61 protein-coding genes are annotated in these 57671 nt (G+C 42.5%); 21 read left to right on the top strand and 40 right to left on the bottom strand.

Features of this window, described 5'->3' with window-relative positions; all coding sequences use genetic code 11:
- Positions 1–170: 170 nt before the first annotated feature.
- Entirely contained in the window at positions 171–1478 is a 1308-nt protein-coding gene (gene tolC / locus BCU94_RS06160; protein ID WP_102439952.1) for an outer membrane channel protein TolC, read from the top strand.
- Positions 1479–1580: 102 nt separating this feature from the next.
- Here tolC and BCU94_RS06155 read toward each other — a convergent pair whose 3' ends face one another.
- The 3 genes from BCU94_RS06155 to BCU94_RS06145 are packed head-to-tail and all read right to left on the bottom strand — an operon-like array spanning position 1581 to position 3805.
- Entirely contained in the window at positions 1581–2333 is a 753-nt protein-coding gene (locus tag BCU94_RS06155) for a TIGR04219 family outer membrane beta-barrel protein (RefSeq protein ID WP_102475900.1), read from the bottom strand.
- A 2-nt stretch (positions 2334–2335) separates the two neighbouring features.
- Positions 2336–3307 (bottom strand): DUF2333 family protein, encoded by a 972-nt coding sequence (locus tag BCU94_RS06150; protein WP_102439954.1) that lies wholly within the window; start codon positions 3305–3307, stop codon positions 2336–2338.
- Between the two features lie 12 nt (positions 3308–3319).
- Positions 3320–3805, bottom strand: coding sequence for a copper chaperone PCu(A)C (locus BCU94_RS06145; protein ID WP_102439955.1), 486 nt, complete (start codon positions 3803–3805; stop codon positions 3320–3322).
- Positions 3806–3840: 35 nt separating this feature from the next.
- Between BCU94_RS06145 and BCU94_RS06140 the strand changes: the two genes are divergently transcribed.
- Complete coding sequence (locus BCU94_RS06140; protein WP_102439956.1) at positions 3841–4578, top strand: enoyl-CoA hydratase; 738 nt, start codon at positions 3841–3843, stop codon at positions 4576–4578.
- Positions 4579–4700: 122 nt separating this feature from the next.
- Here BCU94_RS06140 and BCU94_RS06135 read toward each other — a convergent pair whose 3' ends face one another.
- The 6 genes from BCU94_RS06135 to dnaB all read right to left on the bottom strand — a co-directional run bounded on the left by BCU94_RS06135 (position 4701) and on the right by dnaB (position 10917).
- Complete coding sequence (locus BCU94_RS06135) at positions 4701–4907, bottom strand: PspC domain-containing protein (protein WP_102439957.1); 207 nt, start codon at positions 4905–4907, stop codon at positions 4701–4703.
- Positions 4908–5086: 179 nt separating this feature from the next.
- The gene (locus BCU94_RS06125) at positions 5087–5422 is read right to left on the bottom strand and encodes a hypothetical protein (protein WP_133149386.1); all 336 of its coding nucleotides are present in this window, start codon (positions 5420–5422) and stop codon (positions 5087–5089) included.
- Between the two features lie 259 nt (positions 5423–5681).
- Positions 5682–6707 carry a tRNA dihydrouridine(20/20a) synthase DusA gene (dusA, locus tag BCU94_RS06115; RefSeq protein WP_102475899.1) on the bottom strand — a complete coding sequence of 342 codons (1026 nt, stop codon included), beginning with the start codon at positions 6705–6707 and terminating at the stop codon, positions 5682–5684.
- Positions 6708–6834: 127 nt separating this feature from the next.
- Entirely contained in the window at positions 6835–8220 is a 1386-nt protein-coding gene (locus tag BCU94_RS06110; protein ID WP_102475898.1) for a hypothetical protein, read from the bottom strand.
- A gap of 69 nt (positions 8221–8289) precedes the next feature.
- Positions 8290–9381 (bottom strand): alanine racemase, encoded by a 1092-nt coding sequence (gene alr / locus BCU94_RS06105; protein WP_102440117.1) that lies wholly within the window; start codon positions 9379–9381, stop codon positions 8290–8292.
- 126 nt (positions 9382–9507) lie between these two features.
- Positions 9508–10917, bottom strand: coding sequence for a replicative DNA helicase (dnaB, locus tag BCU94_RS06100; protein WP_076539121.1), 1410 nt, complete (start codon positions 10915–10917; stop codon positions 9508–9510).
- A gap of 153 nt (positions 10918–11070) precedes the next feature.
- Here dnaB and BCU94_RS06095 point away from each other — a divergent pair, with 153 nt between their 5' ends.
- Positions 11071–13269, top strand: a complete 2199-nt coding sequence (locus tag BCU94_RS06095) for a S46 family peptidase (RefSeq protein ID WP_102475897.1) — start codon at positions 11071–11073, stop codon at positions 13267–13269.
- 145 nt (positions 13270–13414) lie between these two features.
- Here BCU94_RS06095 and rplI read toward each other — a convergent pair whose 3' ends face one another.
- From rplI to rpsF, 4 genes are read right to left on the bottom strand one after another with little or no spacing between them, the layout of a single operon-like run.
- Positions 13415–13867 carry a 50S ribosomal protein L9 gene (gene rplI, locus BCU94_RS06090; RefSeq protein ID WP_076539126.1) on the bottom strand — a complete coding sequence of 151 codons (453 nt, stop codon included), beginning with the start codon at positions 13865–13867 and terminating at the stop codon, positions 13415–13417.
- 30 nt (positions 13868–13897) lie between these two features.
- The gene (gene rpsR / locus BCU94_RS06085; protein ID WP_055023454.1) at positions 13898–14125 is read right to left on the bottom strand and encodes a 30S ribosomal protein S18; all 228 of its coding nucleotides are present in this window, start codon (positions 14123–14125) and stop codon (positions 13898–13900) included.
- 12 nt (positions 14126–14137) lie between these two features.
- Positions 14138–14440: a primosomal replication protein N gene (priB, locus tag BCU94_RS06080; protein ID WP_076539129.1), complete on the bottom strand. Its 303-nt coding sequence runs from the start codon at positions 14438–14440 to the stop codon at positions 14138–14140.
- Between the two features lie 7 nt (positions 14441–14447).
- A complete protein-coding gene (gene rpsF / locus BCU94_RS06075) occupies positions 14448–14852 on the bottom strand; it encodes a 30S ribosomal protein S6 (protein ID WP_076539132.1) in 405 nt (134 codons plus the stop codon).
- 365 nt (positions 14853–15217) lie between these two features.
- On the opposite strand from rpsF, the gene BCU94_RS06070 reads away from it, so the two are divergent.
- Positions 15218–15961 carry a DUF481 domain-containing protein gene (locus tag BCU94_RS06070; protein WP_198590856.1) on the top strand — a complete coding sequence of 248 codons (744 nt, stop codon included), beginning with the start codon at positions 15218–15220 and terminating at the stop codon, positions 15959–15961.
- Between the two features lie 104 nt (positions 15962–16065).
- Here the strand turns inward: BCU94_RS06070 and rlmB are convergent, their stop codons facing one another.
- The 8 genes from rlmB to zapE form a co-directional block, all read right to left on the bottom strand.
- Positions 16066–16809 (bottom strand): 23S rRNA (guanosine(2251)-2'-O)-methyltransferase RlmB, encoded by a 744-nt coding sequence (gene rlmB / locus BCU94_RS06065; RefSeq protein ID WP_102440114.1) that lies wholly within the window; start codon positions 16807–16809, stop codon positions 16066–16068.
- A 4-nt stretch (positions 16810–16813) separates the two neighbouring features.
- Entirely contained in the window at positions 16814–19288 is a 2475-nt protein-coding gene (rnr, locus tag BCU94_RS06060; RefSeq protein WP_102475896.1) for a ribonuclease R, read from the bottom strand.
- Positions 19289–19323: 35 nt separating this feature from the next.
- Positions 19324–19977, bottom strand: coding sequence for an SEL1-like repeat protein (locus tag BCU94_RS06055; RefSeq protein WP_102440124.1), 654 nt, complete (start codon positions 19975–19977; stop codon positions 19324–19326).
- A gap of 194 nt (positions 19978–20171) precedes the next feature.
- The gene (locus BCU94_RS06050) at positions 20172–21467 is read right to left on the bottom strand and encodes an adenylosuccinate synthase (protein WP_076539144.1); all 1296 of its coding nucleotides are present in this window, start codon (positions 21465–21467) and stop codon (positions 20172–20174) included.
- A 67-nt stretch (positions 21468–21534) separates the two neighbouring features.
- A complete protein-coding gene (locus BCU94_RS06045) occupies positions 21535–21723 on the bottom strand; it encodes a DUF2065 family protein (RefSeq protein WP_102440112.1) in 189 nt (62 codons plus the stop codon).
- Positions 21724–21890: 167 nt separating this feature from the next.
- Positions 21891–22283: a 30S ribosomal protein S9 gene (gene rpsI, locus BCU94_RS06040; RefSeq protein ID WP_076539149.1), complete on the bottom strand. Its 393-nt coding sequence runs from the start codon at positions 22281–22283 to the stop codon at positions 21891–21893.
- Between the two features lie 15 nt (positions 22284–22298).
- Complete coding sequence (gene rplM, locus BCU94_RS06035; protein WP_076539151.1) at positions 22299–22730, bottom strand: 50S ribosomal protein L13; 432 nt, start codon at positions 22728–22730, stop codon at positions 22299–22301.
- A 242-nt stretch (positions 22731–22972) separates the two neighbouring features.
- The gene (zapE, locus tag BCU94_RS06030; protein ID WP_102440111.1) at positions 22973–24085 is read right to left on the bottom strand and encodes a cell division protein ZapE; all 1113 of its coding nucleotides are present in this window, start codon (positions 24083–24085) and stop codon (positions 22973–22975) included.
- A gap of 233 nt (positions 24086–24318) precedes the next feature.
- Here zapE and BCU94_RS06025 point away from each other — a divergent pair, with 233 nt between their 5' ends.
- Positions 24319–25671: a DegQ family serine endoprotease gene (locus tag BCU94_RS06025; protein WP_102440110.1), complete on the top strand. Its 1353-nt coding sequence runs from the start codon at positions 24319–24321 to the stop codon at positions 25669–25671.
- A 116-nt stretch (positions 25672–25787) separates the two neighbouring features.
- Entirely contained in the window at positions 25788–26861 is a 1074-nt protein-coding gene (gene degS, locus BCU94_RS06020) for an outer membrane-stress sensor serine endopeptidase DegS (protein ID WP_102440109.1), read from the top strand.
- Positions 26862–26971: 110 nt separating this feature from the next.
- Here the strand turns inward: degS and murA are convergent, their stop codons facing one another.
- The 7 genes from murA to BCU94_RS05985 all read right to left on the bottom strand — a co-directional run bounded on the left by murA (position 26972) and on the right by BCU94_RS05985 (position 31650).
- Entirely contained in the window at positions 26972–28231 is a 1260-nt protein-coding gene (gene murA, locus BCU94_RS06015; protein ID WP_102440108.1) for a UDP-N-acetylglucosamine 1-carboxyvinyltransferase, read from the bottom strand.
- Between the two features lie 27 nt (positions 28232–28258).
- The gene (locus BCU94_RS06010; protein ID WP_076539160.1) at positions 28259–28510 is read right to left on the bottom strand and encodes a BolA family protein; all 252 of its coding nucleotides are present in this window, start codon (positions 28508–28510) and stop codon (positions 28259–28261) included.
- A 25-nt stretch (positions 28511–28535) separates the two neighbouring features.
- Positions 28536–28832 carry an STAS domain-containing protein gene (locus BCU94_RS06005; protein ID WP_076539162.1) on the bottom strand — a complete coding sequence of 99 codons (297 nt, stop codon included), beginning with the start codon at positions 28830–28832 and terminating at the stop codon, positions 28536–28538.
- Positions 28829–29473, bottom strand: coding sequence for an ABC transporter substrate-binding protein (locus BCU94_RS06000; RefSeq protein WP_241904965.1), 645 nt, complete (start codon positions 29471–29473; stop codon positions 28829–28831). Before BCU94_RS06000 ends, BCU94_RS06005 begins: the two co-directional genes overlap by 4 nt.
- Before the next feature lie 30 nt (positions 29474–29503).
- A complete protein-coding gene (mlaD, locus tag BCU94_RS05995) occupies positions 29504–29977 on the bottom strand; it encodes an outer membrane lipid asymmetry maintenance protein MlaD (RefSeq protein ID WP_102440106.1) in 474 nt (157 codons plus the stop codon).
- A 73-nt stretch (positions 29978–30050) separates the two neighbouring features.
- Complete coding sequence (mlaE, locus tag BCU94_RS05990; RefSeq protein WP_102440105.1) at positions 30051–30836, bottom strand: lipid asymmetry maintenance ABC transporter permease subunit MlaE; 786 nt, start codon at positions 30834–30836, stop codon at positions 30051–30053.
- Entirely contained in the window at positions 30823–31650 is an 828-nt protein-coding gene (locus tag BCU94_RS05985; RefSeq protein WP_102440104.1) for an ATP-binding cassette domain-containing protein, read from the bottom strand. The genes mlaE and BCU94_RS05985 overlap by 14 nt, the downstream gene beginning before the upstream one ends.
- Before the next feature lie 183 nt (positions 31651–31833).
- Here BCU94_RS05985 and BCU94_RS05980 point away from each other — a divergent pair, with 183 nt between their 5' ends.
- The 13 genes from BCU94_RS05980 to BCU94_RS05920 all read left to right on the top strand — a co-directional run bounded on the left by BCU94_RS05980 (position 31834) and on the right by BCU94_RS05920 (position 42251).
- The gene (locus tag BCU94_RS05980) at positions 31834–32796 is read left to right on the top strand and encodes a calcium/sodium antiporter (RefSeq protein WP_102440103.1); all 963 of its coding nucleotides are present in this window, start codon (positions 31834–31836) and stop codon (positions 32794–32796) included.
- A gap of 68 nt (positions 32797–32864) precedes the next feature.
- On the top strand, positions 32865–33842 hold the full coding sequence (locus BCU94_RS05975) for a KpsF/GutQ family sugar-phosphate isomerase (RefSeq protein ID WP_076539174.1): 978 nt from the start codon (positions 32865–32867) through the stop codon (positions 33840–33842).
- 1 nt (position 33843) lies between these two features.
- Positions 33844–34410 carry a 3-deoxy-manno-octulosonate-8-phosphatase KdsC gene (gene kdsC, locus BCU94_RS05970; protein ID WP_076539176.1) on the top strand — a complete coding sequence of 189 codons (567 nt, stop codon included), beginning with the start codon at positions 33844–33846 and terminating at the stop codon, positions 34408–34410.
- A complete protein-coding gene (gene lptC, locus BCU94_RS05965; RefSeq protein ID WP_102475894.1) occupies positions 34407–34967 on the top strand; it encodes an LPS export ABC transporter periplasmic protein LptC in 561 nt (186 codons plus the stop codon). The genes kdsC and lptC overlap by 4 nt, the downstream gene beginning before the upstream one ends.
- On the top strand, positions 34954–35664 hold the full coding sequence (gene lptA / locus BCU94_RS05960) for a lipopolysaccharide transport periplasmic protein LptA (protein WP_102440100.1): 711 nt from the start codon (positions 34954–34956) through the stop codon (positions 35662–35664). Before lptC ends, lptA begins: the two co-directional genes overlap by 14 nt.
- Entirely contained in the window at positions 35664–36395 is a 732-nt protein-coding gene (lptB, locus tag BCU94_RS05955; protein WP_076539182.1) for an LPS export ABC transporter ATP-binding protein, read from the top strand. Before lptA ends, lptB begins: the two co-directional genes overlap by 1 nt.
- A 134-nt stretch (positions 36396–36529) precedes the next feature.
- Positions 36530–38014, top strand: a complete 1485-nt coding sequence (locus BCU94_RS05950; RefSeq protein ID WP_102440099.1) for an RNA polymerase factor sigma-54 — start codon at positions 36530–36532, stop codon at positions 38012–38014.
- A gap of 24 nt (positions 38015–38038) precedes the next feature.
- Complete coding sequence (gene hpf / locus BCU94_RS05945) at positions 38039–38326, top strand: ribosome hibernation promoting factor (RefSeq protein WP_076539186.1); 288 nt, start codon at positions 38039–38041, stop codon at positions 38324–38326.
- 2 nt (positions 38327–38328) lie between these two features.
- Complete coding sequence (gene ptsN, locus BCU94_RS05940) at positions 38329–38772, top strand: PTS IIA-like nitrogen regulatory protein PtsN (RefSeq protein ID WP_102440098.1); 444 nt, start codon at positions 38329–38331, stop codon at positions 38770–38772.
- Entirely contained in the window at positions 38769–39617 is an 849-nt protein-coding gene (gene rapZ / locus BCU94_RS05935; protein WP_102475893.1) for an RNase adapter RapZ, read from the top strand. Before ptsN ends, rapZ begins: the two co-directional genes overlap by 4 nt.
- A gap of 25 nt (positions 39618–39642) precedes the next feature.
- The gene (locus BCU94_RS05930) at positions 39643–39915 is read left to right on the top strand and encodes an HPr family phosphocarrier protein (RefSeq protein ID WP_102440123.1); all 273 of its coding nucleotides are present in this window, start codon (positions 39643–39645) and stop codon (positions 39913–39915) included.
- 198 nt (positions 39916–40113) lie between these two features.
- A complete protein-coding gene (gene mgtE, locus BCU94_RS05925; protein ID WP_102440096.1) occupies positions 40114–41475 on the top strand; it encodes a magnesium transporter in 1362 nt (453 codons plus the stop codon).
- A 476-nt stretch (positions 41476–41951) separates the two neighbouring features.
- Positions 41952–42251 (top strand): transposase, encoded by a 300-nt coding sequence (locus tag BCU94_RS05920; protein WP_102475892.1) that lies wholly within the window; start codon positions 41952–41954, stop codon positions 42249–42251.
- 1158 nt (positions 42252–43409) lie between these two features.
- Here BCU94_RS05920 and BCU94_RS05915 read toward each other — a convergent pair.
- Positions 43410–44060: a hypothetical protein gene (locus tag BCU94_RS05915; RefSeq protein WP_102475891.1), complete on the bottom strand. Its 651-nt coding sequence runs from the start codon at positions 44058–44060 to the stop codon at positions 43410–43412.
- Between the two features lie 528 nt (positions 44061–44588).
- Between BCU94_RS05915 and ubiD the strand changes: the two genes are divergently transcribed.
- Both ubiD and fre read left to right on the top strand, forming a co-directional pair.
- Entirely contained in the window at positions 44589–46070 is a 1482-nt protein-coding gene (ubiD, locus tag BCU94_RS05910) for a 4-hydroxy-3-polyprenylbenzoate decarboxylase (protein WP_102475890.1), read from the top strand.
- Positions 46071–46150: 80 nt separating this feature from the next.
- A complete protein-coding gene (gene fre, locus BCU94_RS05905; RefSeq protein ID WP_102475889.1) occupies positions 46151–46849 on the top strand; it encodes an NAD(P)H-flavin reductase in 699 nt (232 codons plus the stop codon).
- Between the two features lie 108 nt (positions 46850–46957).
- Here fre and BCU94_RS05900 read toward each other — a convergent pair whose 3' ends face one another.
- From BCU94_RS05900 to BCU94_RS05850, 11 genes are all read right to left on the bottom strand, one after another.
- The gene (locus BCU94_RS05900; RefSeq protein WP_102475888.1) at positions 46958–48235 is read right to left on the bottom strand and encodes a winged helix-turn-helix domain-containing protein; all 1278 of its coding nucleotides are present in this window, start codon (positions 48233–48235) and stop codon (positions 46958–46960) included.
- Positions 48236–48455: 220 nt separating this feature from the next.
- On the bottom strand, positions 48456–49277 hold the full coding sequence (locus BCU94_RS05895; RefSeq protein WP_102528039.1) for an ABC transporter permease subunit: 822 nt from the start codon (positions 49275–49277) through the stop codon (positions 48456–48458).
- A gap of 9 nt (positions 49278–49286) precedes the next feature.
- Positions 49287–50189 carry an ABC transporter ATP-binding protein gene (locus BCU94_RS05890; protein ID WP_102440249.1) on the bottom strand — a complete coding sequence of 301 codons (903 nt, stop codon included), beginning with the start codon at positions 50187–50189 and terminating at the stop codon, positions 49287–49289.
- Between the two features lie 6 nt (positions 50190–50195).
- The gene (nosD, locus tag BCU94_RS05885) at positions 50196–51578 is read right to left on the bottom strand and encodes a nitrous oxide reductase family maturation protein NosD (protein ID WP_102440248.1); all 1383 of its coding nucleotides are present in this window, start codon (positions 51576–51578) and stop codon (positions 50196–50198) included.
- Positions 51579–51688: 110 nt separating this feature from the next.
- Positions 51689–52189 carry a nitrous oxide reductase accessory protein NosL gene (locus tag BCU94_RS05880; RefSeq protein ID WP_102440251.1) on the bottom strand — a complete coding sequence of 167 codons (501 nt, stop codon included), beginning with the start codon at positions 52187–52189 and terminating at the stop codon, positions 51689–51691.
- Between the two features lie 105 nt (positions 52190–52294).
- Positions 52295–53242, bottom strand: coding sequence for an NrfD/PsrC family molybdoenzyme membrane anchor subunit (gene nrfD, locus BCU94_RS05875; protein WP_102475887.1), 948 nt, complete (start codon positions 53240–53242; stop codon positions 52295–52297).
- Position 53243: 1 nt separating this feature from the next.
- A complete protein-coding gene (locus tag BCU94_RS05870) occupies positions 53244–53951 on the bottom strand; it encodes a 4Fe-4S dicluster domain-containing protein (protein WP_102475886.1) in 708 nt (235 codons plus the stop codon).
- Positions 53952–54018: 67 nt separating this feature from the next.
- A complete protein-coding gene (locus BCU94_RS05865) occupies positions 54019–54759 on the bottom strand; it encodes a nitrite reductase (protein ID WP_133149782.1) in 741 nt (246 codons plus the stop codon).
- Between the two features lie 76 nt (positions 54760–54835).
- Entirely contained in the window at positions 54836–55609 is a 774-nt protein-coding gene (locus tag BCU94_RS05860) for an FKBP-type peptidyl-prolyl cis-trans isomerase (protein WP_102475885.1), read from the bottom strand.
- 74 nt (positions 55610–55683) lie between these two features.
- The gene (locus BCU94_RS05855; protein WP_102440243.1) at positions 55684–56115 is read right to left on the bottom strand and encodes a rhodanese-like domain-containing protein; all 432 of its coding nucleotides are present in this window, start codon (positions 56113–56115) and stop codon (positions 55684–55686) included.
- 85 nt (positions 56116–56200) lie between these two features.
- Positions 56201–57671: cytochrome C (locus BCU94_RS05850; protein WP_102475884.1), on the bottom strand; the 1471-nt coding region annotated here is incomplete at its 5' end.

Below are 57671 nucleotides of genomic sequence, written 5' to 3'. Positions count from 1 at the left end.
ACACTGTAAAATTTAAGCTAGAAAGATGAACAGATCCTCGCTGCATAGCGACAACTCAGGATTTTAAGCAAGTGCGATAGTACTAAATGATGCTTACTTAATAATGAGTACCGTAAACACCAAAATTATTTTTCCTCCATTGATGGAGATATTGTCTAAAAGGGCAGCAAATGAAATTTAAAATTAGTTCAATATACGCAGCGCTAACATTAGCAGTTGCTGCACCTGCGGCAAATGCTGACGATTTACTGCAAATTTATCAACAAGCACTTACCAGTGACACCGTAGTACTGCAAGCACAAGCTCAGCGCGATGCATTATACGAAAGCATTGAAGAAAACCGTGCGCCTTTACTGCCGACTATTAGTGCCAACGTGGGTTACTCAAAGGCATGGAATAAAGAAGATGGTCAGGACACCAACAAGCCAGATGGCTTTACTGGTGGTATCAGCTTAAACCAAGTTATTTATGATCACAGCGCTTGGGTCGGTTTAGATTTAGCTGAAATGGCAGCATCACAAGCTGACTCAGCTTATGCATCAACGTTACAATCATTAATTATCCGTGTAACTGATGCATACTTTGCTGTATTAACCGCAAAAGATAACTTTGAGTTCCAAGGTGCTGAAAAACGTGCGATTGAGCGTCAATTGGAGCAAACTAAGCAACGTTTTGCAGTAGGTCTTACCGCGATTACCGACGTTCATGAAGCTCAAGCGCAATATGATTTAGCCTCAGCCACTGAGATTTTGGCCGAAAATACCTTAGCAAACAGTTACGAAGCATTACGTGAAATCACAGGTATAGATCACAAGTCAATTAACATTCTAGATACGACCCGCTTTTCTGCTGGCGCAACCTCGCCAACAACCTCAGCTGAATGGTTAAAAATTGCAGAAACCAACAGTATTGATTTAATGACCCAACGTATTGGCCGTGATATTGCCAGTGAAACCATTAGCCTTTTTAAAGCTGGCCATATGCCATCATTAAACTTGGGCGCTGGTTACACTAAAGGCTTTGATCAAAACCCAGGTCTTGATTACGACAATGCCAACATTGGCATTACCTTAAGCGTACCGATTTTTGAAGGCTTTAAAGTTTCGTCACAAGTAAAGCAAGCTCAATATCAATATGTTGAAGCCAGTGAACTGCTTGAGCAAACTCACCGTAGTGTGGTTAAAAATGTACGCAATAACTTTAACAATGTCGGCGCGTCAATCAGCTCTATCCGCGCTTACGAGCAATCTGTTATATCTTCTGAAAGTGCTTTAAAAGCCACTCAAGCAGGTTTTGAAGTGGGCACGCGTACCATTGTTGATGTATTAAACCGTACTCGTGATTTATACGATTCAAAGCGTCAACTGTCTGATGCTCGTTACGGCTATATCACTTCGATCCTTGCTCTTAAACAAGCAGCCGGTACTTTAAACGAAGACGATATCATCTCAATTAACAATGGCCTTATTTCAGAATAACCTTTGTTACTGAGTAAGCCCTATTGCTGATGCCTTATTCAGGCAACAAAAAACCGCCAAATGGCGGTTTTTTATTGGGCATTTATAACGCTTATTCAGTCTTTAGAATGTCAGTTCAACACCGGCAAAGGCACCTTTAAACGACATATTCTGAGTTGTGCGAGAAAAATCATCAACATCAAATTTGAACTCGCGGTAACCCACTCGGATTGCCGTGTCTAAAGCAACACCATCAAATTTCCAACCTAAACCAGCGTTGTAGTCATAAACATTTGACTCATCAATGCCTAGCATGACATCAGCAAATGCATATAAACCCAGCCCTGGCACGCCCACTTCAGCACTACCGTAAAGCATAACAATACCGCTATCCACATCGACTTCTGAAGAAATTGCAGAACCAGCATCGGTAGTGCCATTAATTCTTATTGAACCATGCATTTGCTTGTAGGCAGCACCTAAATCTAAAGCTACTAAATCATTGTCTAGAATTTCGTAATAAAGTACGAAATCCGTATTACTTAGATCATTATAAGCAGTAGAAGCGCCATCGATAGAAATATCGTTAAAGAAAAAGTTTGAATCAGTTTGCTTGCCTTTACCTTCTAAACGGTTTTCACGAATTTTAACGTTAGGCACTAACGGAATTGGGTGCTCAAAAGCAATCCATACACTGCCCTGTGCATCAGAGTCATAGTTATAAGTTTGCCCTACACCATCGTCACTATTGAATGAGCCGCTGGTGTCAGCTTGCCAATAATCACCACCGACTTTAAAACCAAGCACAGTTGCAGCTTGCGCTGAAGAGATGCTTAATAAACCCAATAAACTGGTGGCAAGAAGTGTCTTTTTCATCATTATCCCTGAGAGAGTAAGTTAGTTAAATCGATTACCGCAGCATTCGCGCGGGAAATATAGTTAGCCATGACTAATGAATGGTTGGCGACTAAACCAAAACCATCTCCGTTCAGCACCATTGGGCTCCAAACAGTTTGCTGAGTGGCTTCAAGTTCACGAATAATTTGTCGTAAACTCACCTCAGCATTTTTCTTTTCCAGTACATCTGCAAAATCAACTTCAATTGCCTTCATGAAATTAAGCAAAGCCCAAGCACTGCCTCGGCTTTCATAAAGCACATCATCAATTTTCCACCAGCTGGTTTTAATTTCTGAACTGGCGAGCGATGGCGTTGATTGCCTTGCAGTAGAATCACCGGCTAAATCAGTATTTAAACGCTCTTGACCAACACTGGCAGACAGCCGTTGTGAGATACTGCCTAAACGTTTTTGCACTTCTTTAAGCCATTCATTGAGGTTATCTGCGCGAGCGTAAAACTGGGCATTACTGTTTTCGGTATCACTGATTTTAGCGCGGTAAAGTTTCAGTAATTTTATCGCTTCACGGTACTCGCCTTCAGCGCTAGGCACCAACCAACTGGTATGCTCAATATTAAGTTTTGAATGCGCAGCCAGTAAATCGCTATCTGCTGTCGATTGAGATTGTGAGCGACTAAACTCTTTACGCATAATCAGCGCTAAATCGCGAGACTGCTCTAATGCACCAAACTCAAATGCTGGCATATTATCCATCATCACTGATGGCGGCATAATATCGTTGGAAAGCCAGCCACCTGGTTTGTCCAATAAGCTTTCGAGAGTGTCTATCAGTGAAGAAGTTGTCGCGTAGCCAATAACGTGCTCGCCACGTTCATTTTGTAGCGTTTCGGGCTCTAGGATGTCTGGCTCAATGCTCCACCAAACCGCAATGACATAGCCGATTAATAGAATAATCCCTATGACACTAAAAATTTTTTTCCTTGTGATTTGCATCAATACAACTCCTTAATGATGATGGTGATGATGGCTTTCTTGCTGATCAGTACTCGCCTTTTTATCAACCATTAATTCAATATTTAACTGCTGACCATCAGCAAAAGTTAATGTTAATGGTACTTTATCACCGACGGTTAACGGCTTAACCAGTGACAACAGCATGATGTGATCACCCGATGGTTGCAATGTTAAGCTGCCATGTGATTCTATATCAAACCCTTCAACTTGGCGCATTTTCACAATGCCATTTTCTTCAATTAGGGTATGTAATTGGGCTTCTTTTGCCACTGGTGTAGTCACAGAGACTAATGTAGCAGTGTTATCTGAATGGTTCATTAAAGTAAGATAAGCTGCGGTGTTGGGCACACTGGCAGGCATGGCTCTAACATGGCCTTCTGAAAGCATAATGCCCGCAGTGGCCGAAATAGAAAATGTGGTTAAAACTAAAAAACTAAACAGCTGTTTGAATATCGCTTTCAATGTCTTAAACTCCATGTACACCCTAGTCGCTTCCCGAAGGAAAACAGCCTATGAGTCAGATTCAGATAAAGGATGATCAAGGCGTACGTATTATCAGTTTCAATCGTCCTGAAAAACGAAATGCCTTTAATCTTAAAATGTACCAACAGCTTACAGAATACCTGATCCAAGGTGAGCACGACAATGCAATTCGCGCCTTTATGTTACGAGGCGAAGGCAATTGTTTCACATCGGGTAATGATATTAGCGATTTCCTCAACAGCGGCGAGTTAAATGAAACCCATCCCACAGTGCAATTTTTGCATTGTATCCTTGAGATAAAAAAGCCATTGATAGCCGCAGTATCTGGCGCAGCTGTGGGCATTGGTACCACTTTATTACTGCATTGCGATTTGGTTTATGCCGATAACAGCGCTACATTTCAGCTACCTTTTGTCAATCTCGCCTTGGTACCAGAAGCAGCATCAAGCTTGTTACTTCCGCTCATTGTCGGGCAGCAAAAAGCGGCTGAACTTATCTTATTAGGTGAAAGCTTTACTGCCAGCACCGCAAAAGAATTAAATATTATCAACCAAGTGGTTGAGCAATCACAATTAGATGATTTTGTATTATCACAAGCAAAGAAATTAGCAGCTCAGCCACCGTTGGCGCTGCAGGCATCTAAACAGTTATTAAGGCATAACCAAGCTGAAGTGAAACAACAAATGCTTAAAGAGTTAGTGTTGTTTAGTGAAAGACTAAAAAGTGATGAGGCCAAAGCTCGGTTCCAAGCTTTTTTAACGAAGTAGTCTCTGGTTTAAGCATTGATATCATTTACGCTGGGATAAACCAGTAAAATAGTCATTTAACACTGAAGTATGAATGATAATGCTGAACTAATCTTGAACGACAGCAGCGTTCATACTTCAGTTTAATATCTGGATTTTTTCTGGGTCATGATAATGGCAGTCACAAAGTAACCAATGAGTCCGATGCTAGGGCTCATTAAAATTGCCACTAGGGTTAACACTCGGGTCCACAATACTGACCAGCCAAATTGTTTTGCTAATCCGTGTGATGCGCCACATATCAAACTGTCATCGGTTGTTAACCATTTTTCTAAGTCTGTTAAGTTCATTTTTGTTCTCCTGCGATCTCCATTGAAGCCAGTTCAGCAGACATTGCCTTGACGCTATTAAATTGGTACCACTGCAACCCACATATCATTATCGAGCATGCGATAAAGCTAAAAACAGGAAGCAGTAGTAAAGAAGTTAATGGATCAGCTAAATGAAATATCATCATTAAATCCATAAATCAGTCCTCATTGCTTGCTAAAGCAGTGTCTGATTGTGTTGCTATTACATCGTCAGTCATTTCAAGCGAGCTGTTTAACTCAAAAACTTGTTCAGCAATTTGGCTATGTAAGCTCAAGCTAATTTCTTGTCTCGCAGTTTGTAGCATTTCAGTGGTTGCATCAGTCAAACGAGCTTCTAATACCTCTACCATCTCAGCACTATTAAGTTCATTTGCTTGAGCACCAATACTTGCGGTGGCGATAACAGCAATTAATGCCAGTTTCTTAAACATGCGATTGCTTGTTGTAGATGATGAACTAACCACTGAATTTTCATTTGATATTGAGTTAAACATGATGTTTTCCTTTCCTAATGTTGGGTACACCATGGTTATTACAAGCTACGTGCCAAGTTTTAAAAAACAATATAAACGACTGATTAATAGTAGTTATATTAACTTTAAACAAAAACAGGCTCACAACAGCCACTGAACAATAATCAAACAATTAGTCATTTTCACCATCCTGATAGTGAATTTAGCTAATACTTAATTAGCTAAGCTACAGGCATAAAAAAAGCGCCTCAATGAGACGCTATTTTTAACGAATAAAGACTTAATCATTACTAATATTATTAGGGTAGAAAGTCACATCAGCAGGCGGCCTACTTTGATGCATTTTCTCAACCGCATCCCAAATAACCTCAACACCCGCACCCGGCTTATGAGCGTTTTCACTAAGATATCTACGCCAGCCCCTTGAGCCAGGTAGGCCTTGAAATAAGCCAATCATGTGACGAGTGATGTGGTTTAAACGCCCGCCTGACTGTATATGCTGCTCAATGTAGGGCACCATTTGTTCAATCACTTGCTCATGAGTTAACACAGCTTTGTCGTCACCGTAAATACGTTGATCCACTTCAGCTAATATATAAGGGTTTTGGTACGCTTCACGGCCGATCATCACCCCATCTAATTGCTGTAAATGCACCAATGAATCTTCAATGGTTTTAACGCCGCCATTAATACTGATATTTAAATCAGCATAATCCCGCTTTAATTGATACACCCGCTCATAGTTAAGCTCTGGAATTTCACGATTTTCTTTTGGGCTTAACCCTTGTAACCACGCTTTTCTGGCATGGACAATAAAAGTATCGCAACCAATAGCTTTAACCGTATCAACAAATTCGGTGAGAAATTCATAACTGTCTTGCTCATCGATACCAATACGGGTTTTAACCGTCACAGGGATATCAGCAACTTGCTTCATGGCATCAACACATTCTGCAACTAACTTAGGCTCAGCCATCAAACAAGCGCCAAACCGTCCGCTTTGGACTCTATCTGATGGACAACCCACATTTAAATTGATTTCATCATAACCGCGCTCAAAAGCCAGTTTGGCACAGGTGGCTAAATCTTTAGGGTTAGACCCACCAAGCTGCAAAGCAAGCGGATGCTCTTCTTGGTTATAAGCTAAGTAATCAGCCTGACCATGAATGATCGCCCCTGTCGTCACCATTTCGGTATAAAGCACAGTATGTGCAGACATCAGGCGCGCAAAGTAACGGTAATGCCTATCGGTCCAATCGAGCATGGGAGCGATAGAAAGCGAGCGGTTGAGTGTTGTTAGAGCCAAAATGGTACCTTATCGAAGAAAATCAACGATTAATAAAATATGATGCTTACTAAAAAACGAACTAGTGATTATATCATTAACAAACGGCTAATTAATATCAGCAGCCACTAATTTCATCACCAAGAAACTAAAATGCTTGATTAACCATAACCCAAAACTGACTTTCATCACCGCCAGTAACAAAGTCGGTTCTTATCACTATACCTTCAACTTCAAAACGTATGCCTGCGCCGTAGTTAGTTTTCATATCATCATGCAGTTCAGTTAAAGTAAATTCATCAGCCACATTGCCAGCTTCGGCAAATAATACCCACTGCCACCAAGGAATGTTATATAGATTAAACACCGGCAGTGATTGTAGTGGCTGCCATTGAGGTGTGACTCGATACTCTAGGGCATAATTGACTGCGCTGCGGCCAGTAAACTGCTTTGAAGAGTAACCGCGCAAACGATCAAAGCCACCTAATGACACCCCAGCAAAACTAGGAGGCTGCTGAAATTGCTGTTGTTTATAATCTTGCTCCCAACTTGGGGTATCCGCTAAGTAGAAATTAATCCCGAGCACTTGTTGCTCAAACCAACTGTTACTCCCAAAAGACATAAATGCGCTTTGTTCAAATTCCCACATCAACCAGCTTGGATCATCATCGACACTAAAGCCTTTGGTGATGGTTAGATTTGTTTGACCACCCTCGGTGCTATTTAGTTTGGCATCGCGGTTATCCCAATTAAAAGCAAGCTCAACACCACGGGCTTCGTCGGCTAAATAGGCTAATGCTTCAAGCTCTCGATACTTGCTAAACGGGGTTAAGCTGATAGAGCTAACACCTGACTCTAATGGGTTCCAGCTAATTGGTGTGGTGTTTTTCCCAAGCGCGTTTGCAGCGCCATGCTTACCTCTGGCGATGGGTAATACATATTCCATGGTCAGTTTGTTAAAGCCTTCATCCCCGACACTAATGACTCGACTGATGTCATTGGCTTTTGGCTCGTATAGGTCACTATTGGGCAAGTAATATATCCCTTGCTCGTAATGACCACGAAACAATTCGGCACTAAATAACCATTGATCAAGCTCTGGCAATTGATAATGATAAAAACCTGCATAACTTAGCCAACTGTCATTGGCAGAGTATAAGCCAATGCCTAATGCTACGGCTTGCGGTTGACCGGCATGCTTTAGGACACCTGCTGCGCCGAATGTGGTGCTCAAGGTCTCAGTTGAAAAGACAATTGGCACAGCGACAAATTCTGGAGACAGTGCTTTTTCAGAGGGCGTTACCGCAGACGGCTTTTCAGCAGTATTTTGTTGCTGTGACTGTGGGTTTATCTCAGAAATAAGCTCAGTCTCTACAACCACTTCTGTATCAGGGCGATGACTCGTTGTGGTTTTACTGGCAGTCACATACTCTGGATCATTTGAAATTACGGAGTGAATAGCTTCAGACTGGGCGACACTGTCGATACTAAAAAACACGCAATAAATCATAACGACTGATTTATACAACTGCACTTAACACTTCCTATCTATGACTAATTTAAGATTCAAGCTCTAGGCTATAAACCATTAATTAAATTGAGATTAATCTTGTAAATCAACCACGACTCTTGGGGTGAGTTTAGTTACTAACTCATAAGCAATGGTGCCAATGTGCTCTGCCACTTCTTCTACAGCGAGCCCTTTACCCCACAGCTGCACTGAATCCCCGACCTTATCAGTTGCATCAAGCCCCAAATCAACGGTCAGCATGTCCATAGAGACTCGACCAACAATGGGCACTCTGCGGCCATTAAGCAACACGGGGGTACCTTCAGGGGCATTGCGCGGATAACCATCGCCATAACCTATGGCAACCACGCCTAGACGAGTATCTTGTTTTGCAGTCCAATAAGCGCCATAGCCAACACTTTGTCCGGCTTTATGCTCACGTACCGCAATAAGGTTTGACACTAACTCCATTGCGGGAACTAGCCCATGATGAACACCTTTATCACCCAGTACAGGCGATACCCCATAGAGTGCGATACCTGGTCTTATCCAGTCACACTGGCTTTGAGGCCAAAATAACGTAGCGGCAGAATTAGCTAACGTTCGATCGCCAGGTAAATCGTTAATCAACTGCTGAAAAGCATCAATTTGCACTTGGGTTAAGGGATTGTCAGGCTCATCGGCACAAGCAAAATGGGTCATTAAATGAATAGGTTTGGCAACTTGTGGGCAAGCCATTAAGCGTTGATAAACAGCCTTGAATTGTTCAATACCAAAGCCTAAACGATGCATGCCTGTATCAATTTTAAGCCAGACGGTAATGGGCGCAGTAAGTGTCGATTGCTCTAACATCACCAATTGCGACTCATGATGCACCACGGTATCAATTTTATGCTCAACTAATGTGGGTAAGTCAGATTGACGAAAACAACCTTCAAGCAACAGTAGCTTAGCGTTAACACCGCCTTGGCGTAATTCAAGCGCTTCTTCAAGTCGCGCCAGTCCAAATCCATCGGCGCAGTCAATACAGTCAGCGACAGACTCGGCCACGTTGAGCAAGCCATGCCCATAACCATTGGCTTTAACCACAGCCATGACTTTACTGTTGGGCGCAATTTCACGCAGCCTTGCAAGGTTAGCCTGCAAAGCTTTACGACTAATTTCAGCACGGGGAAATGGTTTCAAATAACTAACCTTACTGATTGCTTCATTCAAATAATTGGGCAACACAAGACTAAAAAATGAGCCTCTGCGTTAAAACAGAGGCTTTCGGTACGACTAACGCAAAGACTAAATACCTATCTGATGAGATTAATCTTCATCAAAGACTTGTGCGCCAGAATAATTATCAAAACGCGAGAACTGGCCTTGGAACGCCAGCGGCACGCGGCCAATCGGGCCGTTACGTTGTTTACCAATAATGATTTCAGCGACACCTTTTTGTTCTGAATCATCGTTATACACTTCATCACGATAAATAAACATGATCAAATCCGCATCTTGCTCAATTGAACCTGATTCACGTAAGTCAGAGTTAACTGGGCGCTTATCAGCACGTTGCTCCAACGAGCGGTTAAGCTGTGATAACGCAATGACCGGGATCTCTAGTTCTTTGGCTAAGGATTTAAGTGAGCGCGAGATTTCTGCAATTTCTAAGGTACGGTTATCTTTTAATGAAGGCACCTGCATTAACTGCAAGTAATCAATCATGATCATTGATAAACCGCCATACTCACGCGCAATACGACGGGCACGACTTCGCACTTCTGTCGGCGTTAAGCCTGAACCGTCATCAATATACATTTTGCCTTGCTCAAGCATAATCCCCATGGTTGAAGAAACACGCGCCCAATCTTCATCATCTAACTGACCGGTACGAATTTTAGTTTGATCAACCCGGCCAAGTGATGCCAGCATACGCATCATAATTTGTTCTGATGGCATCTCTAAACTGAAAATAAGCACAGGTTTATCTTCATTCATGGCTGCTTGTTCACACAAGTTCATCGCAAAGGTGGTTTTACCCATTGAAGGACGTGCCGCCACAATAACAAGGTCACCCGATTGGAAGCCGGCGGTCATTTTATCAAGATCGGTAAAACCACTTGATACACCGGTCACACCGTTATGGGGGTTATTGTATAACTGCTCAATTTTGTCGACGGTTTTTTCAAGGATCGATTTAATCCCTTCAGGGCCTTCGTTGGCATTAGCACGCGACTCAGCAATTTTAAAAACTTTAGTTTCCGCTAAATCCAGTAAATCACTGGAGTTACGACCCTCAGGGTTATAGCCTGCATCAGCAATTTCATGGGCAACACCAATCATGTCACGTACAACAGCTCGTTCACGTACAATATCGGCATAAGATAAAATATTACCCGCACTCGGGGTGTTTTTGGCAATTTCACCTAAGTAAGCAAAGCCGCCAGCGTCTTCAAGTTGATCTTCAACTTCCAGGCGCTCTGATACGGTGATCAAATCAATCGGGTGACTGCTTTCAACCAAACGGCTCATCGCAGCGTAAATCATCCGATGGGAGCGAGAATAAAAATCTTCGGGCACAAGCGCTTCAGCCACTCTATCCCAGGCCTCAGCATCAAGCATCAACCCACCAAGAACCGATTGCTCAGCTTCAATTGAATGCGGCGGTAATTTCAGCGCATCAACTTGAGCATCTTTGAACCTTTCTCTGGCTTTAAAAGGACCTTTCTGTGACATTAAAACTCCCAATTCCCAACCTGTTTGTAAATATGGTATAACACCGAGGTCATGCAAACATGTAGTACAATGATATCGCGTAACATTTATCCCAACACGGATAAACAATCAGAATAAATAACAACAATAAATAATAAAAAATAAGGAAAGAACATGCGTTATGCACTCGTTGCAGCCCTTGTGCTGTCTTCTGGATTTGCCTATGCCGATGAAGGTCAGTGGCAACCCTATCAAATGCCTTCTATTGCAGATAAATTAGCACAACGCGGCATCGATATTCCTGCTAAACAGCTTGCAGATTTAACCCAGTATCCAATGAATGCGGTTGTGGGTCTGGGCTATTGTACCGCCAGTTTTGTCTCTCCCCAAGGCTTAGTTGTGACCAATCACCATTGTGCCTATCGAGCCATCCAATATAACAGCAAAACTGAACATAATTACTTAGCAGACGGCTTTCTAGCTAATACTAAAAAAGAGGAGCCATCAGCAGGCCCTAATGAGCGATTATACATCACTGAGAAGGTAACGGATGTCACTTCTCAAGTGAATGCGAATTTAAGTCGCGATCCTCTTAGCCGTTATGAAGATATCCAATCAAACCGTAAAGCATTAATCAAAGACTGCGAAACCGACGAAAACTACCGTTGTTCAGTCAGCAGCTTTCATAATGGACTTGAGTATTACTTAATTAAACAACTCATTATTCGTGATGTCAGACTAGTATACGCACCACCTGAAAGCGTAGGGGCTTTTGGCGGCGATATTGATAACTATGAATACCCACGTCACTCGGGCGATTTTACCTTCTTACGTGCCTATGTGGGCAAAGACGGTCAGCCGGCAAGTTATGCCGAAGACAATGTGCCTTATCAGCCAAAAAGTTATCTTAAAATAAATGCTGATGGCGTTAAAGCCGGAGATGGCGTGTTTGCCGCAGGCTATCCGGGAGCGACCAGTCGTTACCGCCTAACCAGCGAGTTAGAGTTTGCCAGTGATTGGATCTATCCAACCTACGCTAAGCGCTATCAACTGCAAATCGACACCATTAATCAAATGGCTGCCGACAATAACGCCATTGCGATTAAATACGCCGGTAACCTTGCCTCCATGGCAAACAGAATGAAAAAACTGAACGGGTTACTCGATGGTTTTAAAGCCACAGATATTGTCGGTATCAAACAATCACGTGAAGATAACTTCTTAGCTTGGCTTAAAAAAGACGCCAATGCTAACCATCAATTGATTGGTGAATTAGAAGCATTACTGGCTGAGCAAAATAACCTCATTCAAACTGACTATTATTTTAATAATGCCCAATCAAGTGCAATACTTGCCGCAGCTAAAAAGCTCTATCGTTTAGCCAAAGAAAAACAACTGCCCGATGCAGAGCGTGAGCAAGGGTTTCAGCAGCGTGATATGAAAATGTTTGCCGCTAACTTAAAACGCCTTGATAGAAGTTTTGATGCCAGTGTCGATAAAACCTTGTGGCTACAAGACTTGAACGCTTACATGGGGCAAAATCAGCGCGTTGAAATTCTTGATAACGCACTGAATAAGATCTCTGATGCTGAGGCATTATCAGCAAAATTAGATGCCTATTACGCCTTAACCACTTTAATGGATAAAGAGCAGCGTTTAGCTTGGATGGACAAAGACGCCCAAGCCTTTGAAACCAGCTCAGATCCGTTTATTCGCTTAGCGGTAGCGCTGCACGACACCAACATGGCACAGGAAAAAGCCGAAAACACTTTAAAAGGTAAGTTATCAACCGCTCGCCCTGAATACATGAAAGCCATCATCAGCTATTACAAAGCCAATGACTGGCCTGTGTATCCAGATGCCAATCGCACCTTACGGATCACCTACGGCATGGTCGATGGTTATCAGTCTGCAGATGCACTCTATAAGCAGCCTTTTACCCGTCTCGAAGGCATAGTGGCTAAACATACTGGCGAAGATCCATATAACGCGCCACAAAAGCTATTAACGGCAATTAAAGCCAATGATAACGGTGAGCACTCTGTCGCATCGGTTTATCAAGATCCACGCTCATGGATTTGTCGTTTATTCTCTTGTTTAGATACGCCAGAAGAATTTAACTCAGTGCCGGTTAACTTCTTATCCAGTGTTGACACTACAGGTGGTAACTCAGGTTCACCGGTATTTAACGGTAAAGGTGAGTTAGTAGGTTTGAACTTTGATTCAACTTACGAGGCGATTACTAAAGATTGGTTCTTTAACCCAACGATAACCCGTGCAGTACACGTAGACTTTCGTTACATCCTATGGATGATGGATAAAGTTGATCACGCCCAAAACTTGATTGATGAGTTAGAGCTAGTAAGAAATTAGAGTAACACGCCCCAACTTGTGCAAACGAGCTTGGGGTGACCCTGACCACTCTCATTACAGGTAAAGCTGAAGCCTTAAAAGCCTAAAATTAAGACATAAAAAAACACCGCCAATTGGCGGTGTTTTTATTTAAATCAATGAGCTATTAATCTTCTGCAACAACAGAGATTTTAACTACTGATTTAACTTCAGTGTGAAGTTGAACTTCAACTTCAAAGTCACCTAGGTTGCGTAAAGCACCTAAAGGTAGACGTACTTCAGCTTTAGCTAGCTCAACGCCTGCTGCAGTAACTGCATCAGCGATGTCGCGGTTGCCCACTGAACCGAATAATTTACCTTCGTCACCAGCTTTAGAAGCGATAACAACTGACTCTAATGCAGCAAGCTTTTCAGCGCGAGCAGTACAAACACTTAATTCAGCAGCTAATTTAGCTTCTAATTCAGCGCGACGTGCTTCGAAAACTTTAACGTTTTCGTCATTAGCGATAACAGCTTTGCCTTGTGGCAAAAGGAAGTTACGAGCATAACCAGCTTTAACAGCAACTTGGTCACCTAAGTTGCCTAGGTTAGCGATTTTATCAAGCAGAATAACGTTCATTATCTAATTCCTCTGATTTAAATACTGCGATTACTGATGTAAATCAGTGTAAGGCAGTAGAGAAAGATAACGAGCACGCTTAATCGCGCGAGCTAGTTGGCGTTGATATTTAGCACTAGTACCAGTAATACGGCTAGGAACAATCTTACCGCTTTCAGTTACGTAGTTTTTTAAAGTAACGATATCTTTGTAATCAATTTCTGCAACACCTTCAGAGGTGAAACGACAGAACTTGCGACGACGGAAATAACGTGCCATGTTGACAGTCTCCTAAGTTTTCAATTCGACATTTTCGGCATGCAAAACCAATTTATTTTGGCCATTTCGCCCTTGTTGTAAAGAGATAAACCCTTCAACTTGGACCTGCACACCTGCTTTTAATTCTTCTGTTACGCTGTTAAAGCGCTTACCACTTAATATGACTTGGATCAGACAATAAACATTTCTCAACATTTGATCGTCATACCGCTGTGTTTTGTGTTCTAGCGTAATCACCTTATGGGGAATGCCGCTGGGACTATCAAAACGCTTTGAACGAGTTATCGTTCCGGTCAACACTAAGTGATTAATCACAGACTAATTATTCAGCAGTTTCTTCAGCGCTTGCTTCAACTTCTTTTTCAGCAGCTGGTGCAGCAGTAGGAGCACGACGTGAATCACGCTCATCTTTTGCTTTAGCCATTGGAGAAGCTTCAGTAACAGCAGTTTTAGTGCGCATTACCATGTTACGCAGAACAGCGTCATTGAAACGGAAAGCTGTTTCTAACTCTTCGATAGACTCTGCAGTTGCTTCTACGTTCATAAGAACATAGTGAGCTTTATGTAGGTCTTGAATTGGGTAAGCCAATTGACGACGACCCCAATCTTCTAAACGGCTGATAGTACCGTTAGCATCAGTGATTACACTGCTGTAACGCTCGATCATACCTGGGACTTGTTCACTTTGATCTGGGTGAACCATAAATACGATTTCATAATGACGCATTTATTGCTCCTTACGGTTAATTAGCCTCACGTGTGGCTCAGTCAGACCAAGTTGGAGGCAAGGAACGGAATTAAATGACTGATTTAAGCGCGGGATGATACATAAAGCCCGCACAAAACTCAAGCAATACTTGTGTGGTGCATGCTTTATTACCTTTAACTGATTAACTCACTCAAGCAGGCGTTGACAGCAATGACGGTAAATAATGAAAATACCCAGCAAAAAACAATAACCAGCGTGAAATTTAATTTGATATTGAATACACAGATGAAGCCATTGAGCGCTTTGCAGCCACTGCGAATACAGGTATTATGGCGCTTCATCCGTATTTCAGGCGTTCCTAATAACTATATAGAAACAACGTAATGAAAAAAGTCTGTATCTTTATGTCTTCTCTTCTCACAACGTCTTCAGCGTGGGCACTTGTTCCCCCAGACTATAAAGAGCCTCCCAGTGACTTTAAGGCTGAAATTGAAGCCGGTATGCAACTCAATACTGGTAATAACCAATCGCAAAACTTCAACGGCCGCACCTACTTAAATTACGATACTGAAAAAGCCCGTCAGGAATTTACCTTTAAGGTGTATTACGCCGCAGATAAAGACTCTACCACGGCTGAAAAGTATGATGTATTTGCCCAGTCGAGTTATAAGCTAGAAAGCGGCTATATTTTTGGCCGCGGTGAATTTACCTGGGATGATTTTGGTAGTTATACCAAACTGTCGACGGTTTCTACCGGTTATGGTTTTGATTTACTCTCAAACTATACCCAGAGCCTGAGCATAGAAGTCGGCCCCGGTTACCGTTATGACTTACCCAAAGCAACAGATACAGACTTAAACCCTGCAGCCAACCAAGACATCATTTTGCGTACCGCCGCCAAGTACAATGTGAAACTGCAAGAATATACCAGCCTCAATGCCGATTTGACCTCTGAAGTGGGTGAAGATAACAATACCTTGACCTTAGACGTCAGTTACAGAAATACCTTTTTACAGGACTGGGCCTTTAAACTCGGGGTGAACGTGAGATACACAGCGGTAGTTCCTGAAGACAGTGTAAAAACCGATACCATCACCACATTTAACTTGCTATATACTTTCCAATAAATTGCAACGCCGTTACAGCGGCCTGTAATGAGCCTTTTCAACATTCCAGATACAAAAAACGGGCCTTAAGGCCCGTTCCACTATCTGCTGATCAGCTCAGTAAATTACTTCACTAAACGTTGACGCACAGCTTCAAACAAACAAATACCGGTTGCCACTGATACATTCAAGCTTGAGACACTTCCCGCCATCGGGATTGACACTATTGAATCACAGCTTTCACGGGTTAAACGGCGTAAACCTTTATCTTCTGCGCCCATCGCAATGGCTAAAGGCCCTTTTAAGTCTGCTTGGTATAACTCACAATCCGCTTCACCGGCGGCACCAATAATCCACACCCCTTTTTGCTGAATATGACGCATAGTACGGGCAAGGTTGGTAACTTGGAATAATGGAATCGTTTCAGCCGCGCCGCAAGCAACCTTGCTCACGATTGACGTCAGTCCCACCGAGTTATCTTTTGGTACGATAATCCCTTGTACACCGGCAGCATCGGCATTACGTAAACAAGCACCTAGATTATGTGGGTCAGTGACACCATCAAGAATTAACAAAAATGGTAGGTCTGTCTTTTCTAATAAAGCATCTAAGTCCGCTTCAGCCAAGATTTTAGCAGCTTTAACTCGTGCAACAATACCCTGATGCTGAGTGCTCGATGCTTTGTCATCTAGTACTTTACGACCTGAACTTTGTACAGACACACCAAACTCTGTCGCTTTTTTGATTAATGGTAATAAACGCTCGTCATCACGACCTTGTAATACCCAAACTTCAATGACGCGTTCAGGTGAGTTGCTTAGCAAAGCTTCTACTGCGTGAATGCCAAAAATGATATCTTGTTTTTTCATTTACTTATTTTCTCTTGCGCTTTGCTTTAGTCGATGGTTTTTTAGCAGCCGGTGATGTTACACCAGCCGCTGAACTATTTGCAGCTTTAGCTGCAGGCTTGCGCTTTTTTCCGCCTTTAGTGGCAGATTTTTTCGCTTTGCCCGCTGTGCTTTTACCCGCTTTGCCAGAACGCCCCTTTGCTGGCGACTCTGCAGCTGGCTCACCTTTTGCTGATGCGCCCATTTTAGCGCCTTCAAGATTGGCTCTTTCTCTGGCTGTTAATGGCTTCTTATTGGCTTTCTTACGGCTCTTACCGTGATCACCAATCATGATCAGATCGATTTGACGATCATCTAAGTTAACCGCGGCAACTTTGACATTGACCTCGTCACCCACTTGATAAACCTTGCGGGTGTTTTCGCCAATCAAACGCTGACGCATTGGGTCAAACTGATAATAATCGCTGACTAAGCTTGAGATATGCACTAAGCCATCGATATACAAATCCTTTAAACGTACAAACAAACCAAAATTGGTCACTGAAGCAATGACAGCTTCAAATTCATCACCAACATGATCTTGCATGTATTCACATTTGAGCCAGTCGCTGACATCACGTGTGGCTTCATCTGCACGGCGCTCAGTAGTTGAACACTCTTCGCCCAGTTTATCTAGCTCTTCAAGTAGATAATGGTAGCCACCTTCTGGGGTCCACTTCTGCTTCATCTCACCTTGCTCTGCCGCTAACAAATAACGGATAACGCGATGTAAGACTAAGTCAGGGTAACGACGAATAGGCGAGGTAAAGTGTGAATACTCTTCTAATGCCAAGCCAAAGTGACCGTCATTATCAGGGGTGTATATCGCTTGTCTCATTGAGCGCAGTAACATTACCTGGATCAATTCAGCATCCGGTCTATCTGCAATTTTCAGCATTAAGTCCTGATAATCTGACGGCGTAGGTTCAGTGCCGCCATTCATTGATAAACCGCGTTCTGCCAGAAACTCTTTGAAGTTTGCCAACTTGGTTTCTGAAGGTGACTCATGCACACGGTATAACACTTCACCTTTATGCTTTTTGACGAACTTAGCTGAAGCGACGTTGGCTAAAATCATACATTCTTCAATGATTTTATGTGCCTGATTACGGCTACGGGGCACAATTGCTTCAATTTTACGTTGCTCGTTAAACACAAACTGGGTTTCAACGGTTTCAAACGCAATCGCCCCACGTTCTGCGCGGCGCTCATTTAAGGTTAAATATAACGACTGTAAACACTGAAGATGCGGGAACAAAGCTTCATGCTCAGGGGCAATCTTGCCACCTTCTAGCATGGCTGCCACTTGCGTGTAAGTAAAACGCGCATGTGAGTGCATCACTGCCGGATAAAACTTATAACCCGATAGTTTACCCGCAGCTGAAATGGTCATCTCAGCCACCATACAAAGGCGATCAACATGGGGATTTAGTGAACACAAACCATTAGAGATTTTCTCTGGTAGCATCGGGATAACTTGCGATGGAAAATACACTGAGTTACCACGGGATCTCGCTTCATCATCTAATGCCGAGTCTGTACGCACATAGTGACTTACATCAGCAATAGCGACCCATAAACGCCAGCCACCGCTAGGTTTAGTTTCGGCATAAACAGCATCGTCAAAATCGCGGGCATCTTCGCCATCAATGGTCACTAAGGGTAAATGTCTTAAATCGACGCGACCTTGTTTATCTGACTCTGGGACTTCATCCGGAATGCGCTTAAGTTTTTTCTCAATAACAGCTGACCATTTGTGAGGCAAATCGTAATTGCGCAGAGCAATTTCAATTTCCATACCTGGCGCCATTGTTTTACCGAGCACTTCGGTCACTTTGGCTGCCGCTTTAACAAATCGTCCAGGACGACGGGTTAATTCAAGCACAACAACGTCGCCAGCTCTGGCGCCATTAGCGTCTTCTTTGGCAATCAAGATTTCTTGGGTAATTCGTCTGTCATCGGCAATCACAAATGCCATGCCAGCATCAACATGATAACGGCCGACTAATGGCGCGCTGCGCTGCTGCACTAAACGAACGATACGCGCTTCACGTCGTCCACGGCGATCGGAACCTGCTTTTTGCGCCAACACTTTATCACCGTGAAAATACATCTGCATATCACGATTATTAATAAAGAGATCGTCACCGCCTTCATCAGATTTAAAAAATCCGAAACCATCACGATGGCCGATAATCGTACCGGTAAGCAGATCCATTTTTTCAGGAAGACCATAACTATGGCCACGGGTATAAACCAGTTGCCCATCACGCTCCATGGCGCGCAGTCGTCTTCTTAACGCTTCTAAGTGGTCTTCATCAACCATTTTTAGCGCGGCGGCGATATGTTCTCTGGTGACAGGTGACTTTTGCTCACGCAAATACTCTAGTATGTATTCACGGCTTGGGATTGGGTTTTCGTACTTGTCTTGCTCTCTCTCAAAATGAGGATCGATGATCATTCAATTTCCAAATAATTTACTCCCTCGTGGGAGTCTTAGCGGTTGTGCAGCTGTGGCTGCTGTGCTCGCTCTATTATACTGGCGGGCATTTTAGCGGCTAACATCTGCAATAATGATGTGGCTTTTTTCTGTGTCGCGGCATCATTAAATACGCTGTTATATAACCAATGGTAACCTAATTGATAATCAACAGGGCTACCATAACCTTCGCCGTATAGGCGAACTAACATCAATCTTGCAGGCAGATCGCCATTGGCTGCTGCCGGCATCACATATTGCACTGCTCGATTTTTGTCTTGCACTACCATTTCACCGTGATAGTAATATTCGGCCAGTTTCAGCATCGCCTCAGCGCTACCTTGCTCTGCAGCAGTTTGTAATAACGCCATGCCACGGGAAGCGTGTTTATCTACACACACACCATGGTTGAGCATTTCGGCCCATAAAAACTGATACATGGGCTGCTGGAGTACTTCTGCTCTAGCTTCAATATCTTGCACTAGTTGGCAGTCATCGCGTTTAACTTGCTTTAAATAAACATCATTGCGGATCAATTTAATTAATTGCTCATCACCATAGATATCCACCGCGGTTAATTCAGCAACAGCTAAATTCGGCAGTAAGCACAACACCAACAAACATAAACGCAGCATAACGATTCTCAATGACACTTTAGTTACTCTATGCATCGGCATTATAGCCTATATCTTGAGTATTAACTGCACAAACAACAATATTTAGTGGTTATTTGAATTGCCAAAATGATTTTAAAAAAGCAGTAAAAAGAAGAGAAATTGCGCGGAGTTACAGTTTCAATTTTATCGTCTAAGGTTTGTTAATTCTGCATATTAAAAAGGCCGCTAAATAGCGGCCTTTTTATGTGTTAGTTAAATGGATTAACTAATACGATTGTCTCGTTTCTGTCAGGACCGGTTGATACGATATCAACAGGCGCTTCAAGTAACTCTTCGATACGAGCAATATAATTAAGCGCTGCTTGTGGCAGTTGCTCAATTGAAGTCGCACCAAAGGTAGACTCACTCCAGCCAGGCATAGTTTCGAATACAGGAGTAACCTGTTCGTAACCTTCAGCTGCAAGTGGTGTGACAGTTTCTACAGTTCCATCAGGATACTGGTAACCAACACAGATCTTAACTTCTTCAAGACCGTCAAGAACGTCAAGTTTAGTTAGGCAGAAGCCGCTAACACTGTTGATTTGAACTGCACGGCGCATTGCCACAGCATCTAACCAACCTGGACGACGTTTACGACCAGTAGTTGCACCAAACTCTTGGCCTTTATGACCTAAGTAATCACCGATCTCATTCTCAAGCTCTGTTGGGAAAGGACCTGCACCTACACGTGTAGTGTAAGCTTTCATGATACCTAGAACATAATCTAAGTGACGAGGACCAAAACCAGAACCGGTAGCGACGCCACCTGCTGTAGTGTTTGATGAAGTCACATATGGGTATGTACCATGGTCGATATCAAGTAATGTACCTTGTGCACCTTCAAACAAGATAGGCTCACCCGCTTTACGGGCTGTATCAAGTAATTCAGTAACATCAGTACACATACTCTTAAGATAATCAGCAATTGCTAATGCATCATCAAGGGTAGTTTGATAATCAACTGCGTCACAGTCATAGTATTCAGTCAGCATAAAGTTGTGATATTTCATCACTTCTTTTAATTTAACTGCGAATAACTCTGCATTGAATAAATCACCAACGCGTAGACCACGACGAGAAATTTTATCTTCATAAGCTGGACCAATACCACGACCCGTTGTACCGATAGCTTGATTGCCGCGCGCTTTTTCGCGAGCTACATCAAGAGCACAATGGAAAGGTAGGATCAGTGGACATGCTTCTGAAATAAGAAGACGCTCTTCGACAGGAACTCCACGCTCTTTAAGCATGTTGATCTCTTTCATCAAAGCATCAGGAGCCAATACCACACCATTACCGATAATGCATTTCACATTATCACGTAAAATCCCTGACGGAATTAAGTGAAGTACGGTTTTATCGCCGTCAATTACCAGAGTATGACCAGCATTGTGGCCGCCTTGGTAACGAACTACATATTTTGCCTGTTCTGTTAGAAGGTCGACAATCTTACCTTTTCCTTCGTCACCCCATTGAGTGCCGAGTACTACTACGTTTTTGCCCATCGTCTGCTGCAAGGTTGCGGTATAAAGGCGAATTTTAACAGATTTAGGGGGGTAATATGCAAGTATTTTATGCGAAAATTATTAATAGTACTATGCCGGCAGAGACTAGGCAGCCACCTAACCGCCTGAGATTATTCTTATTTTGCATCGAAAATTCGGCTAAATATTTTTTCCATTGCAGCGGAAATAATAAGGGTCCGATACCTTCAAGTACCAAAACAAGCCCCATGGCAAACATCAACATTTGAAAATTCATGGTCTAGTTCCACTATTTGGTTTACACATTAGCAAAAAACATCGACTACACCATAACGCTTCTAAGCGGTCATCGCATTACATCGAATGACTAATTGGCGTTTTTACCTAAAAAAAGCCAATAAAAAACCCAGCATATAGCTGGGTTTTTTGAATTCTGAAAACGTATTAACGTTTTGAGAATTGTGGCTTACGACGTGCTTTACGTAGACCAACTTTCTTACGCTCAACTTTACGAGCATCACGGGTAACGAAACCAGCAGAACGTAAAGAAGGACGTAGAGCTTCGTCTAACTGAAGCAATGCACGAGTAATACCGTGACGAATTGCACCTGCTTGGCCAGTGGTTCCACCGCCCTTAACAGTTACATAGATGTCAAGTTTGTCAGTCATTTCAACTAGCTCTAGAGGCTGACGAACAACCATGCGAGCAGTTTCACGACCAAAATATACATCTAGTGGACGTTGGTTAACAACGATTTGACCACTACCTGCTTTAGCGAATACGCGAGCAGTTGATGTTTTACGACGGCCAGTGCCGTAGTACTGAGTTGCAGACATTAGCTTACTCCCGTATTAGATATCAAGAACTTGAGGTTGTTGTGCAGCATGGTTATGTTCAGTGCCAGCGTAAACTTTAAGCTTACGGAACATAGCACGGCCCAAAGGACCTTTTGGTAACATACCCTTAACTGCTTTCTCGATAATCATTTCAGGCTTATGATCTTGCAGCTTTTCAAAAGAAATCTGCTTAATACCACCGATGAAACCTGTATGTGAGTAGTAAATTTTGCCTTTAGCTTTGTTACCAGTCACAGTAACTTTCTCAGCGTTAATAACGATGATGTAGTCACCAGTGTCAACATGAGGAGTATACTCTGGCTTGTGCTTACCACGTAAACGAGTAGCAATTTCAGTAGCGATACGACCTAAAGTTTTACCTTCGGCATCAACGACGAACCAGTCACGTGTGACTGTTTCTGGTGTAGCAGTAAATGTAGTCTTCATTTTTACAAAAACCCAATGTTTAAAATTCTGTCTCAATGCTGAATGCGGAATGCAAACAACACAATGACCATTTCAAAGCCCCTTCGAGCTGAAATTGGTTTAAATCGTCCACCCAAATTCGGTGGAGTAACGAGGGCAGGTGGCGGATTATAGACAAAGCTGAGTTAAAAATCACCTAATTTCTGATAGTTTTCTAAAAAACTTCTCTGGTGCTTTAGCTGATTTCATCCCTCAATAACTATTTATGGTAAATGCTCCAACATTAAATAGTCATGTGATTGCATTTCAATCAATCTTGAGCGGCAGCGTCTAAACTCAAAACTGAGTAAACCATCTGTGTAAATATCTTCTAATGAAACTTCAGCAGAAATAATTAACTTCACATTACGCTCATAAAATTCATCTACCATCGCGAGAAATCGCCGAGCAATATCATCACCGGTTGTGGCTGAGCCCATTTGTTCAAGCCCACTTAATAGAACGGTATGGTACAAACGAGCCACTTCCATATAGTCGCGCTGGGATCGAGGGCCGTCACATAAGTCTCTAAAGTTGGCCAATAGCACCCCTTGGGATTGCTGGCGAATATTCACCTCACGGCCTTCAATTTCAATGGCGTCAGTGAATACTTCTGATTCTGGAGCAAGCTGGGCAAAATAGCTTAACAAGTTGGTGTCAGCCTGCTCATCCAGTGGGTAGTGGTAAATCTCAGCTTGCTCAAGGGTTCGTAAGCGATAATCAATACCCGAATCCACATTAAGGATTTCGCAGTTTTGGTTTATTAAGGCGATTGCGGGTAAAAATCTTGCGCGCTGTAAGCCATTTTTATAGAGGTCATCGGGAATGATGTTTGAGGTGGCCACTAACGCGACCCCTTCTTTAAATAAGTGTTGGAACAAGGTGCCCAATAACATGGCATCGGTAATGTCAGAAACAAAAAATTCATCGAAACATATGATGTTATATTGCTGCGCCATTTTGTTAGCAATAGTAATTAATGGGTCCTGAACACCGTCAAGTTCGCCTAAGTCATGGTGTAGCTGGTGCATAAAGCGATGAAAGTGGGCCCGCAGTTTTTTCTCTGTTGGCAGCGCATCAAAAAAAGTATCCATCAAGTAAGTTTTACCACGACCTACTCCGCCCCATAAATATAAACCTTTGACGCTAGGGGCTGATTTTTTAAGGCCGATTGAACCTAAAAGCCGACTCAATGAGGACTGCTGAACATCGGCTGCGATAAGTTCTTCATAAACACGTTGCAATGACTTTACCGCTTGCTCTTGGGCTAAATCATGGGAGAAACCTTCACGGGTTAAATCTTGCTGGTAATGCTGCCAAGGGCTTAACTGCGACACGGGGACTACTCTCTATATACTGCTGAAAATTCCACACAACCATAACATATCACCCTTAGCCGGCGTAACGGTAAACCACATAAAAATTAACCTTTGTTAATGATGGCTGAACTTATTGAAACTTAGAACACTCCGAGGTTATATAGTCAATACAGCTAAACTGAAGTTGTATTTACGCCAGTCACCCATAATATGTGTATAAGCAAAGATTAATTTTCAAGGAGCAAGAAACAATGAAACCCAAATTAACCTTAGTTTCAGCAGCGATATTATCCGCCTCTTTATCGTTAATGCCGGCGTTGTCCCAAGCTGCAATTCCACAAACTGTTAATGGTCAAGCGCTACCTAGCCTCGCTCCCATGCTAGAAAAAACAACTCCCGCTGTCGTCTCTGTTGCAGTCAGCGGCACCCAAACCTCTAAACAACAAATTCCCGATGTGTTTCGATATTTCTTTGGCCCTAACGCCCCCCAAGAACAAGTGCGTGAACGCCCTTTTAGAGGCTTAGGATCAGGGGTCATCATTAACGCCAAAGAGGGTTACATCGTCACGAATAACCACGTTATTAATGGTGCTGATGAAATTAAAATTGGTCTGCATGATGGCCGTGAGATTGACGCAAAACTCATTGGCTCAGATCCTGAATCTGATATTGCGCTATTACAAATAGAAGCGAAAAACCTTACCCAAGTGAAACAAACCAACTCTGATGATATCCGTGTCGGCGATTTTGCTATCGCCATTGGTAACCCATTTGGTTTAGGGCAAACCGTGACTTCAGGTATTGTTAGCGCCTTGGGCCGTAGCGGTTTAGGGATTGAAATGCTGGAGAACTTTATCCAAACTGACGCCGCGATTAATAGTGGTAACTCAGGCGGCGCCTTGGTTAATCTTAACGGTGAGTTAATCGGTATTAATACCGCCATTGTGGCCCCCGGTGGTGGCAACGTCGGTATTGGCTTTGCTATTCCGGCTAATATGGTTAACAACCTAATTAATCAAATTATTGAGCATGGTGAAGTTAAACGTGGCGTGCTTGGCGTTATGGGCCGAGACTTAGATAACGAATTGGCCAAAGCATTTGGTCTAGAAACCCAGCATGGCGGTTTTATTAGTGAAGTCATGCCTGATAGCGCCGCAGACAAAGCAGGTATAGAAGCGGGTGACATCATTGTCAGTGTCAATGGTAAGCAGATTAAAAACTTCCAAGCCTTGCGAGCAAAGGTCGCCACTATGGGCGCTGGTGCTAAAGTTAAAATTGGCATCATTCGCGATGGTGATAATGAAACCATTAATGTCACCCTTGGTGAGTCAAATAGCAGTTCAGGCACCAGTGCTGATGCATTACACCCAATGCTTGAAGGGGCTGAGTTAAGTAATAGCCGTAAAGGTATTGAAATTGCTGAAGTGGCTCAAGGATCGCCAGCCGCCAGAAATGGACTCGAGAAAGGCGATTTAATTGTCGGGCTAAATCGCAGTAAAGTAAAAAGCCTTAAAGACTTAAAAGAGCAGCTAAAGACTCAGCAAGGCGCGGTCGCATTGAAAATATTGCGTGACAATAAGCTGCTTTACTTGGTACTGCGTTAAAGCAGCACCGAATAAACCCTGTTGTTTTACCCAATAAGCATCGTAGCCCTGTTACGATGCTTAATTTTTTTAATCATGATAATATCTTGGGTACTTTTTCATAATTTAGTCAGCCAATGAATTTCAAAGACACAATTTTATATTTGACCAAAGCTGTGGCATTTGGATTAGTCATGGCGGCCGCTTTCATATTTGTTACTTCGATAACCAACAACAGTAATTTCAATAATGGCTTAACCACTACCCAGCACCACAATGACTTATCCTTTGCTAAAGCCGTTCGTCGAGCAGCCCCTGCTGTGGTCAATATTTATAGCCTTAGTTTAGATCAAAATAGCCCATTAAATTCAAGCTCGCTTCAAGGCTTGGGTTCTGGGGTTATCATGAGTAAAGAAGGCTACATTTTAACCAATTACCATGTAATTAAAAAAGCCGATGAAATTGTTATCGCGCTACAAGATGGCCGAAAATTTACCTCAGAAGTTGTCGGTTCAGATCCAGTCACCGATTTAGCGGTCCTTAAAATTGAAGGCGATAATCTACCTATCGTGCCGATCAATTTATCCAAACCTGCACAAGTGGGCGATGTGGTACTTGCCATTGGTAACCCTTACAACTTAGGCCAAACCATTACCCAAGGTATTATCAGTGCAACCGGCCGAAACGGCTTAAGTTCAGGCTATCTTGATTTCTTACAAACCGATGCAGCCATTAATGCCGGTAACTCTGGCGGTGCACTTATCGACACCACTGGCGAACTAATTGGTATTAATACTGCGGCATTTCAAATCGGTGATGAAGGTGGCGGGCACGGTATTAACTTTGCCATCCCAATTAAACTGGCTCACAGCATTATGGGAAAGTTGATTAAAAATGGCCGCGTTATTCGTGGCGCGTTAGGGATTTCAGGCGAGCCGTTAAGCCCTGTTATGGCGCAAATCCTCAACTTACCGGATTTAAAAGGCGTATTGGTCACCGCTGTTGATCCCAAAGGGCCTGCGGCAGATGCGAAACTGCGTCCAAGAGATGTGATTATCGCTTATGCAGAAGAGAGTGTTCCTGGGGTTGAAATGCTGATGGATAGAATTGCTGAAACAGCGCCCGGAGATAGCATCACAATGACCATCATCCGCGAAGGTAAGTCTTATGATGTGCCAGTGATTATTGGTGAGAAGGCTGTCGAACCTTAAGCACAAATTACAACTTAACCATTTAATCATAAAAAAGTCAGCTACCTTAGGTAACTGACTTTTTATTCTTTACTATAAAGCTTTGGCAAACAACTTAAGCAATCTACAGCTTATGCAATACGAACCACTTCACCGCCGATGGCTTTAAACTTCTCTTCGATATGCTCATAACCACGATCTAAGTGATATATACGATCAACGGTTGTCGTACCGTCAGCCATAAGGCCTGCAATCACTAAACTCGCTGAAGCGCGTAAATCTGTCGCCATCACTTGCGCACCGTTCATGCGCTCAATACCATTAATGATGCAGGTGTTACCCTCTAGCTCCATTTCAGCGCCCATACGGCTTAACTCAGGTACATGCATAAAACGATTTTCAAAAATCGTTTCAGTCACATGACTGGTGCCTTCAGCTAATGCGTTTAACACACAAAATTGCGCTTGCATGTCCGTCGGAAAAGCAGGATATGGCGCAGTTTTAATATTAACCGCTTTAGGGCGCTTGCCTTGCATATCAAGTTCAATCCAATCGTCGCCAGTATTAATCACCGCGCCAGCATCTTCAAGTTTTGCCAGAACTGCTTCTAGGCTTGAAGGATCAGCGCTTAGACAGCGAATTTTTCCGCGCGTCACGGCTGCAGCCACTAAAAATGAGCCGGTTTCGATGCGATCAGGCATCACTCTGTGGTTACAACCAGAGAGTTTCTCAACCCCTTGAATACGCAAGGTTGCGCTGCCAACACCGGTAATTTTTGCGCCCATTGCAATTAAGCAATGTGCTAAATCATTAATTTCAGGTTCGCGAGCGGCATTTTCAATAATGGTTTCACCATCAGCTAAGGTCGCAGCCATCAATAGGTTTTCAGTGGCACCAACGCTGACCATATCCATAAAGATATGCGCGCCTTTTAAGCGGCCATCAACTCTGGCTTTAATATAACCTTCTTTTACCTCAATAGTAGCGCCCATTTGCTCTAGCCCTTGCAAATGCAAGTTCACAGGTCTTGCGCCAATCGCGCAGCCACCAGGCAATGAAACATCAGCGGTACCAAATCGAGCCAGTAACGGCCCTAAAATCAAAATAGAGGCGCGCATGGTTCTAACCAAATCGTATGGCGCACAAAACTCTTTGAGATTAGTGGTTGAGATCCGATATTGGCTATTGCCTAACTCAGTGACATCAGCACCAAGGCAGCGAAGTAATTCACAGGTTGTTTTTACATCGCGAAGGTTAGGTACATTCGAAATATTAAAGTCAGTTTCAGCTAAAACACCAGCAAACAGGATCGGCAAAGCCGCATTCTTGGCGCCAGAGATGGTCACATCTCCGGCAAGGGGCTTGCTGGCTTGTATTGTTAATTTATCCACACTAATTCTCTACACTCAGTATTACGCTTACATATTAAATAATTTTTCACGCTTCCACTGAGTCGGCGTAAAAGTCTTGATAGTAAGCGCATGTAACTCACCACTGGCAATATGTTCATTCAGTGGTGCATAAATGGTCTGCTGCTGCTTCACTTTACTCATAGCGTCGAACATTTCGCCAACTGCAACCACTTTGTAGTGGCTACCATCTGAAGTCACATGTACTTCATCTAGGGTTAACGCCTCTGATAAAATCTGCTCAATTACTTTGCAATCCATGAAATGTGCTACCTTAAATTCAATGCTATTGTTCTATGAAAAAGGACTCTAAATCATACAACTCGATAAGTTTTTTTAGATGCTTACTCGGATTAGCCAAGCTCCTTGGCTGAGTGTTGTCCCCATGACAATGACCTAAACATATTAGTTCAAGCAATAAGGCCACGCCTGCACTGTCAACATACTCTAAAGCAGACAAGTCTAACACTTGAGTCGTATCAGTAAACAATTGTTGTTGATTTGGCCACAATTCTCTGACCTCAACCTGAGTTAATTGCCCTTTTAGGTGACAAATATCACCTTGCTGTGAAAATTCAATCACGCAGCATTGCCCTCGTCCTGATCTAAGCGAATATTTTGGTTGGTGCGCTCATAAAGCATGTCGATGACCTTATCGACGCCTTTTTGGCGAATTAAATTGGAAATTTCTGATTGCTTTGACGCCAGTAAACTCACGCCTTCCGCCACCAAATCAAACGCTTTCCAGCTGTCATCTTTTAGACGTCTGGCTTTAAACACCACTTTAATGGGCGGGCGACCATCTTCAATAATTTCGACGCGGACATCGATCATTTTCTCGTTACTAAAATCAGCAGCCGGGAAAAACTGTACTTGCTGACCAGTGTACTCAGTAAAGGCTTGGGCATAGGTAGCCACTAAATAACCTTCAAAAGCATCCACAAACCGCTGACGTTGTTCAGGAGTCGTGTCACGCAGGTATTGCCCCATCACTTTATACGCGGCGTATTTATAATCAACATAGGGCATAAGCTCTTCGCGAACGATAACTTTTAAATAGCTTAAATCATTGTCAATGAGGGCTTTGTCTTTATCAAAACGCGCAAAGGTTTTCTCTGATACTTGCTGCACTAGCTTGAACGGATCACGGGTATCTATGTCATCAGTCGTCAGCTCTGCAGCACCAAGCGGGCTGATGCTTAACCATAAAAAGACACTTAACATAACGCGAATAAACTGCTTCATATACCGCTCCTACTTATCATCCGATGACATGCTATAGATTAACTGACCGATTAAGTCTTCCAGTACTAATGCTGAGCGCGTGTCATAAATTTTATCGCCATCAGCGAGCATCTCAATATCATCATCCATAAAGCCTGGGGTTAACCCCAAAAACTGCTCACCCAATAAACCTGCAGTTAAAATCGATAAGCTGCTGGTCTCTGGAAATTGATCATATTGCTTATCCATAGTGATGCTCACTATCGGTACAAGCTTTTTGGGGTCGAGCTGAATATCAGTTACCCTTCCGACAACCACCCCGCCCACTTTCACTGGCGAGCGTACTTTTAAGCCACCGATATTGCTAAATTCAGCGTGTAAACTGTAAGTTGCCTGATTAGGCTTAAGCTCAACATTGGCCACATTAAATACCAGCACACAAAATGCCACTAAGCCTGACAATAAGAACAATCCAACCAATAACTCTATTTTCCGTGTCAACATACGACTAAACCACTTTAATTAATGAATGCAAAATTTACCCAACTTACCTCCCGCTAACACTCAGCAGTTAACATCAATTGCCGAACATAATCGCTGTCAGTAAAAAATCGAGCGCTAACACTGCTAAACTCGCCTGAACCACAGTGGATGTGGTCGCTCGGCTAATGCCTTCGGGGTTGGGAATGACTTCATAACCACGATATAAAGATATCCAGGTTACCACTACGCCAAAAAGCACACTTTTGATTAAACAATTTACAATATCTTGGCGCCACTCAACCGATGCTTGCAGAATTGACCAAAAAGAGCCGCTATCAATGCCTTTCCATTCAACTCCCACTAAATGACCGCCGATAATGCCAACAAGACAAAACATCATCACTAATAATGGCAGGGTGATAACCCCCGCCCAAAAACGTGGCGCTATGATTTGGTGTAAAGGGTCAACCGCCATCATCTCTAAGCTTGATAACTGCTCGGTTGACTTCATTAAGCCAATTTCAGCGGTTAATGCCGAGCCTGCGCGCCCTGCAAAAAGTAATGCCGCAACCACAGGACCAAGCTCTCTTAATAAGCTCAATGCCACCATGGGCCCTAGGCTTTCGACCGTGCCAAAATCAGCCAGTACCGTATAAGCTTGTAATGCCAGCACCATACCGATGAACAGGCCAGAGACTATGATGATCACCATGGAGCGAACACCCAACACATAAACTTGCTTGGTGATTAAGCCAATATCTTTTTTAACATTCGGCCAACGGGCAATAGCGCCCCATAACATCAGCCCTGCTCGGCCTAGACCTGAAATAAAATCCAAAGCAAAGCGGCCAATATTACTGATAAAGTTAATCACGTCCACTTAACATCTCCTGTTGATAGTCTTCAGCTGGATAATGAAAAGCCACCGGCCCATCGGGTGCTCCATGAATAAATTGCTCAATTTGTGGATTGGTTGAAGCCCGTAATTCAGCAGGCGTGCCTGAAGCGATTACTTTTTTCTCGGCGATAACATAAACATAGTCGGCAATACTCAATACTGCATCCACATCGTGGGACACGACCACCGAAGTCAGCCTCAATGTTTCAGATAATTCGCCAATCAATTTCACCAACACCGCCATCGAAATAGGATCTTGACCGGCGAAAGGCTCGTCATACAAAATCATTTCAGGCTCAAGTGCTATCGCCCGCGCCAATGCAACTCGGCGCTGCATGCCGCCGGATAACTCATTGGGCATCATCAGAGCGGCGCCCCGCAGCCCCACGGCTTGCAGCTTCATCAACACAATCTTACGAATAATAGTTTCAGCTAACCCTGAGTGCTCACGCAGCGCAAACGCCACATTATCAAACACATTCATATCGGTAAAAAGCGCCCCACTTTGAAACAACATACTCATGCGCTTTCGCTGCTCAAATAATTGTTGCCGCTTCAGTTGGTGAATGTTTTGCCCAGCAAAAAGCACCTCACCACTATCAGGGGTTAATTGACCGCCGATAAGTTTAAGTAAGGTGGTTTTACCTATGCCACTTGGCCCCATAATGGCGGTCACTTTGCCAGTTGGAATGCTGAGACTGATATCATCAAAGATAACCTTAGTCCCTCGGCTAAAGCCCATGTTCTTAACTTCTACAAGGGCTGACCTAGTGGGCTCTAAACTTGGAGTAGACATGTCTATAGAGGAAATAATAGCCTTCCTAGAGAACGAGATGTAGAGCTGAAGTGTACGAAATTGTGTAAGAACCTACAACAAATCAATCACCATGCGTTACAATCCCTAACAATTTTCGCAATAGCGATGATTTTTGTTAATATCTGACAAAAATATCGCCATAACTCAAATAATTGGAACAAGATGCTTTTTAATATCATGATGCTCATCGTCGGATTGGGCGCATTAGTTTGGAGCGCAGATCGCTTTGTTTACGGAGCTGCCGCCTTTGCTAGAAACTTAGGCCTGCCACCAATGTTAATCGGTTTAACCATTGTGGCCATGGGCAGCTCAGCGCCAGAAATGCTGGTTGCTGCCACCGCATCAATGGAAGGCATGAGCGATACTGCAATTGGTAACGTGCTCGGCTCAAACGTGGCTAACATCACCTTGATATTAGGGGTTACCGCATTGTTTGGGGCTATTTCAGTTCGCTCAGAAACCTTAAAGCGTGAAATTCCAATCATGATTGCGGCAACCGTATTAGCTGGCTACCTTATTCACGACGGCATGCTCACCCGTGTTGAAGGTGGGGTATTATTAATCGCATTTTTCGCCTTGATGGGCTATTTCATTTGGAGCGCGATGCGAAATAAGAAAAAAGATGTCCTAGCTGATGAGTCTGACGCAGAGATCCCTAAAAATGTACCCACATTACATGCTATTATCTGGATCATTGTTGGTATGGTGTTATTGCCACTCTCGGCAGACTGGATGGTGACAGGCGCGGTAGGCATTGCCAAGACATTTGGCTTGTCAGATCTGGTCATCGGCCTGACCATTATTGCCATTGGCACCAGTTTACCGGAACTAGCAGCATGCATCGCTGGCGTCCTAAAAAAAGAAGACGACCTCGCGATTGGTAATATTGTTGGCTCAAACATTTTTAATATTTTAGCAGTGCTGGCCATTCCAGGGCTGATTGCCCCAGGTGAAATCGACATAAATGCAAGCGGTCGAGATTTTTACATGGTACTAGCAACCAGCACCGCATTAGCAGTACTGGTATTATCGAGTGGCGCTAAAAAGCAGCTTACTCGCTGGCATGGAGCCCTTTTATTAATCGTCTTTATTGCGTACCAAGTTGTCTTATTTCAATCACAATAATGGGGCATAAAGATGTGTGACTCACCAAAGCGTAACCCGAAATCGCTTTGGACAATAGAGAGATACATATGACAGAACAAACACAATTGCGCCAATGGGGTCGTCAAGTCATTGATATTGAAAAGGCAGCATTAGATAACCTTTATCAATATGTAGACTCAGACGAGTTTGGCCAAGCCTGTGAACTCATTTTAGAATGTAAAGGCAAAGTCATTGTCATGGGCATGGGCAAATCTGGCCACATTGGCAATAAGATTTCTGCCACACTCGCCAGCACAGGCACGCCTGCATTTTTTGTTCACCCTGGCGAAGCAAGCCATGGAGACTTAGGCGCTCTGGCAAAAAATGATATTATTTTAGCCATATCAAATTCTGGTGAAGCCAGTGAAATTCTCACCTTAATGCCCGTTATACAGCGCATGGGTGTCCCGGTAATCGCGATTACGGGTAAACCAGAATCCAATATGGCCAAGCTATCTAAACTGCATTTATGTATTGAAGTGCCTGAAGAGGCCTGCCCATTAGGGCTAGCACCAACATCAAGCACTACCGCAACCTTGGTGATGGGTGACGCCTTGGCCGTAGCATTATTGCAAGCGAAAGGCTTTACCCGTGATGATTTCGCCCTATCCCACCCTGGTGGATCTTTAGGTCGTAAACTATTACTTAAAGTCAGCGATGTAATGCACAAAGGCGCTGATATTCCACAGGTGAAAAGTGAGCTCTGCATTACTGAAACCCTATATGAGATCTCAAATAAAGGTTTAGGTATGACTGCAGTGATCGATAATGCAGACAAGCTAGTCGGGATCTTTACTGACGGTGATTTACGCCGCGTCATCGATGCTGAAGTGAACCTGCGTACTACCGCTATTGCCGATGTAATGACAACCAACTGCATTACCATCAGCCCAGGTATTTTAGCCGCGCAAGCATTACAGATTATGGAAGAAAAAAGTATTAACGGTTTAATTGTCGTAGACGAGAACCAACGCCCAGTCGGCGCACTTAACATGCTCGATATGGTTAAAGCTGGAGTCATTTAACATGTCATTACACGAAACACTGCACCAAGGTTTTTACGGCCCAATCTCTGATGATGTTTGGCAAAAAGCCAAAAAAATTAAGCTGCTTATTTGCGATGTCGATGGGGTATTTTCCGATGGCCGTATTTATTTAAGTAATGCAGGGGAAGAGTTAAAAGCATTTCATACCCGTGATGGTTATGGCATTCGCTCTATTTTAACCAGTAATATTCATGTTGCTGTGATAACCGGGCGTAAATCTGCCATTGTGGAAAATAGAATGACCGCTTTAGGTGTCACTCATATTTATCAAGGTGTTGATGATAAACTAGTGCCTTACCAAAGCCTGTTAGATACCTATGGCGTTAGCCCAGATGAAGTCGCCTATATTGGTGATGACATGGTTGACTTACCTGTGATGAAACAGGTTGGCCTTGCAGTTTGTGTGGCTGATGGCCATCCTTATGTTAAACAACATTGCCATATGACCACCACCATTAACGGCGGAAATGGCGCATTACGTGAACTCACCGATTTGCTATTACTTAGCCAAGATAAGTTTGAAAATGCCCACGGAATGAGTATATGAGCCGAGTGACCTTCGCTATTATCGGATTTTTTGGCGCAGCCTTAGTCCTTTATTGGCAAGTACAAGTTAAACGTAGTCAGATGGAGGCAAGTACATTGCCAGCCCCTGCTCGCCCTGATTTTATCGCCAATGACTTACGCACCACTGAATTTAATGAGCAAGGTTTAGTGCAAAGCCGAGTCTCAGCGAAATACATGGAGCACTTTCAGCAAAGTAATGAAACCATGTTTACTGAGCCTGTCTACCTTATTTATCCTGAAAATGGTGAAGCCGAATGGCAATTAAGCGCAGATTTAGGCAAGCTGAATAATGAAACAGGCAAAGTAGTTTTAGAAAATAATGTTATTATTGATGCAATAAACATCGACGAGCCATTACAATCTTTGACAACCACCATGTTGGCACTCGATATGAACACCATGATTTTGACCTCAGATAGACAAATTTTTGTTACTGGGTCAGATTTTAATATACAAGGTTTAGGCCTGTATGCTGATTTAAATGCTCAAGAACTTGAACTTTTAAGTCAAGTAGAAGGAACGTATGAAGCAAAGTAAACTTTTGATTGCCTCACTACTCAGTGTAGTCAGTATTGCCAGCGCCTATGCAAAAGAAGGCGATTTACAGCAAGAGCTTAAAGTCGCAGCTGTGAGCCAAAAAGCTGACATAAAAAACAATCAGGTCATCTTCTATGGCCCAGTTAATGTGACTCAAGGGTCGATTAACATTAATGCCGACGAATTACGCGCATTTGGCACCGAAAGCGGCACCCAAAAAACCATGGTTGCCACAGGTAACCCTGCGACATTTTCCCAAGAGTTAGATGATGGCCGTATTGGTACTGCCAGTGCCGATGAAATTAAATATGAGCTTGCCACTAGCATTTTAACCTTAACGGGTAATGCTAAATTGGACCAAGCTGGCAGCCAGGTTACTGGTAACCTAATTAGCTACAACATTGAAAAGCAGCAGTTAATTGCTGAAAGCACCGGTACTGGTGAAGATCGGGTTATCACTATTTTTCAACCAGAAAGTCACCCAGACTTGATTGATTCTGAAAAGAAAAAAGATGAGCAACCACATTTACCAGACAGCGCTAAACCCGGTGATGACACGCCACCAGCTATAATTGAAAACAACAATTTATCTGCTGTAGAGGCTGTGAACTCAACTGAAACACCCGAAGTAACTGAATCACTTAACGCTGAGGCGCAGGCGACATTGTCAGCCCCAGCAGCTGAGCAAAATGACTAATGACCCAAATTACGTTAACCGCTGAAAATCTCGCTAAGAGTTATAAAAGTCGCCAGGTAGTAAAAGATGTCAGCCTGACGGTAAAAACCGGCCAAATTGTTGGCTTACTTGGCCCTAATGGTGCGGGTAAAACCACCACCTTTTATATGGTCGTAGGCCTAGTCAAAAGTGATAAGGGCCGCATTCTGATCGATGAAGATGATTTAACCGCAGATCCAATGCATTTGCGCGCCCGAAAAGGCATTGGCTACTTACCTCAAGAAGCCAGTATTTTTCGTAAGCTCACAGTACACGATAATATAATGGCAGTGCTTCAAACTCGCAAAAGCTTATCAAATGAGCAGCGCATTGAAGAACTGGAACATTTATTAGAAGAATTTAACATAACTCATATCCGTGATAGCCAAGGTATGGCGTTATCGGGAGGCGAGCGTCGCCGAGTTGAAATTGCACGCGCATTAGCGGCAAATCCTAAGTTTATTTTATTAGATGAACCTTTTGCAGGGGTAGATCCTATCTCAGTAATCGACATCAAGAAAATTATTCAACAACTTAAAAGCCGTGGTTTAGGGGTGCTAATTACCGACCATAATGTCCGTGAAACACTTGATGTGTGTGAGCGAGCATATATTGTGAGTCACGGAAACTTGATTGCTGAAGGAACACCTGCTGAGATCTTAGTCAATCAGCAAGTTAGGTCGGTATACTTAGGTGAACAATTCAAGCTATAGTTAGCACTATTCAGTTTTTAGTATGGCATTCGCGGCCAACAACAAACCTTAATCTAGTCTATTTTTCTAGGATCATAAACTAGCGCCCACACTGTTCGTCGCGATGATGTAATTCAATTAGGGACAAGCGGTACATGAAAGCCTCACTCCAACTCAAAATGGGTCAACACTTAACCATGACCCCACAGTTGCAACAAGCGATTCGCTTATTGCAACTTTCCTCATTGGAGCTACAGCAAGAAATTCAACAAGCACTTGATTCAAACCCGCTATTAGAGCTTGAAGACGAATTCACTAAAGCCAAAGAGCCCGTAAAAGAAAACGCCCTGCAAACTGACACCGATTTTAGTGATAATAGCCAAGTCACCATAGAAAAAGACACCTCAACGGTTGATACCACTGAATCGCTCACTAAAGATTCTATGCCTGAAGAACTCCCTATGGATACCACATGGGATGAGGTGTATACCGCCTCGCCGACTTCTGGCTCTGGCGCAGTATCGAGCGGTAATGATATGCCGTTTCAAGGCGAAACCAGTGAAGGCTTGTATGAGCATCTTGAATGGCAAAAAAACCTCACTCCCTTTTCTGAAAATGACTTAGTGATTGCAACCGCCATTATTGATGCCATTGATGAGCGCGGTTACCTCACCCAGAGCGTTGAAGACATTTTGCAATCCTTAGGCACTGACGATATCGAACTCGATGAAGTTGAAGCTGTACTTAAACGGGTACAACACTTCGATCCCGTCGGCATTGCAGCGCGAGATTTAAGTGAGTGTCTATTAATTCAATTAGGCCAATACCCTAATGAAATTCCTTGCATAGATAATGTTAAGTTACTGATTAAAGATCATCTTGATTTAATCGCCGGTCGTGACTTTAGGTTACTGATGCGTAAAACCAAGCTTAAAGAAGATGATTTACGTGAAGCCATTGAATTTATTCAAACGCTCAATCCACGTCCAGGCTTGCAAATTACCCCCATTAAAGATGAGTACGTCATTCCTGATGTTACTGTACTTAAAAAGAATGGTCGCTGGGTGGTCGAGCTAAATCCCGATAACATGCCTAAAATTGGCGTTAATCAGCAATATGCAGCTATGGCCAAAGGCGGTTCAAGCCAAGCTGACAGCCAATTTATTCGTGGTCATTTACAAGAAGCTAAATGGTTTATCAAAAGCATCGATAGCCGTAATGAAACCTTACTAAAAGTGGCTAACTGTATCGTACAATTTCAGCAAGGTTTCTTTGAGTTCGGTGAAGAAGCCATGAAGCCGATGGTGCTCAATGATATTGCTGAAGCGGTTGAAATGCACGAGTCGACCATTTCACGGGTCACGACCCAAAAATACATGCATACCCCCCGTGGACTTTTTGAACTAAAATATTTTTTCTCAAGCCATGTAAGTACCGATGATGGTGGAGAATGCTCTTCTACAGCAATTCGCGCATTTATTAAAAAGCTCGTAGCTGCAGAAAACCCGAAAAAGCCTCTTAGTGATAGTAAAATGGCGACACTATTGGCTGAACAAGGGATTAACGTTGCTCGACGTACGATAGCCAAATATCGAGAGGCAATGCTCATCCCTCCCTCAAACCAACGCAAAAGCTTATAACTTTTTGTTATTGGAGGATGACCTATGCAAATTAACCTGACTGGAAACCATATTGAAATAACTCAATCTTTACGGGAATACGTGCAAACAAAATTTTCAAAGCTTGAACGACACTTCGAACAGATCAATAATGTTCACGTTGTGCTCGATGTTCAAAAGCTACAACAGATTGCCGAAGCCAAACTGCACCTAAAAGGCGGTGAAGTGTTTGCTGTATCGCGTAACGCTGATATGTATGTGGCAATAGACGCCCTGATAGATAAGCTAGACCGTCAGGTAATTAAACATAAAGAGAAACTCACTAAGCATTAACGATGGAACTTCGTACCATCCTGCAGCCGGCGTGCACTACCTGTGCCACTCCGGGCAGTAAGAAAAAGGTACTGGAATTAATCAGCAATTTAATGGCTGCCCAGTACCCAACCCTTTCTTCACAGGCTATTTTTGAAAGTCTAATAGCGCGTGAAAAAATGGGCAGTACAGGTATAGGAAATGGCATAGCAATTCCACATGGGCGCTTAGATAATATCGAAGAACCCATTGCTATTTTAATCAAATGCGAAGAGCCAATCGCCTTTGATGCCATAGACAAGCAACCTGTAGATATTTTATTTGCGCTTCTTGTACCTGCAGATCAGTGCCAGCAACACCTAAGCACATTATCTAGCATGGCAGAGAAACTCAGTGATAAATTGATACTTAAACGACTTCGAAAGAGTCATGACGCTACAGAACTTTATCAGGTTATTACTGCATGAAACTTGTCATCGTATCGGGACGTTCAGGTTCAGGAAAATCAGTCGCACTGAGAGTGCTTGAAGATTTAGGTTATTACTGTGTTGATAACCTGCCACTGCCACTGATTGGCAGCCTGCTTGAACAGCTTAAAGATAGTAACGAGCTTGTCGCCATTAGCGTCGATGTGCGTAATATCGAAGAGCAAGGCAAAGTACTCAAAGAGCAAATTGCTTTACTGTCTGACGATACCAGCATTACCAGTTTCTTTTTAAACGCCAACGATAAAGTGTTACTGAAGCGTTTTAGTGAGACCCGCCGATTACACCCACTGTCTAAGAATCAAATTTCGTTACAAGAAGCCATTAAGCTTGAGGGGCGGTTACTCGAACCCATAGCCAAAATGGTTGATCACTATATCGACACCTCGCAAACTAATATCTACGAATTGAGCGATCATGTTCGGCAAATCTTGCTAGGCAGTGTTGATAAAGAATTAGTGGTACATTTTGAGTCATTTGGCTTTAAGCATGGCATGCCGGCTGAAGCAGACTTTATGTTTGATGTGCGCTTTTTACCGAATCCGCACTGGGAGCTTGAGTTAAGGCCCTACACAGGCCTAGATGCGCCCGTGCAAGAGTTCTTAGAGCGACAGCCTTTGGTGAATAAGTTTATCTGGCAAATTGAAAACCTTTTTGACACTTGGATGCCACATTTAGAGCGTAATAACCGCAGCTACCTGACCATTGCCATTGGTTGTACTGGCGGTCAGCACCGTTCGGTTTATATTGCCGATCAGCTCGCTAAACGTTTCAACAACTCTAAGCACAAAGTCAGCGCCCGCCATAGAGAGCTTGGCATTGAATAAGCTAACCACATCGCCAGCCAAAACGGTGGCCTATTCAAAGCAAATTACCATCAGTAACAAGCTAGGCTTGCATGCGCGAGCGGCGACTAAATTGGCAATTTTAGCTACCGAGTTTGACGCAACTATCACCCTTATCCAAGGTGAGAAACAAGCCAGTGCTGCCAGTGTATTGGGGTTATTAATGTTAGAAAGTGGCATTGGTAAAATCATTACTGTTGAAGCTCAAGGCCGTGATGCAGAAAAAGCCCTTGAGGCCGTATGCAAGTTAATCAACGATAAATTTGACGAAGAAAGCTAACCGCCTGCGCCCAGTAACATCTCCAAGGAAACACAGCGACTCACCTTTACCATTATTTTATTAGCTATACTCAACACACCACCAAGCAGTATTAGCGTGTTTATGAATTGCGCATCAAGCCATCAGATATTAGAAATTTCTTCATTCTTTCCGGTGAGTTAAGTTAACATTTCATCATCGTCTTTTCAGGAGTAGCCAATGGGTATTGAAGTCATCGACAGCGAACTGACCGAACAACGTCTTAATCAGCTTACACAAGCATTAGGTAGCGGTATGTTTGTTCATGTCAGAAATATGCTTCATGACATGGCCGCCTCCGATGTCGCATTAATTCTTGAATCATCACCGCCGAAAACTCGTCAAGTGTTATGGCAACTGATTGATCATGAGCAAGCGGGTGAAATCCTAGAAGAACTCGGTGAAGAGTTAAAAGATTCACTCATCAGCGCTATGACCCCAGAAAAAGTAGCCCAAGCCACCTCAGGGATGGATACCGATGACTTGGCTTACATCTTAAGAAGTTTGCCAGATGCTGTTTATAAAAAAGTACTGCAATCCATGAGCAGTCAAGACCGCCATCGCGTCGAACAAGCACTGTCATACCCTGATGACACCGCTGGCAGTATCATGAATACTGATACGGTCACTTTGCGTCCTGACGTTAATATTGATGTGGTATTACGCTATTTGCGCCAGCGCGGCAACTTACCCGATACCACAGATACCTTATATGTGGTTGATCGCAACGATCATGTGCTTGGTGGGGTGCGCCTTGCCGATCTACTCACCTGTGATCCTAATTCAACCATTCGCAGCATCATGGATCCTGAATTAGAAAGCATCCCTGTGGACATGCCTGATAATGAAGTGGCGCAATTATTTGAACGCCATGACTGGATTTCGGCCCCAGTGGTAGATGAAGCACAAAAATTATTAGGCCGTATTACCATTGATGATGTGGTCGATGTTATTCGTGAAGACGCCGAACACTCAATGATGGGGATGGCGGGTATGGATGACGATGAAGATACCTTTGGCCCAGTAATGAAAAGCACCTTCAGACGCTCGCTATGGCTTACCATTAACTTGTTTGCCGCCTTACTTGCTGCATCAGTAAGTAATATGTTTGAAGGCACGTTAGAGCAATTTGCCACCATCGCGATTTTAATGACTATTGTCCCTAGTATGGGCGGTGTGGCAGGCAATCAAACCTTAGCTCTGGTTATTCGTGGTATCGCCTTGGGTCATATTGGTCAAAGTAACTCCCGTTGGCTTATAGGTAAAGAATTAGCCATTGGTTTTCTTAATGGCCTCATGTGGTCGGTACTGGTCTTCTTTGCAGTGTGGCTATGGAAAGGTGATATGGCACTGGGCGGTCTCATTGGCGGCGCGATGCTCATTAACATGACCGTTGCCGGACTAGCGGGGGCCAGTATTCCGCTCATACTTAAAAAACTCAATATCGATCCGGCATTGGCTGGCGGTATGGTACTAACCACAGTCACCGATGTGATTGGCTTATTCGCCTTTTTAGGCTTAGCGACCATTTTCTTAATGTAGCGCCGTAAAACCCCCTCTCTCATCAGCATAAAAAGCGGCATTTATTGCCGCTTTTTTGTGCCTTAAAACCATAGAGTTTTAATGGTTACTTTTGTTTACCAATTAAAACCAATTCGCACCAAAATAGTACTTTTGCACCAAGATGTTTCACGCTCACTTTTTAGAGCTAACACTTTAAAAAAATAAGTCACTGTAATAAAAGGGTAAAATATTTATTTCATAATTGGCACAAGTATTCCATTGAGTTACGTATCACTAAAGAGGTAGCTTTTAATTTGACCAATTTAGTGGAGAAATTTAAGCCTTATAAATTTGAATATCAGCAGGAGTCGATGATGAAATTATTACACACATGTTTGAATCTTTGTCGTAATCAGTGCCACTTTTATAAGCATGTAGGCTGTAGCCTATGGGAAGTAGAATAGTCTTATCGTTAAGCCGACGAAGTTAATCGCTTTTAAATGCTTGGAGCTAATATGTCAGCACAAACAAAGTTTTATCCCGAGAGCTTTCAGCAGCAAGTGATCGCTGAAGTGAAGCAACATAATCGATTAATTTCTGATGTTGCTAAGCAATACTGCATCTCAGCAAAAACGGTTTACCAATGGGTTAAAAATAAAGAAACCGCGATGACATCAAAAACTAATGCCGAGGGCGTGACCACTCGCAAGCGTACACAAGCTAAACAGAAAAGCGCTTTAGTGTCAGAGATAGCTCACTTACAACTTAAGATATCTCAGCTGAATCAGCAGCTGTTATCGATTAATAGCAATTAGTGGGGATTAACTCAGTTCCGACAAACTTGATTGAATTAAACGCTGCCCCCATCGGCAATTAATTAGCGACAAATCTATTGTAAAATATAGAGCTGTTCACCCTCAGGTTTGTCAATTTTATTACATAAAAAGCTGATATAAAGCAGCTATGTAAGCTAAAAACCTGCAACAGGGACTAACAATAATAATAGGTCGCAGGAATGCCAAAAGGCAGTGTAAGGCCGGTGCTAATGAAAGGATGTCATTAGTGCCAGTAAAGACAAAACGAATTGATTTTATAACGGTTCCGGCAGGTTTGATTCGATAAGCGCACCACCCCAAGTGCACTTATTAAGAAGCTAATATTCCGACGATAAAGGCTTTTAAACAATCAAGCTTGTCAATTTTATTCAAGCTCAGTGACTGCATTCCCCCCATGATTGCAGTATCACTGAATTGAAACCTGCAACAAGGCTAACAATAATTATAAGTCGCAGGTATGCCTACAGGCAGGTAAACCACCCTAAGGTAAGGATGTCACTAGGGTGATTGGAGATAGATTCAGGCAGATTTGATGTGTTGCTAACTGTTCCCCAGCAGTGAGCAATAGAGGTTTTATTAGGGCTTAAGCGCCCAAGGTAATACTTCTATCAACATGGCTAATTTATCCGTTTCAACAAGGTGACAGCACTCTCCCCCATGCTTGCATGGTCACTGAATTGAATACCTGCAACAAGGAATAATAACAATAATATGTCGTAGGCAAGCAACAGCGTAACTCTGATGAATGGAAGTCATAAGGGGAAATATTAAAAAGCATAAACTAGGAGATGTATTACGAGTATTAACTAATTTAACAACCAATAGCTTTGATTTGATTGATGGTCGTCCCCAGCGACTATTGATTATGAAAACATTCTATACCCCTTACTTCATGGAATGGCTTTCTACTATCAAACCTATTGAGTCCGTTGACGACTATTTGGACATGAGCAACTGCTTCTCTCCCCAGTTTTCGTAGTGAGCGAATGAATAAGTTTTCATCAACAACAGTTTTAATGCCGATACATTTTGTCGGTAGACAATGCACAAAAAGCCCTGATGGAAGGATCCATCAGGGCTTTTTTATCTTTAAACGTTATAAACGTTCTCAGCCTATGTAGAAACAGCGCCACTCAATTAGTCTTTTTCTGCGGCTAATCTCATATAGCGTTGTGATGACCAGTCAAAGTAATACTCTTGCCCTTGCCACTGATAAATTGTTCTGCCGTCTCTTTGGATAGCGCGGGCATTTTCAGGTAGCTGGGTTAAGCCACTGGCGTATTCAATACTGGTGGTGGATCGTTTCGGTTGAGACACCACTTGATGTTGCTGCGGTTGCACATAGTTTCTGCGGTAATGGCGATCATAGTAATCATAGCGATAGGGCGTTTGCCAGCCGTTATTCCAGCCTATGCCATTATTCCAGCCATAGCCCCAGCCATTATTCCATCGATTTCCCCACCGGTTATAATAAGGGTAACGCCAACCGTTATTCCACCCCACACCGACGCCCCAGCGCACTGATGAACCTGAATGACGTGAATGACGTGAATGACCATGATGACGATCGGATGTAAGATATCGCAGTTGCGGCAAGCCATCAAAAGCTTGCATGCTAGCTGAAATCTTGTGGGGACTCGCGTCTTGAGCATTAGCCCCTTGGGCATTAGTGCTTATGCCAAGCATTAAACTCAAGCCTACAGTTACTGAGATATACCCTTTTAAGCTCATCAGATATAAAGCCGTAAAGCAGGTCTTTGGCAGTGTCTGTTGTGCTTCTTTGTTCATCTCACGCCCCCCTTTGTACCTAAGCAGCATTTTCTACAGCAGCTAATATAGGGCAATTAAATGGCAATTACCCTATAAACAAGTCTAGCTCAAAACAACCTATAACCAATAACCATCGCTTAACCCTATTTTAGAAAAATGCTCATAGATACCGGCGCTATCTGGTTAATTCAAATCAACATCTAACCCATAATCATCGCTTAACCCAGTTTTATAAAAATGCTGATAGATACGCGGGCAATAGCTATGAGCAGGTTAATTAAAATCAACGACCAACAAATAAACATCGCTTAACCCTATTTTAGAAAAATGCTCATAGATACCGGCGCGATCTGGTTAATTCAAATCAACATCTAACCCATAATCATCGCTTAACCCAGTTTTATAAAAATGCTGATAGATACGCGGGCAATAGCTATGAGCAGGTTAATTAAAATCAACGACCAACAAATAAACATCGCTTAACCCTATTTTAGAAAAATGCTATAGTGCGCCCCAAAGAGCGATTAACAATAGAGTGAATAAGCCATGAGTTTTAAGGATTTACGTAGCTTCATTGATCACCTTGAAGCTAATGGTGAACTAAAGCGGATTAGTTATGCTGTTGATCCCAATCTAGAAATGACTGAAATTGCCGATCGCGTCTTGCGCTCTGGCGGCCCTGCGTTGTTATTTGAAAACCCAACCAATAACGACATGCCAGTTTTAGTGAATTTATTTGGCACTCCAAAACGTGTTGCTATGGCGTTAGGTAAAGACGACCCACTGGCTTTGCGTGAAGTGGGTGAATTGCTAGCTTTTTTAAAAGAACCTGAGCCGCCAAGTGGCTTTAAAGACGCTATTGCCAAAATACCTAAGTTCAAACAAGCGTTAAACATGCCGCCAAAAACAGTACGTAACCCACCTTGTCAGGAAGTGGTATTAACTGGTGACGAGGTGGATTTAACCAAATTACCGGTACAACATTGCTGGCCTGGCGATGTGGCGCCTCTAGTGACTTGGGGATTAACCATTACTAAAGGTCCGCGCCAAAAAAGACAAAACTTAGGGATTTATCGCCAACAGCTATTAGGCAGAAACAAACTGATTATGCGCTGGCTTGATCACCGCGGCGGCGCATTAGACTTTAAAGATTTCAAAGAAAAACACCCAGGTGAGCGCTACCCTGTGGTGGTGGCATTAGGCGCCGATCCGGTGACTATTTTAGGCGCGGTAACACCTGTGCCAGACTCAATGAGCGAATATGCTTTTGCGGGTTTACTGCGTGGTGAACGCACCGAAGTGTGCAAAGCCATCAGTTGCGACTTAGAAGTCCCAGCCACCAGCGAAATCATTTTAGAAGGCTATATTGACCCTGAAGAAATGGCTGAAGAAGGCCCTTATGGCGATCACACTGGTTACTATAACGAAACAGACAAGTTTCCAGTTTTCACCGTCACCCATATGACCCAGCGTAAAGATGCGATTTATCACAGCACCTACACAGGTCGTCCACCGGATGAGCCTGCCATGTTAGGTGTGGCGTTAAACGAAGTCTTTGTGCCGATTTTACGTAAGCAATATCCTGAAATTATCGACTTTTACTTGCCGCCTGAAGGTTGCTCGTATCGCATGGCAGTAATTTCAATTCGGAAGCAATATGCCGGTCATGCCAAACGGGTAATGATGGGCGCTTGGTCGTTCTTGCGACAGTTTATGTACACCAAATTCATCATCATCGTTGATGAAGACGTCAATTGCCGCGATTGGCAAGATGTGATTTGGGCGATTACCACCCGTATGGACCCAACAAGAGATACCGTAATGGTGGATAATACGCCGATTGATTACCTTGATTTTGCCTCGCCTATTGCCGGTTTAGGTTCAAAAATGGGCTTAGATGCGACCAATAAGTGGCCAGGCGAAACTGACAGAGAATGGGGCACGCCAATTGTGATGGATCCAGCAGTAAAAGATAAAGTGGATCAAATCTGGGACGAATTAGGTATTGATGATAGCCCAACGCTATAATGCCCAGCTAAAGAGTTAACCCTCTACCCTACAAATAAAATAAAAACACCCTTCAAAGAAAGGGCTACCAAGGATGTTAGATGAACACCATTCGCTGTAAAGTTGAAAAGATCACCCCATTTAATGATGCTGTTTTTCAGGTCATACTTAAACCAGAAGTCCCTTTTGACTTCAAAGCAGGGCAATACTTATCCATCGTTATGGGAGAAAAAGACAAACGTCCTTTTTCTATCGCCTCTGCACCTAACGCTGATTTAATTGAGCTGCACATTGGCGCCGCGGTATCAGAAAGCTACCCAATGCAAGTGGTTGAGCGCCTAAAAAACAACGAGTTTATTGATATTGAAGCCCCTGCTGGTGAGGCTTTTTTTCGTCAAGACAGCCAACGCCCTCGCATCATGATTGCTGGCGGCACGGGGTTTTCATACATTAAGAGTATTATTGAGCAGCAAATTGCTAGCGGCCATACAATAAAAACACAGTTTTACTGGGGTTGTCGTAACGAGCAAGCCATGTACTACCAAGACATTGCCCGCCAATGGCATGCAAACCATGAATGGTTAGAGTTTATTCCCGTTGTTGAAGAAGCGACAGCTAACTGGAATGGTAAACAAGCCAACTTGCTTGAGCAAATAAACCAAGATCATATCAGCTTAGTGGGTTACGACATTTATATTGCTGGCCGTTTCGATATGGTTGGCGCCGCCCGTGAAGTCTTTCGCGGTATGGGCGTAGAAGAAGCTCACCTTTATGGTGATGCCTTCGCATTTATCAAATAAGCCTAATTGATTTACCCATTAAAAAGCCGACTATTTTAGTCGGCTTTTTGTTTACCCCCATTATTTCTTCGCACTAAAACTCAATTATTCAGTACGCTAAACTAATGGCTAGAATTGTACTTTCTCATATTTAGACCAAGCTACAAGTCCATCCATAAAAGGGAATATCCATACAGCGGTATTCTCAGTGGAATGCACTCTAAAGAAAATCAATTCGGTTTCTTGAATATCCATTCGACGAATTTCACGGTAAAAGCGCATTGCCGACGGGGTAACGAAGTCTGGCTTTATAAACTCTTTTTGAGCTATTTTGCTATAGAAAACGTCAACCTCATAATCGCCAATGGTTTGTTCATATTGATTAAACGTACCACGGGTTTTCCATTTAATTGGCGTCGTACTGCAATCTTCGTCAGTGATGCAGATCGTGGTATAGATTTGGCCACTCTTTTCACCGTCATAGACAAGTGAGAGACTAAAATCACCACGGATAAGCTTCTCACCTGCTGCGGGAAAATACACGTCAGCATGGTAATGATGCTCGATAATATTGCCAACGCTATCTTTTGGGATCAGCACTCGATTAAATCGAATACGTTCTTCCATTTTTTTAGTTAACGGTACAAATTCACGCATATTCAAGCCAGCAGGCTCTGGAGATAGCGCATTGATATTGATAATCCCAACACCATCACAATCATCTAATGAATAACCAGGACAAGCAGCAAATGAATAATTGTTGCCATTGGTCAATGCAAAAGCACTAAAGCCCTTTAATCCTTGGACAAAGTTACTTTCAGGCGCAATATGTTTCTGCCACTTAGATTTATGCAGTTGATCAGTATCGTTTTTGTATAATAAAGTTGCGCTTTCTTCTAAGCCACCAATATTAATCTCAACTTGCTTGTCGCTGCTCCAAAATGCGGTATTTTTAAGGACTTTATGGTACTCACATTGATACCAAGCAAGAATGATTAATCCAATAACAAATAACGCTCCAGCAATTTTGACCATCACGCTGACATCTAAAAAAGCAGCTCTAATCGTACCGGAGTCAGTTAAAGAAACCATTTTCACATGACTGCGTTCATCAATATGAAGCTGGTAGCCACGTCTTGCGACAGCTTTTAAATGAATTTCAGAAAAAGGCTCTAATTTACGGCGTAATGTACTAATACATTGAGTTAATGAGGTAGGCGCAACCACCCTATCAGGCCATCCTTCCGCCAATAGGTGCTCTTTTGTCCAGATTTCTTCGCTATTATCTAATAATTTAATTAATACTGCATTTTCAGAAAAAGTCAGACTGGTTTTCTCATCATTAAGATGATTAATCAGCTGCTTGGCTGAAGTATCGAGTGTTAAATATGAAGTAATTTTTAGCACTGCCTGCACCTAAAGTTTTACTATTGAGTCAATTGAAATCACATGAATCATAATTCATATCTTATCAAAAATATGTGATTACCGACTCAGTCTTAAAATATTTTAAAATCAGATAATACAAACACTTATATAGATATACCTCAAAATATATTTTTGTTAATTACTGCTATTAACATTGTGAATGAATAACCATTTCATTCTCTAAAATTAAGCATTGCAGTTAAAATATTTTCCGATGAAATAAACTTTGTGAAATCAACATCATTACCCCAACCCATATTGTTAATGCGATATACAAGTTAGACAGAGGAAATTGAACTAACGACGATAAACTACTGCTAGTATCCTGTTGAGGGGCAGCAACTAACATCAGAGCGCGGAAAATGTCACTTGGATTAAGCAATATCATTACCTGTAAAAGTTGACTAGAAAGCTCCACAGTTTCCGCTACCATAAGTGTGAGTAAAATAAGGTCGTAAACCAATACAACCGCTACCCAAATAAACAATAAAATAGCAATGGCTTTAGCTTTTTCAGCCACCTGCAAACTCACCACATAACCCACTAATACAAAGCACATACTCAGTAAAATACTGCTAAACACTAAATGACAGAACAACGGCAACAATAATGACAATTCAGTGCCAGTAAACACATGAATAAGTGCAGCTGTTAATCCAAAAGAAAATACAATAGTGCAAGCTAGCACAGTGATATGGCCAACAAACTTACCTAATAATATCTGACTGCGGCTTAAAGGGTATGACAATAGCAACAGCAAGGTACCAGACTCTTCTTCACCAATAAAACTGTCATAACTCAACAAAATAGCCGTTAATGGTAAAATAAATACTCCAATGGAACTTAGACTGGCCATTAACATTGGCAGCTCTGGAACAGCTAACTCACCCGTGACAACTGAACCTGAAAATGAAATTATTAAGGATAAACTAGTTAATATCAGACCGATAAACACAACCCAACGATTACGAAAGTTGTCTTTAATTTCTTTACTGGCGATGGTTAAAATAGGTGTAAACATCATAATTCCTCAAGCAACGTTTTGCTGACGGTTATTCATGCAGTGATGATAAATATCACTTAAACCAGGTTCTTCAATAGAGAAGTTATAAACGCCACAATGCTGCGTGAGATACTGCATGACTCTTGGCTTATCTACCTGATGAATCAATAATTGATTATTCACAGCCAATGTATTTAAAAACTCATCCTCTGCTATCGCTTGATTAATTTCCTCTCCTTTAAACAACACTTTTAAGTCTGTTAATTGGCGCAACGTCTCTACACAGCCAGAGGCTAATTCCATGCCGTTAGCCATAATAAAAGCACGATCAATATTATCTTCAACAACTGCCAACTCATGGGTACACACTACAATGGCGCAACCTTGGCGTTTGAGTTCATCAATCTTTTGATACATAAACAGTGAGGCCTGTGGATCAAGTCCAACTGTAGGTTCATCAAGTAATAAAATATCAGGAGATGACAATATTGCTTGGGCAAAACCTAGACGCTGCTTCATGCCTTTTGAATAGCTTTTAACCGGATTATCTTGCGCATGCTCAAGGCCAAACTCTTCGAGTACTTGTAGAACTTTTGATTTATCAATCCGCTTTAACGCGGCAAAATAATTCAACACCTCTTTGCCGGTGAGCTTTTCATATAAACTGATATTTTCAGGTAGGTAACCTAGATTGATCTGACGGCGATCTTTCTCATGAGTCACCGTTTTACCCATCATGGTAATTTGGCCCGATGTGGGTTTTACTATGCCTAACAGCATTTTTATCAGGCTAGATTTACCTGCACCATTATGCCCCAGCAATGCTAACGTTTCCCCCGCATGTACCTGTAAACTGATATTGCCTACGGCAGTAAATTCACCGTACTGTTTAATGAGGTTCTGAACCTGAATAACTGAATTTCTTGGCATAAAAACCTACTTATTTAACGAATGCTCAGAAGGCTGAGTTGTTGAAACTATGTTTGAATTTACATATGAATAATCTGCTAGTTCAGCGGCATAACCAATATTGGAATTTGCAGTCGGACTCATCATTGGAAAACTATCCATCACACCTGCTTCCGGCATAATTTGAAATTGCTGCTGAGTCCAGCGCAGCAAAGAAGCCACAGGACTTTTCAATAAAAAATGCGCTTCAGGATAAAGCCAATACAAACGATCTAAATGATCGCTTGGCTGATAAGCTTGCTCGCTAAACCCATCACCTGTTCGATCCCAACCGATAAAACCGCTCCAATAATTCCCTTGTTCTTTATGACTCCATTCAACAATCGTATCGCCGACATACTTCACATGAGCTTGATTATTAATAAACTGGTTACGATATATTTGATTGCCTTCGCCGCCCATCGCCATATAAATACCAATTTCGCTATTAGCAAATTCATTGTTATAAACACGGTTATCACGGGCGCCATAAATGAACATGCTTTTACCTTCATCGCCCGTTGGCATTTTAGGGTTTGCATTAACGATATTATTCACATGATTGGCTTGAACGTCTGAGTCATTGGTCATGTTTAGCAACACACCAAATATCGCAGCACCATTAACTTGATTATGATGTAGATTAATCCGCTTAGAGTTCATTAATGCGTAACCACCATCGACTTTTGTGGCTGCATTATTAAAGGCTTCGTCATCTTCGGTATACATGTAATGAATACCGTATTGCTGCTTAGAAAATTGATTATTGGTGACTAAACTGTGTTTACCTGATTCTAGATACACGCCATCTCTTACATCTTTAATTACATTGCCATTGATAACAGCATGATCCACACGTTTTAGATAAATACCATCGCCTCTATCCAATACAAAGCGTTCAGCATCGCCGCTAATCAGGTTGTGAGAAATTTCAATATGATGGCTATTATCGGCGCGAATGCCAAAGCCATCGCCAGTGAGTACATTGTCAGCGATCACAATGTTTGTCATGCCATCATTAATCAATATGCCTGCATTCAGTTCATATTGATCGTCTCCCCAATTGAGAATGTTTAATTGCTTAATATTGACGTCATTACTGGCAATCGTGATGGCGCTACCTTGACCTTGAGCATCAATAATTGACCTGGGATGACCGATTAATGTGAGGGGCTTATTAATAATCGCATTACCAAGATAGGTTTGATTACTCAAAGCAATGCGGTCATGAGCACTCGCGTCGTCAATAATCTCTTGCAATAAAACAGATTTGACTAGTGGATTAACATTTATTTCCATTGAATCAGCAAGCGTAATAGGTGCAGTAAATACACCAATAATCCACCACCAAATCAATACAAATTTACCCATGGAGTTTCTCACTTTCATCTAACCAATTATCTGAATTTGCTTAGCTAATGACTTTTAGTAAATTAAAAACATTAATACTTTACCAAGCTAACACCTTTGTTTTTATAGGCTTAATGATGGCTCATATTCTCGCCTAATAATTCAATGGTAATGTCGTCAAACTTCAATACAGCCCCACCAAACTCACGGGCAAAATCTTGCGCTGCTTGTTCAGTACTAAATGAGGCTACAGCTGGGCCCATCACCGCTTGTCGACTGGTGCCATAAACATATGTCGCTGTTTTACCGTCAATAAAGAATTCATCTTTGGGATTATCCCAGTCTGTTTTGGCCATATCATGCACCCAAACTTGGTTCACCTGACGGGTATTTTCTGGCTGTAACAAAAAGCTGAACATGTCTCGTGTTGAGCAAAATGATGGGGCATTAGCGACATTATTCAGCTTTAATTGGCCTTTAGGCCCAGGATATTTGGTGATCATCATGCCGCACATATGACAGCGATCATGCTCATGAATTTGGTGAGCATGACGGTCAACTTCAGCCACTATGTTTTCGGGAGTACAAGCAAATAAAAATGGCACCAATAATAAAGATAGTATTTTTTTCATATCAATTTCCAACTGAAACACTGGGTAAATCATTCATATTAAAAAGAATCACCCTCAAAAATAACTAAGGGAAGTCATGTGGCTTGAGGGTGATTCAGGCAAACGTTAAATAGCGTAGGTCTGTCCTGCATATAGGATAAACAAACGTAAGCACATCATGCCGCTAATGGCACAAAATCCTGATAAGTAAAATGCTTTAGCGGAATGGCTAAAAGTTTTACCTGTGGCAAAGTTAAGTAAAATAGGCCCTAAGAACCCAATACCTACAACACCAATCCAGAATAGATTTGCCCATACGCCAGCTGTAAATGCTTCAAAGGCTAATTGTGCACCAGCATTACCTGTCGCTAAAGACATCGCAATCATGCAAATAAACAAAATTTCGGCAATCATGATTGGCCATTCAGCCCCATGAAGGATTTTAAGTTCACTGCTATGCATGTCTTCTTTAAACAAGAATACTGACACCATTTTTGATGCTGCCGCGCCCGCTGAAACACCCGAAGCAATAAATAAAGCAGGTAATACTGCTGTATTAATCAGTGGGAAACGGATTAACGCTGAAATCAAGAAACCAGTATAAGCACACACTGCTGCCGCTAGAATTAACACTGCAACTTCGCAAGGTTTGCGAATTGGTTTTAGCATGTTAATGATTGGCAACAAGATACTTAATGCTGGAATCGATTTGATTTCATCTTCAAAGGCATAAAGACACAACACTGCCGTAAGTGGGATGTACACACATAAAGCGATAACCCCTACTGACATCACAGATGTGAAGTTGTAGAACACCAAGATACGCCAGAAGAACAATGGGTTGGTTAAGTCTAAAACCAGACATAACATACCCAGTGCAATCGTCACAAACGAGATTAAGCTGGCAGCTTTATACAGTGGGGTAGTTTCAGTTTGGCCTTTAAAAAAGCGAATTGCTAAAGCAACCACTAAAGAACCGCCTGAAATACCGGCTAAGAAAAGGTAAACAGCAATTGGCCAAGGCCATGCAACCCCTTCAGATAGCCCCATGGTAAACTCCATTGAACCGTCCATCTTATACCCCCAACTTAACAACTGGAATGTAACGAAGGCTTGGTTCAGTACCAAATTGAGGCTTCATACGCACAGAGTCTTTCACCGCTAATAATTTATTAACGTATGAGGTTGGATCGTTAGCATCACCAAAGATCAACGCATCATATTTACACTGTTGTACACAAGCTGGTAACTCACCTTTTGATAATTTGCTGTTTAAACAGAAATCGCAATTATCAGCCACATCAGTTTCTTCATTAATAAAACGTGCATTGTATGGGCAGGCGCCAATACAGTATTTACAACCTGCACATTTACTTGCGTCCATGGTGACGATCCCTGTTTTAGGATCTTTATGTGCCGCACCTGTAGGACATACACTGACACATGGCGCGTTTTTACATTGCTGACAAGAAACACGAACAAACTTACGTTCGCAGTTACACTCTTCTTTGCCACAATGTGGACATGCTTGCCCTTCAACACCGCCAGATTGATGTTCCATCAACATTCTTGATTTGCCGTCAGGTAAGTTATTTGCGACATTACATGCCTCTTTACACTCACCACAACCGACACATTTATTTTGATCAAACACCATAACGTAATGAGGTTTGTTAGCATCTTCGTTGTCATCTTTAACTGAAGTACAGCCCATAGGGCCCAGAATTAAAGAAGCAGCTCCAATACCTTTTAGAAACCTCCGTCTTTCTATATTTTCACTCACAACATCCTCCCTAGTGCAGCTATCGCTGACTGGTATTTATTGGTTCGCTGCAAATTCAAATGACGAATCATCGACTCAATTCATCTAATTTAAATTCGGCTTTCATAATTGCGTTATTAATAGATTGTCTATTAAAAGATTGAGTTTGATTGGTCAGTAAGATGCGCCAGTGATCTATCGCGTCAACATATTCACCCTTAAGGTAAGCATCTGTTGCGAGTAGCAATCTGGTATTAAGCTCATCACGTTGAAAACTCAACGCTGTATCAATGACCATTTTGGTCTCAGGTAAAAACTGACGACTATCTCGGTAATACATTGATGTCGCTTTTATGCCTAATAACTCAGCATCAGCACCCACTAGCTCAATTAACTGATCTAGCGTCGTCACAGAGTCAGCATATAAACCGCCTTCTGCATATGATTGTGCTAACGAAATAAGCGCTAATTCATTTTGTGGTTGTTGCTGAACTTGATCTCGCCCTTTAGTAATACTGGCTGCAATCAAGTAATCCACCGATTCATCTGCCTGACCTTTATCCCAACCTTGGAAATGTCCTCCACTGGCATATATAGATAACGAAAAAATCAATACAGCGACTGACATCCATAATGGACTTTGATAAGAACCAGCAAGCTTAAATTCATCATATTTAAGGCAATGCTCGCCATTGTTACCGTCAGCCACTTTATTGGCTTGTTTCATCACAGTGCTGCTCAAATTACGGTTATATACACTGTGATGAAACCAGAAGAGTCCGATAAATATACTCAGACATACTGCTATACCTAAGGCCAGAATATTCATAAGTGTCTCTTCTTTCTTGAATTTAATTAATGAGTTATCACCAAAATTTCAATGACAACTTGTTGTTAGTAAAAGCTTAGTGAGAGCCCATCATGCCGTTCATGCCCATACCTGTTAGGCCCATACCTTTTGCGTTTTCACTCGGTGCTTCAGACTTAACTAATTCCACTTCAAAAATTAATGCGGTATCACCAGGAATATCACCAGCACCGTCTTTGCCATACGCTAGCTCAGATGGAATGGCAAAACGAAAGGTTGAGCCTTCAGGCATCAAGCGTAAACCTTCTTCCCAACCAGCAATGGCTGTCAGTAATGCAAAACGAACTGGATCTGTCGTTTCATCAAATACAGTCCCATCAACTAATGTGCCTTTGTACTTCACAGTGACCACATCTTCAGGGTTAGGTTTTCTGCCTTCACCCATTTTTATCACTTCATACTGCAAGCCAGAACCCGTCACCTTAACGCCATCTTTCGCTTTGTTTTCAACTAAGAAAGCATCACTGGCTTTTTTACTTTCAAGGGCAATTTGTTGCATTTTTTGGCTACTCAATAAATTAAGTAGTTCACTTCGATCGTTTAAGTAAGTCAGCACATCTTCATCAGACATTTTTTGTTCATTCTTAAGCGCATCAATCACACCATCAATCACCAATTGAACATTAATTTGAGCGCCAAGCTCCGTTTGGTTATAAATTTGGCTTGATAGGTAATTACCAATAGAAGCGCCCATGCTGTAAGACTGTTTTTCAACATCGCTTTCTACGTTTTGAGCAGCAAAACTGCCTGCTGATAAAACCAATGTCATACACGTTGCAATGGCTAAGGTACTTTTCTTTAATAATTTCATTTGGCACTCTCTCTTGGAAAATAGATTGACCCAGCGACAACACATCATCAGGTCTTAAATAGGTAATAAAATGGTTAAGGTAATTCTGTTACTCTTCCTGACAATCGCCAGCCGTAAATTCCATCGGCCATATGTCTAACCCCTGTGTAACCTAGTTTTACTGTTTCTCGTGCAGCCATCGCACTTGAAGTACATAAAGTGTTAGCACAGTAGAACACCATCACCGCATCCTTATTTTTGGGAAGTAACTTTTTCCAGTTCTTAACGTTGAAGTACACCGCACCAGGGATAAACCCTTCAGCCCATAACTCCAATGTGTTTACATCAAAAAAATAAACATCTTCATTGCCCACTAACGACTCAGCTTCACGCATTGAAATCGGATTAAGCTGAATGTCATTAATAGGAATTGGAATGAGATCCCCACCCGCACCAGCAAACACTTGTGCTTGCACTGCGACGAACAACGATACTGAAATCAAAATCTTGCTAAGTAGTTTTTTCATGGTTTTCTCTCAAAATATCTCGGCATCGGCTGACGCCGAGTTATTAAAAAATGGCTACTCACATACGTGAGTAGCCATTAGGGTTTTACATTTTTTTACCATTAATAATGGCTTGAGCTTGAGTCACGTAAGTGAGTGCTGCATCAATACGTTTATGGGTATAACGCGCACCATGGACACCCCAAGAACCATCTTTTTCAAGCAGCGTCACTGCATCTTGTGCTTTATCAGCCAATAGAAGAACTTGTGATTTATCTTCAACAGATAACTTAGTCACTTCTAATAATTGGTCGATAGTGTCAAGAGCGCCGACAACTTGAGCGTAAGTTTCTTTGATAGGCGTTTGGAACTTCATCACTTCGCCGTAGATCTCTTGTTGATCTTCGTAGTGTAGGCTTGGATCAAGTTCTGATTGGAACTGACTGTGACAACCTTTACCATTAACGACATTATCATCAGAGATAGCAGTACGAGCACAAGACCACATTAAATCTAAGTAGTTATTACCATTAGCATTCTTCGCAACAGTCCAACCTTTCACAGTAGATTCACGAGGTTTGCCTTCTGGTGGGTTCAATGTCTTCTGAGTTGGGTCGATTTCAATCTTCCACATGTGCGACTTACGAACCGCGTCGAAACCAGCTTGATCAGGGAACTGCATTGCGGTGAAGTTTTCACAACTGCCCATGTTAGGCATGTGACAACTTGTACAGCTTTGGTCGCTATGAGTCTTAGTGTTTGCTGCGATTTCAGCTTGCGCTGCGTGACAGTCAGAACACTCTTTCTTCATTTTCGGTTTGGTATAACCAGACTTCCAATCGTTGCTTGTAACTTCATGTGGATCATGACAAGTCGCACAACGCATGCCTTTTTCATAATGCATAGAAGCGAACATTTGCGAACCTTCAGTACCACATGATGGACATGCAGACTTCATTTTCACACCAAAAGCATACTCAAGTTTATCTTGGCCTTCTTCAGTATCAGCTAGCTCATCAACGAAGTTAAAACGTTGGTGACAACGTTCACAATTCGAAGGCATTCCGCCGCCATTACCACCATCGAGATGACCACCTGCTCCGTGACATTCTTCACAAGCAATACCTTTAGAAATGGTATGTTCTTGTAGTTTTTTAGGGTCACCTAAAGCAGCTAAGTATTCATCTTTAGTTTCGAAGTCGAACTTGAAGCTATGACACACTTCACAGTAAGAGCTTGCAGGTTGGAACAACATTTCTTTTTCATACTTCGCACCGTATGAGCTCATGCCCACTTGGTGAGAACCACTTGGACCAAATGCTTTACCATCGTTAGTTTCAGGAAATTCTGGGATAACTGCGTTAATTTTGGCAGCCATTTCAGGCGTTAACCATTCAGCCCAACCACGTGAGAATTGGTTACCACCAGCGACCATTTTACCGCTGCCATCTCTCAATAAGCCGTCACGAATATGGTAAGTACCACGGACTAACCATGCATCAATGAAGCCGTATTTAGTACGTGGTGTACCCACAGTTGCGTAGATCATGTCAGGCGTAATACCATCAGCCAAAATA

Origin of the sequence: Shewanella sp. 10N.286.52.C2, from assembly GCF_002874545.1 — a bacterium.
GTDB lineage: Bacteria > Pseudomonadota > Gammaproteobacteria > Enterobacterales > Shewanellaceae > Shewanella.
The sequence above is the reverse complement of the archived record's forward strand: the minus strand, read 5'-3'. Positions and strand labels throughout refer to the sequence as shown.

What these genes read in the sequence shown, in the direction of transcription:
- tolC (WP_102439952.1), top strand. Translation starts at nt 171, where the DNA reads ATGAAATTTAAAATTAGTTCAATATACGCAGCGCTAACATTAGCAGTT.
- BCU94_RS06155 (WP_102475900.1), bottom strand. Translation starts at nt 2,333, where the DNA reads ATGAAAAAGACACTTCTTGCCACCAGTTTATTGGGTTTATTAAGCATC.
- BCU94_RS06150 (WP_102439954.1), bottom strand. Translation starts at nt 3,307, where the DNA reads ATGCAAATCACAAGGAAAAAAATTTTTAGTGTCATAGGGATTATTCTA.
- BCU94_RS06145 (WP_102439955.1), bottom strand. Translation starts at nt 3,805, where the DNA reads ATGGAGTTTAAGACATTGAAAGCGATATTCAAACAGCTGTTTAGTTTT.
- BCU94_RS06140 (WP_102439956.1), top strand. Translation starts at nt 3,841, where the DNA reads ATGAGTCAGATTCAGATAAAGGATGATCAAGGCGTACGTATTATCAGT.
- BCU94_RS06135 (WP_102439957.1), bottom strand. Translation starts at nt 4,907, where the DNA reads ATGAACTTAACAGACTTAGAAAAATGGTTAACAACCGATGACAGTTTG.
- BCU94_RS06125 (WP_133149386.1), bottom strand. Translation starts at nt 5,422, where the DNA reads ATGTTTAACTCAATATCAAATGAAAATTCAGTGGTTAGTTCATCATCT.
- dnaB (WP_076539121.1), bottom strand. Translation starts at nt 10,917, where the DNA reads ATGTCACAGAAAGGTCCTTTTAAAGCCAGAGAAAGGTTCAAAGATGCT.
- BCU94_RS06095 (WP_102475897.1), top strand. Translation starts at nt 11,071, where the DNA reads ATGCGTTATGCACTCGTTGCAGCCCTTGTGCTGTCTTCTGGATTTGCC.
- rplI (WP_076539126.1), bottom strand. Translation starts at nt 13,867, where the DNA reads ATGAACGTTATTCTGCTTGATAAAATCGCTAACCTAGGCAACTTAGGT.
- rpsR (WP_055023454.1), bottom strand. Translation starts at nt 14,125, where the DNA reads ATGGCACGTTATTTCCGTCGTCGCAAGTTCTGTCGTTTCACCTCTGAA.
- rpsF (WP_076539132.1), bottom strand. Translation starts at nt 14,852, where the DNA reads ATGCGTCATTATGAAATCGTATTTATGGTTCACCCAGATCAAAGTGAA.
- BCU94_RS06070 (WP_198590856.1), top strand. Translation starts at nt 15,218, where the DNA reads ATGAAAAAAGTCTGTATCTTTATGTCTTCTCTTCTCACAACGTCTTCA.
- rlmB (WP_102440114.1), bottom strand. Translation starts at nt 16,809, where the DNA reads ATGAAAAAACAAGATATCATTTTTGGCATTCACGCAGTAGAAGCTTTG.
- rnr (WP_102475896.1), bottom strand. Translation starts at nt 19,288, where the DNA reads ATGATCATCGATCCTCATTTTGAGAGAGAGCAAGACAAGTACGAAAAC.
- BCU94_RS06055 (WP_102440124.1), bottom strand. Translation starts at nt 19,977, where the DNA reads ATGCATAGAGTAACTAAAGTGTCATTGAGAATCGTTATGCTGCGTTTA.
- BCU94_RS06050 (WP_076539144.1), bottom strand. Translation starts at nt 21,467, where the DNA reads ATGGGCAAAAACGTAGTAGTACTCGGCACTCAATGGGGTGACGAAGGA.
- BCU94_RS06045 (WP_102440112.1), bottom strand. Translation starts at nt 21,723, where the DNA reads ATGAATTTTCAAATGTTGATGTTTGCCATGGGGCTTGTTTTGGTACTT.
- rpsI (WP_076539149.1), bottom strand. Translation starts at nt 22,283, where the DNA reads ATGTCTGCAACTCAGTACTACGGCACTGGCCGTCGTAAAACATCAACT.
- rplM (WP_076539151.1), bottom strand. Translation starts at nt 22,730, where the DNA reads ATGAAGACTACATTTACTGCTACACCAGAAACAGTCACACGTGACTGG.
- BCU94_RS06025 (WP_102440110.1), top strand. Translation starts at nt 24,319, where the DNA reads ATGAAACCCAAATTAACCTTAGTTTCAGCAGCGATATTATCCGCCTCT.
- degS (WP_102440109.1), top strand. Translation starts at nt 25,788, where the DNA reads ATGAATTTCAAAGACACAATTTTATATTTGACCAAAGCTGTGGCATTT.
- BCU94_RS06010 (WP_076539160.1), bottom strand. Translation starts at nt 28,510, where the DNA reads ATGGATTGCAAAGTAATTGAGCAGATTTTATCAGAGGCGTTAACCCTA.
- BCU94_RS06000 (WP_241904965.1), bottom strand. Translation starts at nt 29,473, where the DNA reads ATGTTAAGTGTCTTTTTATGGTTAAGCATCAGCCCGCTTGGTGCTGCA.
- mlaD (WP_102440106.1), bottom strand. Translation starts at nt 29,977, where the DNA reads ATGTTGACACGGAAAATAGAGTTATTGGTTGGATTGTTCTTATTGTCA.
- BCU94_RS05985 (WP_102440104.1), bottom strand. Translation starts at nt 31,650, where the DNA reads ATGTCTACTCCAAGTTTAGAGCCCACTAGGTCAGCCCTTGTAGAAGTT.
- BCU94_RS05980 (WP_102440103.1), top strand. Translation starts at nt 31,834, where the DNA reads ATGCTTTTTAATATCATGATGCTCATCGTCGGATTGGGCGCATTAGTT.
- BCU94_RS05975 (WP_076539174.1), top strand. Translation starts at nt 32,865, where the DNA reads ATGACAGAACAAACACAATTGCGCCAATGGGGTCGTCAAGTCATTGAT.
- kdsC (WP_076539176.1), top strand. Translation starts at nt 33,844, where the DNA reads ATGTCATTACACGAAACACTGCACCAAGGTTTTTACGGCCCAATCTCT.
- lptC (WP_102475894.1), top strand. Translation starts at nt 34,407, where the DNA reads ATGAGCCGAGTGACCTTCGCTATTATCGGATTTTTTGGCGCAGCCTTA.
- lptA (WP_102440100.1), top strand. Translation starts at nt 34,954, where the DNA reads ATGAAGCAAAGTAAACTTTTGATTGCCTCACTACTCAGTGTAGTCAGT.
- lptB (WP_076539182.1), top strand. Translation starts at nt 35,664, where the DNA reads ATGACCCAAATTACGTTAACCGCTGAAAATCTCGCTAAGAGTTATAAA.
- BCU94_RS05950 (WP_102440099.1), top strand. Translation starts at nt 36,530, where the DNA reads ATGAAAGCCTCACTCCAACTCAAAATGGGTCAACACTTAACCATGACC.
- hpf (WP_076539186.1), top strand. Translation starts at nt 38,039, where the DNA reads ATGCAAATTAACCTGACTGGAAACCATATTGAAATAACTCAATCTTTA.
- ptsN (WP_102440098.1), top strand. Translation starts at nt 38,329, where the DNA reads ATGGAACTTCGTACCATCCTGCAGCCGGCGTGCACTACCTGTGCCACT.
- rapZ (WP_102475893.1), top strand. Translation starts at nt 38,769, where the DNA reads ATGAAACTTGTCATCGTATCGGGACGTTCAGGTTCAGGAAAATCAGTC.
- mgtE (WP_102440096.1), top strand. Translation starts at nt 40,114, where the DNA reads ATGGGTATTGAAGTCATCGACAGCGAACTGACCGAACAACGTCTTAAT.
- BCU94_RS05920 (WP_102475892.1), top strand. Translation starts at nt 41,952, where the DNA reads ATGTCAGCACAAACAAAGTTTTATCCCGAGAGCTTTCAGCAGCAAGTG.
- BCU94_RS05915 (WP_102475891.1), bottom strand. Translation starts at nt 44,060, where the DNA reads ATGAACAAAGAAGCACAACAGACACTGCCAAAGACCTGCTTTACGGCT.
- ubiD (WP_102475890.1), top strand. Translation starts at nt 44,589, where the DNA reads ATGAGTTTTAAGGATTTACGTAGCTTCATTGATCACCTTGAAGCTAAT.
- fre (WP_102475889.1), top strand. Translation starts at nt 46,151, where the DNA reads ATGAACACCATTCGCTGTAAAGTTGAAAAGATCACCCCATTTAATGAT.
- BCU94_RS05895 (WP_102528039.1), bottom strand. Translation starts at nt 49,277, where the DNA reads ATGTTTACACCTATTTTAACCATCGCCAGTAAAGAAATTAAAGACAAC.
- BCU94_RS05890 (WP_102440249.1), bottom strand. Translation starts at nt 50,189, where the DNA reads ATGCCAAGAAATTCAGTTATTCAGGTTCAGAACCTCATTAAACAGTAC.
- nosD (WP_102440248.1), bottom strand. Translation starts at nt 51,578, where the DNA reads ATGGGTAAATTTGTATTGATTTGGTGGTGGATTATTGGTGTATTTACT.
- BCU94_RS05880 (WP_102440251.1), bottom strand. Translation starts at nt 52,189, where the DNA reads ATGAAAAAAATACTATCTTTATTATTGGTGCCATTTTTATTTGCTTGT.
- nrfD (WP_102475887.1), bottom strand. Translation starts at nt 53,242, where the DNA reads ATGGACGGTTCAATGGAGTTTACCATGGGGCTATCTGAAGGGGTTGCA.
- BCU94_RS05865 (WP_133149782.1), bottom strand. Translation starts at nt 54,759, where the DNA reads ATGAATATTCTGGCCTTAGGTATAGCAGTATGTCTGAGTATATTTATC.
- BCU94_RS05860 (WP_102475885.1), bottom strand. Translation starts at nt 55,609, where the DNA reads ATGAAATTATTAAAGAAAAGTACCTTAGCCATTGCAACGTGTATGACA.
- BCU94_RS05855 (WP_102440243.1), bottom strand. Translation starts at nt 56,115, where the DNA reads ATGAAAAAACTACTTAGCAAGATTTTGATTTCAGTATCGTTGTTCGTC.